The organism is Caballeronia sp. GAWG1-1, from assembly GCF_023631465.1.
Taxonomy (GTDB): Bacteria; Pseudomonadota; Gammaproteobacteria; order Burkholderiales; family Burkholderiaceae; genus Caballeronia.
Genome location: NZ_JALQDB010000023.1, coordinates 1 through 56,702, shown reverse-complemented (window position 1 = coordinate 56,702; position 56,702 = coordinate 1). Strand labels below are relative to the sequence as shown.

The following is a 56,702-nucleotide window of genomic DNA, read 5'->3' as shown; positions in this document are numbered from 1 at the left end:
TCGGCCGCGCCGCGCTCGAAGCGAACGGCTCGCAGTCGAACTTCGTCGGGCTCGTGCTCATCAAGGAGAACGGGCGTGCGGCTGGCGTGCTGCGCGCGCATCAGAAGGTCGTCACGGCGCACGGCGAAGGCGAGATCACGAGCGGCACGTTTTCGCCGTCGATGCAGGAGTCGATTGCGTTCGCTCGCGTCCCGACGCAAGTGGCGATCGGCGATACGGTGCAAGTGCTCATCCGCGACAAGCAAGTTGCCGCGCGCGTGGTAAAACTTCCGTTCGTGCGCAACGGCAAGACGCTCGTGAGCCTTTGAGGCCCGACAGCGGACGAACGTGGCGCGCGCCATCCGATCACGAATCCCACGAACGAATTACGCAAGGAGCATCCAATGAGCATCCCGGCCGATCTGAAATATACCGAATCGCATGAATGGGTCCGCACCGAATCCGACGGCACACTGACCATCGGCATTACCGATCACGCGCAGGAAGCGCTGGGCGACATCGTGTTCGTCGAGCTGCCCGCAGCGGGCAAGGCAGTCGCGGCGGGCGACGCCATCGCGGTGATCGAATCCGTGAAAGCGGCATCCGATATTTACGCGCCGGTGTCGGGCGAAGTCGTCGCCGCGAACGACGCGTTGACTTCGTCGCCGGATTCGGTGAATGGCGCACCGTACGAAAGCTGGCTCTTCAAGATCAAGCCGGCCGCCGACGCCAGTCTCGACAAGCTGCTCGACGCCGAAGGCTACGGCAAGTCGATCGGCGAATAACTCATCTCAATGACGAAAGCGGTTGCGTTTCCAACCGGCCGCTTTGCAGGAATTCACATGAAGCTCGAACATCCGGATCACCTGATGAACCGCACCTCCCTGTCCCTCGCCGCGCTCGAATGCCATGACGCATTCGCGGCACGGCACATCGGTCCCGACGATGCCGACCAGCGCGCCATGCTCGACGCGCTCGGGTTCGCATCGCGCGCGGCGTTCATCGACGCGGTGATTCCGGAATCGATCCGCCGTCAGGAAACGCTGCCGCTCGGCGCGTTCACGCAGCCGAAAAGCGAAGCGGAAGCGCTCGCGTCGCTGCGCAAGCTGGCGAACGAGAATCTCGTGTTTCGCACGTATATCGGCCAGGGTTATTACGGCACGCACACGCCGGGCGTGATCCTGCGCAACGTGCTGGAAAATCCGGCGTGGTACACGGCTTATACGCCGTATCAGCCCGAGATTTCGCAAGGGCGTCTGGAAGCGCTTCTGAACTTTCAGCAGATGGTGATGGATCTCACGGGTCTCGCCATCTCGAACGCGTCGCTGCTCGACGAAGCCACTGCCGCCGCCGAAGCCATGACGCTTCTGCAACGCGTCGGCAAGCCGAAATCGAACGTGTTCTATGTGGCCGACGACGTGCTGCCGCAGACCATCGAAGTGGTAAAGACGCGCGCTAAGCCGGCGGGCATCGACGTGCAGGTGGGACCGGCTGCGGATGCCGCGAGCGCGAACGCCTTCGGCGTGCTGCTGCAATATCCCGGCGCGAATGGCGACGTTCGCGACTACCGCGCGCTCGCCGAAGCGGTGCATGCGGCGGGCGGTTACGTGATCGCCGCAGCCGACTTGCTGGCGCTCACGCTCATCACGCCGCCGGGCGAATGGGGCGCGGACGTGGCTATCGGCAATACGCAGCGTTTCGGCGTGCCGGTCGGCTTCGGCGGTCCGCACGCGGCGTACATGGCCGTGCGCGACGAATTCAAGCGTCAGATGCCGGGCCGTCTCGTCGGCGTGACTATCGACGCGCAAGGCAATTCCGCGCTGCGTCTCGCGCTGCAAACGCGCGAACAGCATATCCGTCGCGAGAAGGCGACGTCGAATGTCTGCACGGCGCAGGCGCTGCTCGCGATCATGGCGAGCATGTACGCGGTCTATCACGGCCCGCAGGGTCTCAAGACCATTGCGCTGCGCGTGAATCGCGTCGCGTCGGTGTTCGCGGCGGGCGTGCGAAAGCTCGGCTACGCGCTCACCAACGACACGTTCTTCGATACCGTGACCATCGAAAGCGGCGCGAGCACCAACGCGCTGCATCAAGCCGCTTACGCCGCGCATGTGAATCTGCGTCATGTGAGCGCGAATCGCGTCGGTGTGTCGCTCGATGAAACCACGACGCGCGACGATCTCACGAAGCTCTTCGCGCTGTTCGCCGAAGTCGCGGGCAAGAACGAGACGTTCGATATCGACGCGCTCGATGCATCGCTTGCCGATCCATTGCCCGCAGATCTCAAGCGCACGAGCGAATACCTCACGCATCCGGTTTTCAATCGCCATCATTCCGAGCACGAAATGCTGCGCTATCTGCGCAGTCTCGCGGACAAGGACCTCGCGCTCGACCGCACGATGATCCCGCTCGGCTCCTGCACGATGAAGCTCAACGCGACCTCCGAAATGCTGCCGGTCACGTGGCCCGAGTTCGCGCAGATTCATCCATTCGCGCCGGCGGAACAGACGGTCGGCTATCGCACGATGATCGATCAGCTCGAACAGATGCTCGTCGCGTGCACCGGCTATGCGGCGGTGTCGTTGCAGCCGAACGCCGGTTCGCAGGGCGAATACGCCGGCTTGCTCATCATTCACGCGTATCACGAGTCGCGCGGCGAAGGGCATCGCAATGTGTGTCTGATTCCGGCGTCCGCGCACGGCACGAATCCGGCTTCGGCGCAGATGGCGGGCATGCAGGTCGTCGTCGTTGCATGCGATACGAACGGCAACGTCGATATCGAAGACCTGAAGGCGAAGGCCGAAAAGCATTCGGCGAATCTCGCGGCGATCATGATCACGTATCCGTCGACGCATGGCGTGTTCGAGCGCAACGTCCGCGAAATCTGCGAGATCGTGCACGCGCACGGCGGCCAGGTGTATGTCGACGGCGCGAACATGAATGCGATGGTCGGCCTCACCGCGCCCGGCCAGTTCGGCGGCGATGTCTCGCATCTGAACTTGCACAAGACGTTCTGCATTCCGCACGGCGGCGGCGGACCGGGCGTGGGTCCGGTCGCGGTTGGCGCGCATCTGGCCAAGTTTCTGCCGAATCAGGCTTCGACCGGTTACAAGCGCGATGACGCGGGCATCGGCGCGGTATCGTCGGCGCCCTACGGCTCGGCCGCGATCTTGCCGATCTCGTGGATGTATATCGCGATGATGGGCGCGGAAGGTCTCACCGCCGCGACGGCAAGCGCGATTCTCGCGGCCAACTACGTCGCGAAGCGCCTCGCGCCGCATTATCCGGTGCTGTATAGCGGGCCGGGCGGGCTCGTCGCGCACGAATGCATTCTCGATGTCCGGCCGATCAAGGAATCGAGCGGCATCTCGGTGGAAGACGTGGCCAAGCGTCTGATCGACTACGGCTTCCACGCGCCGACGATGAGCTTTCCGGTGCCCGGCACGCTGATGGTGGAACCGACCGAATCGGAGTCGAAGGAAGAGCTGGATCGCTTCATCGACGCGATGATCGCCATTCGCAACGAGATTCGCGCGGTGGAAGAAGGCAGCGCGGATCGCGAAGACAACGTGCTGAAGAACGCGCCGCACACGGCGGCGGTCGTTACGTCGGATGCGTGGGACCACAAGTACACGCGTGAAGCGGCGGCGTATCCGCTGAAGTCGCTCGTGACGCGCAAGTATTGGTCGCCGGTTGGCCGCGCGGATAACGCGTATGGCGACCGCAATCTGATGTGCTCGTGCGTGCCGATCTCGGAGTACACGGACGAGTAATCGATCAAAACCGCGGAACCGCCCGGAAACGTCAAGCATTGTCGGGCGGTTTTGCAGCGCGAGTCAGAAGGGCTAACATCTCACCCCGGACCAAAAGCCAAAACAGGGAGTTCATATGGCGACAAGGGTGCGAGAGGTGAACGAGACGAAGCGCTTCCATGCCGCGCGATTCATGCTGTGGGCGTTGGCTTGCGCCGCGCCGTCCGCGCATGCGGCGATGAATTTCTGCGCCGCGCCCGCCATGCAGACGAGCGAGCGCACCAATGCCGATCCCGGCGTGAAGGCGCTCGTGCAGATGGTGCAATCGCACGTCAACGACCAGCCGCAGCCGCTCGCGAAACTGCATACCGAAGGCACGCTGCCGCACGAAGGCATACGCGACGAGAGCATCGAAGCCGAAAAGGATCTCGGCTTGATGCGCGATGCCGCGCTCGCCTGGCGCGCGACCGGCGACGAGCGTTATCTGCGTCTCGTCGACCGCTTTCTGTTCGCGTGGACGACAACGTATCAGCCGAGTTTCAATCCGATCGACGAGACCAACTTCGAGTCGCTGATCCTCGCCTACGATCTGACCGCGAGCGCGTTGCCGGTGAAGACGCGCAACACGGCGAACGCGTTCATCACGAAGATGGTGACGGGCTACGTCGCCGACATGGACAAGCAGAAGCGCCCGCTCACGGGCACGTATCGGAACAACTGGCAGAGTCATCGCGTGAAGCTGGTGGCGATGGGCGCATTCACCATCGACGACCGCAAGCTCATCAACGCGGCGCAGCGGCTGTTCGTCGAGCATATCGGCGACAACATCGCGCCGGATGGGTCGACCGTCGATTTCGCCGAACGCGATGCCTTGCGCTACGTCACCTACGATCTTCAGCCGCTCGTGACGGCGGCGCTGGCCGCGCGACGGCATAACCGCAACTGGCTGCCGGAGCGCGCGCAGTCGGGCGCAACGCTCGCGCAAGCGCTTAACTGGCTTACCCCGTATGCGCTCGGCACCCGCACGCATGACGAATTCGTGCATTCGACCGTGTCTTTCGATGCCAAGCGTCGCGAGGCCGGATTGCCGGGATTCTCGGGTCAGTGGGACCCGAAAAACTCGGCGGAACTCTTTCATCTCGCGGCGCGTCTCGACGGCCGTTATGCGCCGGTGGCGTTGCGGCTCGCGCCGACGCCGCCTGCGTGGCTCGCGGTGTGTCTGCCGTTGCCGGCGCGATGATCCCGTCTCAAGCAGCTCAAGCAAGGAGCATTCATGGCAGTCAGCGTATTCGACCTCTTCAAGATCGGCATCGGACCTTCGAGCTCACATACCGTGGGCCCGATGCGCGCCGCGCTGATGTTCGCGCAAGGGCTCGAACGCGATGGGCTGCTGGACGCGGTGGCATCGGTGAAATGCGAGCTGTACGGATCGCTCGGTGCGACGGGTAAAGGCCACGGCACGGACCGCGGCGTCATGCTCGGCTTGATGGGCGATGCCCCCGACACGGTCGATGCGGGCACCATCGCGCCGCGCCTCGAAACCGTACGCACGTCCAGGACGCTCGCGCTGCTCGGCACGCACAAGATTCCGTTCACGCTGAAGGAGAACATTGCGTTCTATCGGCAGGCGTTGCCGGAGCATCCGAACGGCATGAAGCTGCACGCATTCGATGCGAGCGGCGAGCCGTTGCGCGAGGCGACGTATCTGTCGGTGGGCGGCGGCTTCGTGGTGACGGCGGGCGCGGCGAACACGGCGGTGCTCACGGCCATCGAACACTTGCCCTACGCCTTCAAGACGGGCGATGAGTTGATGAAGATGTGCGCCGATTCGGGCAAGTCCATCGCGCAACTGATGTGGGAAAACGAGCGCGTGTGGCGCAGCGAGGACGAGATTCGCGCGGGCTTGTTGCGAATCTGGGACGTGATGCAGGATTGCGTCGCGCGCGGCTGCGGCATCGGCAATCCGGATGCGGATGGGCATCTGCCGGGTCCGTTCCAGGTGAAGCGGCGTGCGCCGGTGTTGTATCGCGCGCTCGCCGGCAAACCCGAGCAGGCGCTGCGCGATCCGCTATCGATGATGGACTGGATCAACCTCTACGCCATCGCCGTGAATGAAGAGAACGCGGTTGGCGGCCGCGTGGTGACAGCGCCGACGAACGGCGCGGCGGGCATCATTCCGGCGGTGCTGCATTACTACGATCGGTTTTTGCCGGGATCGAATGCGCAGGGCGTGATCGATTTTCTGCTGACGGCGGCGGCCATTGGCATCCTCTACAAGATGAATGCGTCGATTTCGGGCGCGGAAGTGGGATGTCAGGGCGAAGTGGGCGTTGCGTGCTCGATGGCCGCCGGGGGACTTGCGGCGGTGATGGGCGGCACGCCCGCGCAGGTGGAGAACGCGGCGGAAATCGGCATGGAGCACAACCTTGGGCTCACGTGCGACCCGGTGGGCGGCATGGTGCAGATTCCGTGCATCGAACGTAACGCGATGGGATCGGTGAAGGCCGTCAACGCGGCGCGCATGGCGATGCGCGGCGATGGATCGCATTATGTTTCGCTGGATTCGGTCATTAAAACCATGCGCGAGACAGGGGCGGATATGAAGACGAAGTATAAGGAGACTTCGCGGGGTGGGTTGGCGGTGAATATCGTGGAGTGTTGAGGCGTTTCGCCTTCACCGCTTTCATCGCGAATCATGAAACACGTTCTCCCACCAGTCGTCCATCCGGCAGCTTCTCAACGCCATTCTCCGTGCTTAGCATGACCATGTATCGACTGTCGCGCAGACCGGAGTAGCGGCTCCGCGCTTTCGTCTCATTGGGTCAAGCAACGGAATGGCGTTTCATGAGTACAGACAGCACCGTTTTCATCACCGTTCGATATGAAGGCAACGAAGCCGAGCAACACGAGATCGAACTCCATCAGCTAGGCCAGTCGATTCAAGGCTTCGCTCGCATCTTCGCTATCTGCGCAAACGTCCTCAGAACAGGTAAGATCGCCCGGCATCTCGACTCGCTGGAAGTCAGAGTCATGGCGGTTCCCGTAGCGGAACATAATTGCTTCGAGGTCCTAGCGATGATCAAAACCTTGGCGACGAGCAAGGACTTGTGGTCCGGCGCGTTCGGCGCGCTGCTAGCTGCGGTCGTTCAGTACGTGTTGTCACGCAAAGCTCGGAACGGAGACGAAGACCTGATGGAATTCCTGAAAGATACGTTGCAACAGGCATTGCACAACAATCAGCTCGAAAGTCAGCGCTTCGCAATGACCATCGAGAAGATGATGGTAACGATCGAGAAACTCGCCGAATCTCTCCGCCCCGCCGCACGACAGGCATTAAGTCCTATTGGCCGAAGCTGCAACCGCATCGACTTGTATGCCGGCGATTGCGCCTTCGTCACGCTCGACTCTGGGCACAAGCAGGCATTCGCCGATGCCGAAGCCGTTCTCTCGGATCATCTGGCCACGTACGACGGCCTCATCTCCGAGTTCGACATGGCGACCGGCGCGTGCAAGGTGACGCTCGAAGGCGAGCCGTCACGCATTCCGGCCATCGTCACCGACCCCATCTTCAACCGCCCCAACAATCCCTATGTCGAGGCGATGGCCTGCGCAATCTCGCTGCGCTTTCTCGCCAAGGCAGACCTCGACGCGGACGGCAATCCTAGCAAACTGTATATCTCCGACACAGCGGAGCAAAGCCGAAGCGCGGCCGGCCCGCACCTCAAGCCCCAATCAAATTAACCACTTTCACATTCCGCGTATCCGGCACTTCCGCATAAGAAAGCACCTTCAACTGCGGCAGACTCCGGCGCAGGAACCGCGCAAGCATCGCGCGTAGCGAATGCTGCACGAGCAGCACCGGCGGCAAGCCCAGGTTCTGCTGACGCAGCATCGCGTTCTGCGTCGAGTTCATCAGCGTCTGCGCAAGCCCCGGCTCCAGTCCAGGGTTCGCGCCCGTCGAAAGCGCCTGCGACAACACACGCTCCAGCATCGGATCGAGGCCCATCACCTGAAGGTCGTCGGTGCCCGGAAACCACTGCTGCGAAATCGCGCGGCCGAGCGCAAGGCGCACCGCAGCCGTAAGCTCGTAGGGATCGGCAAGTCGCGGCGCGTGCTCCTGCACCGCGTCGAGAATGGTGCGCATGTCGCGAATCGGCACGCTTTCGTCGAGCAGATTCTGCAGCACCTTCTGCAACAGCGTGAGCGAAATGGTCTTCGGCACGAGATCCTCGGTGAGCGACGGCGTGTCCTTGCCAATACGATCCAGCAACGCCTGCACTTCCTGACGCCCAAGCAATTCCGCCGCGTGCGTCACGACGAGATGATTCAAATGCGTCGCGACCACCGTGCTGGCATCGACGACCGTGTAGCCATAAACCTGCGCCTGTTCGCGCATATTCGTGTCGATCCACACTGCCGGCAAGCCGAACGCCGGGTCCTGCGTCTGCGGGCCCGGCAAAGTCACCGACACCTGCCCCGGATTGATCGCGAGCCACTGTCCCGGAAACACTTCGCCAACGCCCACTTCCACGCCCTTCAGCGCAATGCGATAGCCGTTCGGCCGCAATTCCAGGTTGTCGCGAATATGAATGACAGGCGGCAAAAACCCGATTTCCTGCGCGAACTTCTTGCGAATGCCCTTGATACGCTTGAGCAATTCTCCATCCGTATTGCGATCGACGAGCGGAATCAGCCGGTAGCCCACTTCGAGGCCGAGCGGATCGATCAGCGCGACATCATCCCAGCTCGCTTCGGCATTCTCCACCGGCGCGGCCGCGACCGGCGTGATGTCCGTAACGTTGCCGGCTTTCTTCTTCGCTTCGGCGCGCTTGTTCATCGAACGCGCGGCGTAGATCAAGCCGCCACCGAGCAGCATGAACGCAAAGTGCGGCATGCCCGGAATCAACCCCATCACGCCGATGATCACGCCCGTGATCATCAACACGCGCGGGTTCTGGAACAACTGGCCGGTCAACTGCGTACCGATGTCTTCCTCGGTCGCGACGCGCGACACGATCACGCCCGCCGCCGTCGAAATGATGAGCGAAGGAATCTGCGCGACGAGGCCATCGCCGATGGTCAGGAGCGTGTAGTTCGTCGCCGCGTGGCCGAAGTCCATGTCGTGCTGAAGCATGCCGACGATCAGCCCGCCCACGATGTTGATCACCATGATCAGCAAGCCCGCGATCGCGTCGCCGCGCACGAACTTGCTCGCACCGTCCATCGAACCGTAGAACTCGGCTTCTTGCGCCACCGCCGTGCGGCGCTTCTTCGCGGTTTCTTCGTTGATGAGGCCGGCGTTCAGGTCGGCGTCGATAGCCATTTGCTTGCCGGGCATCGCGTCGAGAGTGAAGCGCGCGCCGACTTCCGCGATACGTCCCGCGCCCTTCGTGATCACCATGAAGTTGATGATCATCAGAATCACGAAGACGACGATACCCACGGCGAAATTGCCACCAACGAGAAAGTGGCCGAACGATTCGATCACCTGACCGGCAGCGTCCGGGCCGGTATGACCTTCGAGCAGCACGATCCGCGTGGACGCCACGTTCAGCGACAGGCGCAGCAGCGTCGAGAACAGCAGCACGGCGGGGAAGGCCGCGAAGTCGAGCGGCTTCTGTGTGTACATGCTGACGAGCAGCACCATCACCGAGAGCGCGATGTTGAAGGTGAACAGCAAATCCAGCAGGAACGCCGGCAACGGCAAGATCATCATGCCGAGGATCATGCAGATCAGGATCGGACCGGCGAGCGCGCGCAAATTCTGCGTGCCGAGCGCGTCGGGCCGTTTGGCGAAAAATCCAGCGCGCGCGTTCATGCTGCGGCTCCATTCGAGGTGTCATCGGCGCCGAGTACGTCGGCGGCTTCTTGTTCGGCATCGGCGTCGGAGACGCTGCCCTTGTCGAGTTCTTTCGGTACTTCGAGATCGGACGGATCGTCCGGCTTGGCGCCGCCGTCTTCGCGATACCGGCGCAGCTGATAAACCCACGCCAGCACCTGCGCGACAGCGCCGTACAGCGCGCCTGGAATCTCGCGGTTGATTTCCACGTTGTGATAGAGCGCACGCGCAAGCGGCGGCGCTTCGAGCAGCGGCACGTTATGCTCGCGGCCCAATTCGCGGATACGCGCGGCCACCAGATCCACACCCTTGGCGACGACCTTCGGCGCGCGCATTTCGCCATCGGCGTACTTCAGCGCGACGGCGAAGTGCGTCGGGTTGGTGACGATGACATCGGCGGTCGGAATTGCCTGCATCATGCGGCGGCGGGCGGCGGCGCGTTGTTGCGCACGGATGCGGCCCTTCACGTGCGGGTCGCCTTCGCTTTCCTTGTGTTCGCGCTTCACTTCTTCCTTGCTCATGCGCAGCTTCTTCGCGTGCGAATAAAGCTGATACGGCACATCGACGGCGGCGACGAGAAAAAGGCCGCCGATGGCCATGCCGCAGCACACGAACAGCAGATGCATGGCGTCGGCGAGCGCGAGGTCGAGCGGCTTGGTCAAGAGACCGAGCACTTCGGCCTTGCGGCTCCACATGGCCGAGCCCGCCATGCCGCCGACGACCACGGTTTTCAGCATCGACATGCCGAGCTGGATCGGACCGTTCGACGAGAACATCTTGCCGAGGCCGCTGATCGGATTGAGCCGGCCGAAGTTCGGGGCAAGCGGCTTCGTGGTGATGAGCCAGCCGCCGAGCGCCATGGGTGCGGCGAGCGCGGCGGCGGCGGTGAGCGCGAGCACCGGCAGCATGGCGAGCATGCCTTCCTTGCTGGCGTTGGCAGCGCCGATCATCATCTGATGGGTATCGAGCACGTTCTCGTGATTGAAGGTGAACGCGCCGCGCAGAATGCCTTGCAGATGACCGTAGATCGGACCCGACAAACCCCATACCCCGAAAAATCCCGCCGCGAGGAGCGCGAACGATGCGAGTTCCCGCGAGCGCGCAACCTGGCCTTCCTCCCGCGCCTTTTCGAGGCGCCTGGGAGTGGCTGATTCGGTTTTTTCGAGATCGCTTTCTTCTGCCACCGCGCTTCGACTCCGGTTCGACTGCGTTAATCGCCATGCACGCGGCGCGAAGCCGCTTCTTGATGAAAGCGATTATTGCGGAGGACGTCGAGCCACCATCGGCGGATAAGGCCGGGGAAAGGGGGTTTATTCGGGTGATGAGAGGCGTTGGAACGGACGCGCCGCGCGGTGGAAGCGTTGATCCGGCGATGTGCCGCGCCGACTGCATGTAAGCGTTGGCATTCGCCGAAAGTCGGACGCCAGCGGACTGAAGGAAGCTCCGACGCTCCGGGAAGTGCGAGGCTTATCGGTGAAAGGGAGCGTCAACGCTTGCCGCTGCGACCATCGGCACACTCGCCGGAATCACGTGCCGACGGTTCGAAAGCGCGGATCGTTCACCGCGCCCGCCCGGCTAGAGGCTGCGCGGAGCTTCGAACGACTGCAAATCAGCGGGCTTCGCAAGAGCCAGAGGCGTCAGCAAGCCGGCGATCGAATCAGGCGCGACCGCGTCGAAAAACCAACCCGCCGACAGATAACCAGCCTCGGCCGCCAGCCAGAGCGCCAAGCGACGTGCGCCCCGATCGAGACAAGAAGCCCGAGAAAGCGTTGGAGAACGGCTGTCGTTTACCGAGTGCCAGCGGAGCAAGCCGCGCCGGCCCGAAAGCGCACCCGGCAAATGCAACCCTCCAACAAATCCTCAAGCTCCCGGCAACCGCCCATCCGGCCCGTAAAAGCCCGCCTTCGACGGCGCAACCTGCAACGCGGCGAGCGCCTTGCGGTTGTATTCCATGCGCGTGCGGATCAACACGCCGTTGTTGTTGTTGCCTTGACGCGCACGGCGAGCGGCGGCGCACAACAACGCCCATTGCTCGGCGATGCGCGCATCGCCCTGAGCGGCGACTTCCATGCCGGCGAAACCGCCCGGCAGGTCGAGCGCGTGCAAATGCGCGTCGCGATCTTTCTCGAGCGCGGCGATGCGCTCGGTCAACTCGGTCTTGTTCTCGATGATTTCCGGCAGCGCTTCGAGCGGCTGCGCGGCGATCAGCGCCTTTTCCTCGTGGGCGAGGAGGGCTTCGAACGCCAGAACGGCGGCGACTTCTTCGGTAACGGTGGACAGCAGGGCGTCTCTCATTGCAGCTCGCTAAAAAAACGCGGGTTTCACAATGCGCCTGCCGCCGTCGAATTCCGGTTCCGTTGCGCGTCTGCTTTCGAAGCGAAAGCGGGCGCGGCGGAGAAAGAACTCAGGCGCCAGCGGGCGCGGTTCTGGTTTGCAGCATGTCGCGCGCGGAACTCAGCATGCCGTCGGCGATCTTGGCGGCGTCAATCTTGTAGCTGCCGTCGCGCAGTGCAGCCTTGATCGAATCGACTTTCGCCGTATCGACGTCGGCGCTGTTCGACGCGCGCAGACCCGACGACAGCGATGACAGACTCACTTTCGAGTTCTGCGCGGCGGTCGTGCCGGCTTGCGCCACGCTAGAAGCGCTCTTGGCGTCGTTTTGCGATGCACGTTGCGTAGCGTCTTGAATTCCAGCCAGTGCGATGTTGCTGTTCGATTCGATTTTCACGATGTCTATTCCCGTACTTGTTGAGTCCTTTATCGGCGGGGGTGTTTGGAAACTTTACCCAACCGGGGGACCCATACGGGGCATCGACTCGCTCGTCGCCCGCAAAGCCTTACGGGGCAGGCTTCAGAGCAATTGCAACAAAGTGAAACAAACTGTTATCTGGCCCACATAAGGGCTCTTGCGGCTCGTTCAGACCGATTCGTTCGGACGATGGAGCGCCGAAAAGAGCCACCTTCGGTCACGCATCTCGACGGTCTTACTGTCTTTCACGACCTGATTCGCAGATATCTGCCTCAAGCCGTCTCACATCCGTATCTCGACGGTCTGACTGTCCTTCACGATGCCGGTAATGATCTGTCCGTTGGCCGTCTTCACGCGGACTTGCTGGCCGGGCGCGGCGTTGTTCATCACGCTGCCTTCGGCGGAAATCGAGAATCCGGAGCCATCCGTGACGACGTGCACCGTCTGGCCGACCGCAACCGAGCTGGCGGCGCGCAGCATGTCGGTGCGCAGCGGCAACCCCGCCGGCACGCGCGACAGCGCGATTGCGCCCACGGCTTGCGCGGGATCGGTGACCGTGGCCTGCGGCATCGCGGTGATATCGCCTTCGTGGGCGACCACATCGCCCTGACCGAGCATCTCGCCGGGTGCGATCGCGCGCGCCGCCGTGTAGTAAGTCGCGTTGATCGCCACGCGCGCTTGCAGATAGAGCGTCCACGGGCGCTCGCCGACGCAGCGCACGCCTACTGTCATACGGCCCCAGAGCCGTGCGCCGGTCGGCATGAACGGATCGATCGACGAACACGGCGCGAGACCTCGCGGGAACGCAGGCGTCACGGTGATCTCGACCTTGCCCGGCAGTCCGGCGGTTTGTTGCTGAAGAAAAGCCACGGCAGCCGCGCGAATGCTCTCGCCGTCCTGGACGGTGGCGCCGGTGGCGTTCGCCTGTGGCAGCGTCGTCGCGGCGGGCGCTGCGGCGGCTCCCGCCGTGGCGGACGGATTGAAACTGACGCGCTTCATCGGCGATGCCGCGCTGGAAACGGGCGCCGTCGTGCCTGCCGCGATCGGACGCACGGCGCCGTTGCGGGCGGGAATGGCGTCGTCGCGGGTGACGACCACGGGAATCACATCGCGCGACGGCGTGACGGAGGCGACTCTGCGCGGGTTCGCGTTCGCGGCGGTATCGGGTTGAGCTGCGGTTTGAGCGGCGCCCGGAGCATCGGCAACCTTGGAAACGGGCGCGCTCATCGCGCCGCTTACTACATTCTGATTAGCAGAGGCCGCCGCGCGCGCCGTTCCAACGCCCGTTTGCGCCTTCGCTTCGCCCGGACCGGGAATGACGATCATGCCGCTTGCGTCGTCCATGGCGTCGTCGGCGGCTTCGGCGCGTGCTTCGAGCGCGAGCGCGGCGTGGCGCATGGCGGCATCGGCGGCTTTGCTGGCGTCGCCGTAGCCGCTCGGGCGCGACATCATCGCGGATGAAATTGGTGCCTGAGAAACGGCGGCCACTGGTGCGGGCGTGGTCGCGGGCGCGGCTTTCGCGGTCTTGAGACCCTTCGCCATTTCCGCCGCGGCTGCCGGATTCGTCTCCGCATTGCCCGGAATGACGATGGGACCATCGTCCTGCTGCGCGTAAGCGTTCGCCGTAAAGCCAAAACCAGCGGCCCCGACGAACAGGAGGGCCACGCCAGCCGCCGAGCGTCGCGCAAGCGACGACGCCTTTTGCACGCGGCGCTCCATCGCGGCGACGCGGGCAAGAGCCTTCGACGAATGACTGGCGGACCTGCTCATTACTTCTCTCCCTCGCGCGCCGCGAATGCCGCGACGGCGTTCTGATTCGATTGAGCCGTCCCGCCCTTTGCGGGGGCGCGGACAGGACGGCGACTGCAAACCGCTAACGACACGCCGCGATTTCCACGGCGGCACTCCCATTCGACTGACTCGTCTTGCCCAGGGCCGGGGCGCGGACAAGACGGCAACTGCACATCGCTGGACAAACCCCGCCGCAATGCCACGGTGGCCGAGCCCATCCACCCGAAGTCCCACGAACATCACAGCCGCTTCGACTCCCAAACCATTCCTTTCGACCACGAACCAGATTCTAGATAGACCGCGCGGCGATCAAGCGTCGAATAGAGGCCCCGTTTCCCGGTTATTCGTCGGATTAGTTGTTGCGCGCCGCTCCTAATATTCGTGTCATGCAAAAAGGTCTTGGCGATGCCGGACCCGGACCAAACATCTGTAGAGGACGGTGATGCTAGACAAACTCGACAAGGAATTCGCCTTCGGCCGCGAAGCGCTCGATGTCCGCGCGTATCGGCAGGAACTGCTTTCGTCGAATATCGCCAACGCGGACACGCCGGGCTACAAGGCGCGCGACGTCGATTTCTCGTCCGCCCTTGCCGGCGCGCTGAAGAAAGGCGGCGCCACTGGCACGGCGAGCAGCGCGGGCACGAGCAGCACCGGCACGCTGGCAATGGCGCAGCCGGTCAGCGTGAGCGCTGGCGCGGCAATGGCGGTCACGGCGCGCGGCCACATGTCGGGCACTTCGACGCTCACCGCATCCGGCGGTTCGAGCGACGACTACGGCCGCCTCGCCTATCGCGTGCCGAACCAGCCGTCGCTCGACGGCAATACGGTCGATCTCGACGCCGAGCGCGTGCAATTCGCGGACAACGCGCTGCACTTCGAAGCCGGCATGACGGTGTTGAGTTCGCAGATCAAGTCGATGCTTTCGGCGATCACGTCGAACAGTTAAGGAGCCAGAAAACCATGCCTTCTTTGATGAACATTTTTAGCGTGGCCGGTTCGGCGATGTCGGCTCAGGCGCAACGCCTGAACGTCACCGCGTCGAATCTGGCCAACGCGGACAGCACCACCGGCCCCGACGGCCAGGCGTACAAGGCGAAGCAGGTCGTATTCGCGGTCGATCCGCTCGGCGGCGCGAAGAGCGGCTCCGGCCAGCAAGTCGGCGGCGTGCAGGTCACCGGCGTGATCGACGACCCGAGCCCGATGAAAACCAGTTACGACCCGAGCAACCCGGCGGCGAACGCGGACGGCTACGTGACGCTGCCGAACGTCGATCCGGTGCAGGAAATGGTCAACATGATGTCCGCGTCGCGTTCCTATCAGGCGAACGTCGAAACGCTCAATACCGCGAAGCAATTGATGCTCAAGACCCTCACCATCGGAACCTGAAGGAACATAACGTGACAACCAGCACAACCATCGGCAGCAACGGCACCACGGTGTCGCAGACGCTCCTCGACACCATGAACGGCGCGTCGTCGGCTTCCTCGACGTCGTCCAGCTCGAGCTCCGGTTCGACTTCGGGCACGTCCGCATCGGACCTGCAGAACACCTTTCTCACGCTGCTCGTGACGCAGTTGAAGAACCAGGACCCGACCAACCCCGCCGACAGCTCGCAGATGACTTCGCAGCTCGCGCAGATCAACACGGTGTCGGGCATCGGTCAGTTGAACACGTCGCTGTCCTCGCTCGCCACGCAGCTTTCCGCCGGCCAGTCGACGCAAGCGGCGATGCTCATCGGTTCGACCGTGCTCGCCTCGGGCAGCAACGTGTCGGTATCGAGCGGCGCGTCGTCGACTTTCGGCGTGCAGCTCGCCAACGACGTGAGCGACCTTCAGGTCGTCGTCAAGAACTCGTCCGGCCAGATCGTCAACACGCTCGACCTTGGCGCGCAGAGCGCAGGCGTCGTGCCGGTCTCGGGCTGGAAGCCGGTCGACTCGAAGGGCAACACGCTCGCCGACGGCACTTACACGATCACCGCGCAAGGCACGATCAACGGCCAGCAGGCAACGGCGACCACGCTCGCGGCCTCGCAAGTCCAGAGCGTCGTGCAGATGACGGGCGGCGCGCCGGGTCTCAAGCTCGCGAACGGCTCCACGGTCGCACTGTCGAGCGTCGCCTCGATTCTTTAAACAAACAGACATTCCAGAGAGAAACACATGAGCTATCAACAAGCACTGAGCGGTCTGGGCGCTGCATCGAGCGACCTCGACGTGATCGGCAACAACATCGCGAACGCGAACACGGTCGGCTTCAAGCAAGGCCAGGCGCAATTCGCCGATATGTACGCAAGCTCGATGGCCACCGCCGTCAGCAACCAGATCGGTATCGGCACGCGCCTGTCCGAAGTGCAGCAGCAGTTCTCGCAAGGCACGATCACGACGACCAACCAGGCGCTCGACGTCGCCATCAACGGCAACGGTTTCTATCAGTTGTCGAACAACGGTTCGACCGTGTACTCACGTAACGGCGTGTTCCACCTCGACAACACCGGCAAGATCGTCAACTCGGCCGGCCTGCAACTGATGGGCTACGCGGCGGATTCGAACGGTGTGGTCAACAGCGCAAGCACGGTGCCGCTGTCGGTGCCGACGGCCAATATCGCGCCGACCGCGACGAAGACCATCACCGCGTCGTTCAACCTGAATTCGCAGGACGCAGTGAAGGACAAGGCCGCGTTCGATCCGACCAACGGCAACACGTACAACGCCTCGACCTCGGTCGATGCCTACGATTCGCTCGGCGGCACGCAGAAGGTCTCGGTGTACTTCACGAAGTCCGCGACGGGCTCGTGGGAGGCGTTCGCGGGTTACGGCGATCCGGTCACGCAAAAGTCGGATCTCGGCGCGGTCACGTTCGATACGTCGGGCAACCTGACGAGCAGCCCGAAATACACCTTCACGATTCCCAACGGCGCGGACCCGAGCGGCACGACCACGCAGTCGCTCACGCTCGACCTCACCGGCACGACGCAATACGGCGCGACGAGCGGTCTCGCGAATCTGCATCAGGACGGCAACAGCACGGGCGAACTGACCGGCTTCACGGTTGGCACGGACGGCATGCTGACGGGCAACTACTCGAACGGCCAGACCAAGTCGCTCGGCCAGATCGCGATTGCCAACTTCAACAACCAGAACGGTCTGCAGAACCTGGGCGGCAACGTCTACGCGCAGACGGCGGCTTCGGGCGCGGCGCAGGTCGCGGTTCCGGGCTCGACCAACCACGGCGTGCTGCAAGGCGGCGCGGTGGAAGACTCGAACGTCGATCTGACGAGCGAACTCGTGAGCCTGATCACCGCGCAGCGCAACTATCAGGCGAACGCGCAGACGATCAAGACGCAGCAGGCCGTCGACCAAGCGGTCATCAACCTGTAAGCGTCGCCAAGTCAGTCAAGGAAGGAAGCGATTCATGGACCGTCTGATCTACACCGCGATGACCGGCGCAAGCCAGGCGCTCGAACAACAGAGCGTCGTGGCGAACAACCTGGCGAACGCATCGACCACGGGCTTCAAGGCTCAACTCGCGGCGTTCCGTCAAGTGCCGATGTCGTTCGAGAACCAGTCCGCCGATGGCACGACGCGCACTTTCGTGCTCTCGTCCACGCCGAACGCGGACTACTCGGCAGGCCCGATCTCGCAAACGGGCAATCCGCTCGATGTCGCGATTCAGGGACCCGGCTGGCTCTCCGTGCAAACGGCCGACGGCAACGAGGCCTACACGCGCGCCGGCAATCTGCACGTGGATCAGAACGGTCAGCTCGTCACGGCGAACAACTTGCCGGTCCTCGGCACGAGCGGCCCGCTGTCCATTCCGCCGGGCGCGGAAGTGACGGTCGGCAAGGACGGCACGGTGTCCGCGCTGATTCCGGGCGATCCGCCCACGGCGATCGCGACGGTGGATCAGCTGAAGCTCGTGAATCCCGATCCGTCGACGCTGTCGCGCGGCGATGACGGCCTCTTCCATACCGCCGATGGCGACCCCGCCGAAGCGGACCCGAATGTGGTCGTGGCAGGCGGCTCGCTCGAAGGCAGCAACGTGAACCCGGTCTCCGCGATGGTCTCGATGATCTCCAACGCACGCCAGTTCCAGATGCAGACCAAGCTGATGGAATCCGCGGACCAGAACGAACAATCGGCGAACAAGCTGCTGAACTTCAGCTAAGCCGCACAGCCAAGACATTAGGAAACGAACGACATGAACCGCTCCCTCTATATCGCCGCGACCGGCATGAATGCTCAGCAGTCGCAGATGGACGTGATCTCGAACAACCTCGCCAACGTGAGCACCAACGGCTTCAAGGGCTCGCGCGCGGTGTTCGAGGATCTGCTTTATCAGACCGTGCGTCAGCCGGGCGCGAACTCCACGCAGCAAACCGAACTCGCGTCGGGCAGCCAGCTCGGCACCGGCGTGCAGCAAGTCGCGACCGAACGCCTTTACACGCAGGGCAACCTGCAACAGACCGGCAACTCGAAGGACGTCGCGATCAACGGTCAAGGCTTCTTCCAGGTGACGATGCCCGACGGCACGACCGCCTACACCCGCGACGGTTCGTTCCAGACCAACGCGCAAGGCCAGCTCGTCACGTCGAGCGGCTATCAATTGAATCCGGCGATCACGATTCCGCAAAACGCGACCGCGATCACCATCGGCTCGGACGGCACGGTCTCGGTCACGCAGCCGAGCAGCACGGCCAGCACGACGGTCGGCCAGATCACGCTCGCGTCGTTCATCAACCCGGCCGGTCTCGAAGCGAAGGGCGAAAACCTCTTCGCCGAAACGGGCAGCTCGGGCGCGCCGAACGTTTCGCAACCGGGCCTGAATGGCACGGGCTCGCTGCAACAAGGCTATGTGGAAGCGTCGAACGTGAACGTGGTGCAGGAACTGGTCAACATGATCCAGACGCAGCGCGCCTACGAGATCAACAGCAAGGCCGTGACCACGTCCGACCAGATGCTGCAGACGCTTTCCCAGATGCAGGTTTGACGCAGAAGCATTAAACGGATCATCAAGATGTCGCCACTCAACACTATCGTTCGCGCGTCACGCCTTGCATCGCTTCTCGCGCTCGGCGCGGCGCTTGCCGCTTGCGGCCTCGTGCCGAAGGAACCGATCATCCAGCAGCCGATGACCGCGCGTCCGCCGCAGCCGCCCATCGGCACGCGTTCGCCCGGCGCGATCTACAACGCGGGCTATGCGGGCCGGCCGCTGTTCGAAGATCAGCGTCCGCGCAACGTCGGCGACATCCTGACCATCGTGATCTCGGAAAACGTCAACGCGACGAAGTCGTCGGCGGCGAACACCAACCGCACCGGCACGGGCGCGTTCGCCGTGCCGACCGTGCCGGGCGTCTTCGGCGGCCTCTTCAACAACACGAACCTGTCGGCCACGGGCGCCAACAAGTTCACGGCGGGCGGCGGCGCAAGCGCGGCCAACACGTTCAGCGGCACGCTCACCGTCACCGTCACCGAAGTGATGTCGAACGGCAATCTGATGGTCAGCGGCGAAAAGCAGATGCTCATCAACCAGGGTAACGAATACGTGCGTTTCTCGGGCGTCGTCAATCCGACGACCATCTCGGGCAGCAACACGGTCTACTCCACACAGATCGCCGATGCGAAGATCGAATATTCGGCGAAGGGTTATATCGACGAAGCGCAAAACATGGGCTGGCTCCAGCGCTTCTTCCTCAACGTCGCGCCGTTCTGACCGATCATGAATTCGCTCCTTCGCTTCCTCTCGTTCTCGCTCGCGGCTGCTGTCGTCGCCATCGGCTCCGTTCCGCATGCGCACGCCGAGCGCCTGAAAGACCTCGTCTCGTTTCAAGGCGTGCGTGACAATCCGCTGATCGGTTATGGCCTCGTCGTCGGTCTCGACGGCACGGGCGACCAGACCATGCAGACGCCGTTCACCACGCAGAGCTTGACTAACATGCTCGGCAACCTGGGCATCACGGTGAATTCAGCGACCACGTCGAACATGCAATTGAAGAACGTCGCCGCCGTGATGGTGACGGCCACGTTGCCGCCGTTCGCGCGTCCCGGCGAAGCGATCGACGTGACCGTGTCCTCGCTCGGCAATGCCAAGAGCCTGCGCGGCGGCACCTTGCTGATGTCGCCGCTGAAGGGCGCGGACGGTCAGGTCTACGCGATGGCGCAGGGCAACCTCGTCGTCGGCGGCGCGGGCGCAAGTGCGAACGGTAGCAAGGTGCAGGTCAATCAACTCGCGGTGGGCCGCATCTCCGGCGGCGCGCTCGTCGAACGCGCGGTGCAGAGCACGGTGCTGCAACAAGGCGGCACCATGCAGATGGAACTGCGCGAGATGGATTTCGACACGACCCAGCGCATCGTCGCGGCCGTGAACAACCAGTTCGGCACGGGCACGGCGCTCGCGCTCGACGGCCGCACGATTCAGTTGCGCGCGCCGTCCGAAGCGAGCGAACAGGTCTCGTTCATGGCGCAATTGCAAAACATCGACGTGCGTCCGGCGCAAGCCGCGGCCAAGGTCATTCTGAATGCACGCACCGGCTCCATCGTGATGAATCAGATGGTCACGCTGCAGAATTGCGCGGTCGCTCACGGCAACCTGTCGGTCGTCATCAACACGAAGACGGCGGTGAGCCAGCCGAACGCGTTCTCGAACGGCCAGACGGTCGCCGCGAAGGAATCGTCGATTCAGTTGAAGCAGGATAGCGGCGCGCTCAAGATGCTTTCGGCGGGCGCGAATCTGGCGGACGTGGTGAAGGGCTTGAACGCACTCGGCGCGACACCGGCCGATCTAATCTCGATCCTTCAGTCGATGAAGGCGGCGGGCGCACTGCGCGCCGACCTCGAAATCATCTAAGGGACGACGGCACATGAACTCGACTTCGAGCGGTATCGCCAACACGGCATTGGCATCTACCGAGACGGGCGGACTGTCGAACCTGACCAACCGCTTCGCGCTCGATACGCAGGGCTTCGACGCGTTGCGCGCGCAGGCCAACGCATCGCCGCAACAGGGTTTGAAGGCGGCAGCCAAGCAGTTCGATGCGGTCTTCACGACGATGATGCTCAAGAGCATGCGCGATGCGACGCCCTCGGACAGCCCGTTCGAGTCGAACGATACGAAGTCGTTCACGGCGATGCTCGACCAGCAGTTGTCGCAGCAGATGTCGTCGAAGGGTATTGGCGTGGCGGACGCGATGTACAAGCAGCTCATGCGCACGGCGGGCATCAAGGACACGTCGGCCACGGGCGGCGCGGCAAACGGCATGAACGCGATGAACGCGCTGTCGGGCGGCGGCGGCAGCAGCGACTCGAACGCGGGCAACATCGCCGCAATGAACGCGATGGCCAAGGCCTACGCCGCGGCGCAGGCCAACAAGAGCGGCGCATCGCTCAACAGCGGCAACGGCTACACGGGCGCCGACGCGCTCGATCCGGGCGTGCGCGGCAACGGTTCGGACAAGGTCAACGCGTTCGTCGAACGGCTGGCCACGCCCGCGCAAGCCGCGAGCGCGGCAACGGGCATTCCGGCGCGCTTCATCATCGGCCAGGCGGCGCTGGAATCGGGCTGGGGCAAGCGCGAGATCAAGTACGCGAACGGCGCGACGAGCCACAACATTTTCGGCATCAAGGCGACGTCGAGCTGGACCGGCAAGACAGTGGATTCGGTAACGACGGAATACGTCAACGGTCAGCCGAAGAAGGTCGTGGAGCGCTTTCGCGCCTACGATTCCTACGAAGCCGCGCTCACCGACTATGCGAGCGTCATCAAGAACAATCCGCGTTACGCGCCGGTCGTGGAGGCATCGCGCGATGTCGCGGGCTTCGCGCACGGCATGCAGAAGGCAGGCTACGCGACCGACCCCCAATACGCGAAAAAGTTGATCTCGATCATGCGTCAGATCGCCTGACGAAGCGTTTTCGAATTCGACCGAAAGGCAGGCGTTTCGTCAACGGCGGAACGATCCTGCCTTTTTGCGCTCGGCGCTCAATACGTTGATTTAGAGCCATGCGCGCTCTTTGGCCTGCTTCGTGCATGTGCAAACGTTTTAGTCCTCGTAGGGACGGCGCGCCACATATTTTTCGGGGCTGCCTGTCTAAACTTTGCTGGCAGTTTGCCGCTATCCCTAAGAAGAAACTGCCGGTTCGAAGGTGAGCCGGTTCGACACGTGGCGTAGCGGAAATGGACGGTACGCGACCAATGAATACGGCCAGCACAATGAATATTAATCACATGCAGGACTTCGCCGACGACGACATTGCGCCGATCGTGGACTTTGGACGACGCAATCCGCTGGAGATCGGTGTGTCGTTGCGCAACCTTGCCCATCGCGGCGACTTTTTGACCGCGCAATACGGCGACGGGCAGATTGTTACGCGCCTTCTGGACGTCGATGTTACGGGACATCGCTTTACGTTCGACTGGGGCGGCATGGCGGAACAGAATCGTCACGTGCTGGCTGCGCCCAAGCTGATTTTCAGTTCGGCGCCGGACGGCGTGCGACTCGAATTCACCACGGGCGCCGCGCGTGAGACCGTGTTCGACGGACGTCCCGCTTTCGAGGCCGAGTTTCCGCCGGTGCTTTACTACATGCAGCGTCGCGAATATTTCCGCGTCGAAGCGCCAGTGCTCGACCCCTACATTTGCAGCGGTTCGCTGCCGGATGGCGAGCGCTTTCGCTTCGAAGTGCATGATCTTTCGCTCGGCGGCGTCGCGTTGCGAACCACCGACGAACGCGTGGCCGACCTGGAGATGGGCATCGTGATTCAGGATGCCGAACTGCACTTCACGACCACCGGCAAGGTGACCGTGGATATCAAGCTGGTGTCGCACAGGGAATCGACGACGGCCAAGGGAGATCGCCGCTTCACGCTCGGCTTCAAATTCATTTCGATGCCGGGATCGGCGGAAAACACGCTGCAGCGGCTCATTACGCAACTGGAAATGAAGCGGCGCGCGCTGGCGAAGTAAGGCGGCCGTTCATATTGGTTTCATCCCTCGCGGCGGCGCTGCTCTGAGCGCCGCCCGTCCTGCTGCAAGGTTTCCCGGCTTTTTCCATTCCCTCGCGTCGCGATACAGCCAAAAGCGCCCGCCGAAATCCAATCCGAATAAGCCCCAAAACCCCCTTCAAATCGCCAAATTGCGCTTGCACGACGCGCTTGATAATGCCCAAGTCGAGCAAACCGTCCACGGTATCCGCGTTGAAGAACCGGTCCGCGAACGTTTGCCGAAACGCTCAACTTTCCCGGCGCTTCGCCGATAAACAAGGCAGCTATCCGGCGGCGTTGCATGACGCCATCGCCGCCAAGACAAGGATCAACGCATGTCCAACAACATCTTCAATATCGGCCTGTCGGGACTGAATGCGGCTCAATGGGGCCTGACAGTCACCGGGCAGAACATCAGCAATGCGGCGACGCCCGGCTATACGCTCGAAAAGGCTTCGTTTCAGGAGTCGTCGGGACAGTACACGGGTTCCGGCTATCTCGGCAGCGGCGTGCAGACGACTACCGTCACGCGTCAATACAGCCAGTATCTGACCACGCAGGTCAACAACACGACCGCGTCGAGCAGCGCCGCCAACACCTATTACTCGTTGATCTCGCAGCTGAACAACCTGGTTGGCGATCCCACCACCGGTATCGCAACCGGCATCAGCAACTATTTTTCGGGCATGCAGTCGGTGGCGAATTCGGCGAGCAGCACGTCGTCGCGCCAGTCGCTCATGAGCAACGCGCAGACGCTCGCGAATCAGCTCAATTCGGCAGGCGAGCAATACGACCAGTTGCGTTCGAGCGTCAACACGCAACTGACGAGCGCGGTCTCGTCGATCAACAGCTACACGCAACAGATCGCTGATCTCAACAAGCAGATCAACGTCGCCAGCGCGCAAGGTCAGCAGCCCAATCAGTTGATGGATCAGCGCGATCAGGCCGTTGCGAGTCTCAGCTCGATGGTCGGCGTGCAAGTCGTGCAAACGGATGGCAACTACAACATCTTCGTCGGCAACGGACAGCCGCTCGTCGTCGGCGGCACGGCTTCGGCATTGCAGACGGTGACATCGCCGACTGACCCGAGCGAATTGACGGTCGCGTTCAAGAGCAAGGACGGCACGACGCCGACCGCCGCGCAGACGCAATACCTTGATACCAGCGCGTTGTCGGGCGGCGTGGTCGGCGGCCTGATGGACTTCCGCTCGCAAACGCTCGATCCGGCGCAAGCGCAACTCGGCGCGATTGCGACGAGCTTTGCCGCGCAACTGAACGGACAGAACTCGCTCGGCCTCGATCTGAACGGCCAGGCTGGCGGCGCGCTCTTCTCGGCGGGTTCGCCCACCGTCTACGCCGACGCGCGCAACAAGGGCACCGGCACGGTCACGGCCGAGTTCTCCGATGCCACGCAGCCCACGTCCAGCGATCTCACGGTCACCTATAACGGCACCGGCTTCGACGTGACCGATACCCAGAGCGGCAAGGCGCTCGGCAGCTTCACGCCGCCCAACGCGTTCGACGGTCTGAAGATCACGCCGTCGGGCACGATGCAAGCGGGCGACTCGTTCTCCATTCAGCCGACGCGCGCCTCGCTCGACAACTTCCAGCTCGCGACGACCAACGGCTCCGCGATCGCGGCCGCTTCGCCCGCGGTGACATCGGCGGCGACCGCGAACACCGGTACGGCCACGATTTCCTCGGCGACGGTTGCGGCGGGTTACAGCACGCCTTCGGCTATCGCGCTCACTTACAACTCGACGGCGGGCGGCTTCACGTCGAATGTCGCGGTGACCGTGGGCACCACGAATTACCCGGCCAACACGACCATTCCCTACGATTCGTCGAAGGGACTCACTGTCACGTCGAACGGCATCAGCGCGACGATCAGCGGCAAGCCGGCCAATACGGACGTGTTCAACATCAATCCGAACACGGGCGGCACGAGCGACGGCAGCAACGCGCTCACCATGTCGAACCTGGTGTCGACCAAGTCGATGAACGGCACCGACACGCTCACGAATTCCTATGCGAACTACGTGAACCAGATCGGCAACCAGACGAACCAGCTGAAGAGCACGAGCTCGTCGCAAACGGCGCTGCTCAGTCAGGCGACATCGGCGCAACAGTCCGTGCAGGGCGTGAACCTGAACGAGGAAGCGGCGAACCTCATGCAGTATCAGCAGCTTTATCAGGCGAACAGCAAAGTGATTCAGACGGCTTCGACGCTGTTTCAGACGCTGCTTGGCATCTTTAACTGAGGCATTTAGCGATGCGTATATCCAGTTCGCAGTATTTCAACATGAACGTCGCTTCGATGAGCGACCAGCAGAGCTCGCTTGCCTCGATGTATCAGCAGATCTCGTCGGGCAAGCGCATTCTGACCGCTTCCGACGACCCGCTCGGTGCCGCGCAGGCCGTGCAGCTCACGATGAAGACCGCCACGCTCACGCAATACAGCGCGAATCAGACCACGGCGCTTTCGTCGTTGCAGCAGGAAGATTCGACCTTGAGCGACGTGAGCGGCGTGCTGCAAAGCATTCAGACGCAAGTCGTGCGCGCGGGCGATGGCTCCCTCACGAACGCGGATCGCAAATCGATTGCGGATACGCTGCAGGGTTATCGCGACCAGTTGATGAGCGTCGCGAACACGACCGACAGCGAAGGCAATTACATTTTCTCGGGTCTAAAGGGCGGCACCGCGCCGTTTTCGAACAATGCTTCCGGCGTAGGCACGACGTATTCGGGCGATGCCGGCCAGCGCACGGTGCAGATCAGCTCGGGCCGCTCGATTCCCGTGGGCGACACCGGCTCGTCGATTTTCATGGGCGTGTCGCCCACGGATAGCGACGCGGTACCGTCGGCATCGGCGACCAATACGGGCACGGCCACGATCAGCAAGGTGAGCACCACCGATCCGGGCAACGCGAACAATGCGAGCACGTATTCGATCGCGTTTTCGGTATCGTCGACGGATGGTTCGACGAGCTACCTCGTGACCGCGACGCCGCCTGACTCGTCGTTGTCGACGACACCGACCGCATACACGGCCGGCACGGCGATTTCGTTCGGCGGTCAGAAGGTGACGGTCAGCGGCGCGCCCGCGAACGGCGACAGCTTCACGGTGCAGCCGGCGGCATCGGGCAACAACGATGTGTTCGCGACGCTCGACAATTTGATCAGCGCGCTCAAGCAGCCGACGGGCACGCCAGCCTCGGAAGCGACGTTGACCAACGCGTTGTCGACGGCTTCGACCAAGCTCGACAACACCTACACGAACGTGTTGTCTGCGCAGACGGTGGTGGGTGGCCGCGAGCAGGAAGTGAAGGCCACGCAGACGTCGATGGCGACTTCGCAGACGCAGACCGCCAGCGATCTTGCGAATCTGACGAGCATCGATCTGGTTTCGGCGATCAGTTCTTATGAGCTCACGCAGAACTCGTTGACGGCGGCACAGCAGGCGTTTTCGCAGATTCAGAAGTTGTCGTTGTTCAACTACCTCAGCTAATAAGGGGTCTTTGTCTCTCTTTTTTTAGGGAACTTCGAGAAGGGCATCGTGCGGTTTGGCGATGCTCTTTTTTTCGTTTTTTCAGTGGAAGAAGCCGGGAACGATTGCCTATGATTGACGCACCGGACTTAAGTGCAACGTCGAGGATTCGTGCGCCATGAGATACCGACTGCTTGGTGAGACGGGTGACGGAAATGAGGATTAATCGCGCGCTCGTTGTGCTCGGTGCAATGACATGTCCGATCATGCTTGTCGCGTGTGGAAGCGGCTCGGATTCGCCGCCTGCCCGCAAGAACACGGCCCAACTCGACGCCGGGCGGGCACAGTGGGCCGCGACGCTGCCGGAGCCGGACGCTGACTACGGTGAATATCCGTCGAATTGTCAGGACATCATCAAGGCGGCCATGGCGAAGACGCTCAAAGACCCCGAGTCGGCGCGCTATGGCGATTTCTCCACGCCAACGAAGGATCAGGCTATCGAGAACATGACGGAGCACCGTGCCGTTTATGGTTATCTCGTGTGCACGGACATCAACGCGAAGAACAGCTATGGCGGTTACACGGGAGCCAAGCGCCGCTGGTTCCTTATTCGCAACGGCGCTGTCGTTCGGTATGGTGAACGGCCCATGTATGTCGGGCACGTTGCGCCGTGCATGCGCGCACCGTGAGCCACGATGCGGGCAATGAGGCGTCAAGGGCCCATCGAGCCCGCGATTCTTCCCACCTGTCCCAGCCCCGCCTCGAAGATCCGCTGAAAAAACGGCATCAAATTAGGCACCATCAACTGAAGCAGCAACAAGCCGACGAGCATGGTGACCGGAAAACCCACCTGGAAGATGCCGATCTGCGGCGCCGCGCGATTCAGAATGCCGAGCGCGAGATTGGCGATAAGAAGCGCCGCCACGACCGGCAACGACAGCAACAACCCGGTGGAAAAAATCGAAGCGCCATAACCCACCATCACCCGCCAACCTTGCGCATGCGAAGCGGACGCCACGACATTGACATCGACGGGCACACTCTGGAAGGTCGTGATCAGTGCGGCGATCAGTTGCAGATGCCCGTCGAAGACGAGAAACGCCAGCATCGCCAGCGTGTTGAGATAGCGCGATACCACCACGGCATTGCCACCCGCGCGCGGATCGTAAAGCATCGCGAAACCGAGGCCCATTTGCTGTCCGATGAACTCGCCAGCCGCATCGACGGCGGCAAAGGCTATTTGCATCGTCATGCCAATGGCCGCGCCAATCAGGAACTGATTGACGATGATCCACACGCCCGTCGCTGAAAACACCGTAGCGTCGGGCATGGCGGGCAAGGTGGGCGCGACGATCAGCGTGATGAAGGCCGCCAGCGCGATCTTCACGCGCGTGGGCAACGCCATATGGTTCAGCACCGGCGCGGTGGCCATCAAGGCAAGGATGCGCACGAACGGCCACAGAAACGCCGTGAGCCAGCCGTTCAGTTGCGCATAAGTAACCGAGAACATCGAACGAATCAGCCCGTGATGGCAGGCGTGATGGTGAACACGTGCCGCATGTAATCGAGGATGGTCGTGAGCATCCACGGTCCCGCGATCACGAGCGTCACCGCCACGGCGATCAGCTTCGGAATGAAGGAGAGCGTCGATTCGTTGATCTGCGTGGCCGCCTGAAAGAGACTTACCACCAGACCCACGACGAGCGCGACCAGCAAGAGCGGGGCAGCCAGCAGCAACGCGACATACATCGCCTGATGCGCGATGGTCATGACCGATTCGGGTGTCATTCCAGCAACCTCAATAGAAACGATAACGTTACGAAACGAAGCTCTGCGCAAGCGAGCCGATCAGCAACTGCCAGCCATCGACGAGCACGAACAGCATGAGCTTGAAGGGCAGCGCTATCGTCGTGGGCGAGACCATCATCATGCCCATCGACATCAAGACGCTCGCCACCACCACGTCGATGATGAGGAACGGAATAAAGATGGTGAAGCCGATCTGAAACCCCGTCTTCAGTTCGCTCGTCACGAACGAAGGCACCAGCAGCGACAGCGGCACGTCTTCCGGACCGTTCATCGGCGCGGCCTTCGAGATGCGGGCGAAGAGCGCGAGATCCGCTTCGCGCGTCTGCTTCAGCATGAACTGCTTGAAGGGCGCGACGCCGCGCTGCATGGCCTGATCCATCGCGATGGTGCCGTCGGAGAAGGGCTTGTATGCGTCGGTGTAGGCTTTGTCGAGCACCGGCGACATCACGAAAAACGAGAGAAACAACGCGAGGCCCACGAGCACTTGATTAGGCGGCGTGCTCGTCGTGCCGAGCGCCTGGCGCAAGAGCGACAGCACGATGATGATGCGCGTGAAGCTCGTCATCATCAGGACCATGGCCGGGAGGAACGAGAGCATCGTCAGCAGCAACATCGTCTGCACGCTGAGCGAGTACGTCGTGCCGCCGTTCGGGCCGGGGCTGGTATTGAAGGCGGGAAGACCCGCCGTGCTTTGCGCGAGCGCCGCGACCGGCAACAAGGCGATCACGACCGGCAGCGCCAGTTTCACGCCGCGCACGATGTTACGACTGACCTGCATTACTTGCTCCCGCCCACGAACTTCTGAAGACGCTTGTTCGCTTCACCGGCGAGGGCATCGCGAAACCGCTGACCAAAACTGCCTTGCAACGTTTGCGCGGCCGACGGCGCTGGTTCGCCGCTTACGTCCGCATCCGCCGATCCGGCGGGCATGGTATGCAGCAAGCGCACGTTGCCGGGCCCCGCGCCGAGCACGAGCCAGGTATCGCCTATTTCGACGACCGCCACGCGCTCCTTGTTGCCGAGCGACGCGCCGCCCACTACTTTCACGAGGCCGCCTTTCCTGCCGCCTTGCAAGCCGAACTTGCGAGCGAGCCACGCGCAACCGAACACGAAGCCGATCACGATGACGAGACCGAACAGCGTCTGCAACACCGCGCCGAAACCGAGCGACGGCACGGCGCTTCCCGCGCCGACGCTCGAAGCGATCTGCGCGGCGTGGTTCACGGCGTTCATATCGGCTGCCCGGGACAGCGCAGGCACGAAGGCAAACAGGACGGCGGCAAAGCGTTTCATCGATTCAACTTCCGGATACGTTCGGACGGCGTGATGATGTCGGTCAGGCGAATACCGAACTTGTCGTTCACGACGACCACTTCGCCTTGCGCGATAAGACAACCGTTCACGAGCACGTCCATTGGCTCGCCCGCCATGCCGTCGAGTTCCACGACTGAACCCTGCGCGAGTTGCAGCAGGTTGCGAATCGCGATCTTCGTGCGGCCGAGTTCCACCGTCATCTGCACGGGGATGTCGAGAATCATGTCGATGTCGTTGCGCGTCGAAGGCGCTGCGGCTTTCGACAAGGGCTGGAACACGCCCGCGCTGGCCACGGCAGGCGTTTCGTTGCCGTTCTGCTCGGCGAGCGCGCTCGCCCAGTCGTCCATCGACAACTCTTCCGCCTTCATGTCGCCCACGCCGGTCGAGCCGGGCAGTGTGCCTTCCTGCAAGAGATCACTCATATCCACCTTCCTTCATGTTGTCCGACGCGCTGACCATTTTCTGCACGCGCAGCGCGTATTGACCATTGAAAATTCCGTAGCCGCATTCCATCACCGGCACGCCGTCCACCTTGGCGACGACATGCTCGGGCACGTCGATCGGCAGCACGTCGCCCTTGCGCATGTTGAGCAGCCTTTCGAACGACGAACGGATCTCGGCGAGTTCCACCGTCAGTTCCACTTCCGCCGATTGCACTTGCTGCGAGAGCACGCGCACCCAGCGGCGATCCACTTCGAGCGCTTCGCCCTGAATCGGCGAGGAAAGCTGATCGCGAATCGGCTCGATCATCGAGTAGGGCATGCAGATATGCAGCGTGCCGCCCGTCGAACCGAATTCGATGGTGAACTGCGTCACGATGACGATTTCATTCGGCGTCGCCACGTTCGCGAACTGCGTGTGCATTTCCGAGCGCATGAATTCGAACTGCAGCGGACGCACGCTCTTCCACGAAGCGGAGTAGTGCTCGAATACCAGCGTGAGCAGCTTGTGGATGATGCGTTGCTCGGTCTGCGTGAACTCGCGGCCTTCGACGCGCGTATGGAAACGCCCGTCGCCGCCGAAGAGGTTGTCGACCACGAAGAACACGAGGTTCGGATCGAACACGAACAGCGACGTGCCGCGCAGAGGCTTCACATGGACCAGGTTGAGGTTGGTCGGGATCGGCAGATTGCGCGTGAATTCGCTGTACTTCTGCACCTTCACCGGGCCGACGGAGATTTCCGCCGAACGCCGCATGAAGTTGAAGATGCCCACGCGCAACAGGCGCGCGAAGCGGTCGTTGATGATTTCGAGGCCGGGCATCCGGCCGCGGACAATGCGTTCCTGCGTCGCGATGTTGTAAGGACGAACGCCGGCGGGCTTGCTGTCGTCTGAGACCTGATCGACTTCGCCGGTGACGCCCTTGAGGAGGGCATCGACCTCCTCCTGCGACATGAACTCTTCGTGGCCCATGACTCTTTTCCGTTTCCTTGAATCTGGTGCGCGGGCTTACTGCACGACGAATTCGGTGAACAACACTTCTTCGACGTGGGCGGGATGATCCGGCGCGCTGGCGGCCTTCTCGACGGCTTCGCGCAGTTCGTCGGCGAGCTTGCGCTTGCCTTCGACGGTCGCCATCTCTTCGGGGTGCTTGCCGGAGATGAGCATCAGCACGCGGCTGCGGATCTCAGGCATGCGTTCGGTGATCTGCACCTGAGCCTTTTCGTCCGCGAGCTTGAGCGACAGACCGACGCGCAGGTAGTGCATGATGCCGTCGTCGGCTTGCAGGTTGACGGTCAGCGAATCGAGCGGGAAGAACACTGGCGGCGGCACCGGTGCGGGCTTGGCGGGGCCGTGAGGCTGCTTGCCGAGCATGAAGTAAGCGCCGCCGGCGCCAGCACCCAGTAGAACGACCGCGCCAATGGCGATGATCAGAGTCTTCTTGAGCTTGCCGCTCTTCGCGGGAACGATGTCTTTCGGATTTGCAGTGGTGGTAGCCATGAATTCTTGCCCTCTTTCGATAGGTTGAATTGTTGGCTATAACGCCGTTGAGCGATGGGGCGAAAAGAGGGGGGATTTGGGGCTAACTCGTGGGTTAGGGCAGCTTGCTGGCGGATGCAAAGCCTTGTTATTCCGGTCTCGACGGCCCGTGAGCGAACGCTGAAAATGGGCGCGACGAACGCATTGCCGCGAGAAAGTTGCCCATGCACAGCATTTGACACTATTTTTCAGCAAGGGCCCTTCGGTCATGTGAAACTGCGGTACGGGCGATACGCCAAGCGTTTCAGGCCGCTTTCTGGAAGGTTAGATGCGGCTATAACGCCTTCGCCTATACGACGTTTTTTGCATTTAACGCGCATATCTACAAATCGACGTTAGACACGAACGTGTTGTCATCGTCGACGTACAAGAAAGGCAATAGCGAAATGACCGTCTATTACGCCGCCGTGGATGGCGACCCGCTCACCAGCGAAGAGGGGAGCTACGTAATCGCGCAAGGGCGAACTCGGCGCATTGCGGACGAAAGCGGTCGACTGCGCGGCGCGGCAGTGATCGGCGACTTCGCCTTCTGCACAGCTTGCGAGAGCACAGGCGAAATTACCTACGGTGTCCATCTAACACCGGGCCGTAGACCTAAAGATCGGGGACGCGATTGGGCGCTTGGCGGCGACCGGGTTCTTTGCCAGTGCTCGACGTCTCCGATCATCTATCCGGCTCACGGAAGACGATGCCGGATATTCGATCACGCGCCCATCACGCGCTTCTCGTCGAGCAATGCTTCGGCAAAGCCGCCGGTACCTCCTGATGCAGACCACTGGATCAGCTTCACTCTGCGCGAGCCGGAAAGCTACGAAGGCATGTCATGCGTCGCACGCTTCGCGGACGGGTCCAGCGAGCGAGGCAGTATCGGCGGCGGCAACAACATCCGGTTCGCTAGATCGAACAACAGCGCATGCACACGTGTCGAGATCGCGGTAAGCGTTTCTCCCAGTGAGGAAGCGACCGTATCTCAAGCACTTTTATCGATTATTCGAGCTTAATGCCAGACACAAAAGCGCCAGTAAGCGGCAGTACCATCAGAGGTTCTTTCGCGGCGAACAAAGATCACCAGATTGATTCCCGGATTCTGGCCGATGCGCGCGCCGCTCTCGAAGGCGCTGGAGCGTATTTCTCCCAAAGCGTTATCAGCGACGCGAGCGTGCGAGCGCGTTATGCCGCTGGCATCGAGCGAATGAGCGAGACCGTTCAAACCGAAGTCAACGCTGGACGCATGACCGCTGCAGAGGGTGCGGCCTTCTGCCAGGACATGCGCAATCGCATCATGGAAGAGGCGAGGACGGCCACTTCGCCCACGAGTTTGGCAAAAGCACAGGCATATAAGGCAGAAGGGCTTGGCCTTGAAAAGCTTCTCGACAAGTACTCGGTTAAAAACTTTTCCAAGCCGTTTCATGCATTGACCGAGTCTGAAAAAGACCGCGCTTACTTCTCGATAATCGAATCGGCGGGAAGGAGTAACGCCAAGGTCAACGCAAAAACGGCCCGAATGAAATTGATGGGCAAGGTCGGCCTCTTGATAACAGGAGTGCTCGCCGGATATGAGATTTTGAACGCCAGAGACAAGATAAGCGAAGCTGAACGCCAAATTGCGTCCATTGAAGGCGGGTTGATCGGCGGTGCGCTTGCGGGTCTTGCCGTAGGATCAATCTGCGGACCGGGAGCCCCAATATGTGCTCTCGGTGTCGTCTTGATCGGTTCAACTCTCGGTTCTGTCGTAACTCAAACGGCTCAGGACGCTTATCTCGACGAATTGGAGGAATTCCGCACGTGGGGCATCAGATAGACCAGCAGGCAAGGGAGCGCATTTGGACGACGATGGCGGAATTCTTCGTCGATAACAAAATCGACTACGACTACCAAGCATCGAAAATATGTGTCTATCCATTGAAAGAACTCAAAAAGATTTTCTTTCGGGAGGTCGCTCCAGTGTGCGGTCCGAACGCCTTAACTGCAGCGCCGCCGATCTGGCTTTCATTCGATGATCAAACGGTGATCGATGAAGTCAGGAAACTCCTGTTGAAACGCGACGCGTCTGCTTTCTTCCGTTTGCGACACGAACTCAGCGTTCTGTATCTTCGGGTGACACTCAACGGAATTTGGCAGGAAGTCGAGAGAGCGATCACGCGTCAGCGAGGACGCGCAACCTGTGCTTGATCAATGTGATTGCAATCGGCTCGTCTCAAGAAGCCGAATCGATTGCACCACGGCCATCAAGCAAACGTATCCACCAACCCGACCGTGCGCCGCACCGGCATCGTCACCGTGCTTGCCACGCCCGAATCGCTACCGCCGACGCCGCCAACACCGCCCACGCCGCGTCCGTTGCCCGACGACGAGCGGCCATCGCCGCGGTCCTGTTGCGACGACTGGCGCGCGAATCCATCCGAAACGCTGGTGGAGCCTAGGCTGATACCGTTGGCTTCCATCGCCTCTCGCAGCTTCGGCATCGCGGCTTCGACCGCTTCGCGCACCTGCGCATGCTGCGACACGAAGAGCGCGTGCGCATGATTTTCGGAAACCTGCAGAGTGACCTGCAACGGGCCGAGATCCTTCGGATTGAGCGTCAACTCCGCGCTCTGTTGCTGCGAATTCGAGAGGAACACGACTTTCTGGCTGAACGCATCGTCCCAGCCGCCAGCGCCCACGTGCGGCGCAATTGCCGCGCTGGTCGCCGCCGTCATCTCGCCTTGCGCACTCGATACCGCCGACCCCGCCGATGCCGATTGCATCGCCACCGCGCGCGCCGCTGCATCGGCTTGCTGCGAGATGGCTTTGTACGCCGCGCTGCCCGCATCGGCTTGCGGGGTCAGCGCGGCCTGAACCGCTGCCGCATCGCTTGCCAGTGCCGCGGTCGTGGCCGGCGCCGCGTTGTCCCTGGCATCGCCGGCGAGCGCGTTAAGCAGGCCGCCCGAGCGATTACCCTTCGATCCTTCGCCGACCATGCCGCCCGACGGCTCGTCACTCTTTCCAGCGCCCGTGGCCGCGCCCGCGCCCGCATGCGCCGATGCCGCCGCGTTCATCGGCACGGCATTCGCCGGCACGTTGTTCATCGCGGCGAGCGCGGCCTGCAGCGCATCTTGCGCGGACTTGGCGTCGCCGCTCTTGTGCGTGTCGCCGGTCGCGGTCTTGTCGTCATCCGTCGATGCAGCGGCCGTCGCGGCCGCATCGGTTACGTCGGACACGGTGGTATTCGCAGCTTCGGCGGCGTCCGCGCGCTCGGCCGCATCGGCGGCATCCGTCGCTTTCGCGGGCTTTGCCGGGGCGGCAGGCTTGGACGCATCCGCCGTTTCGGTCTTGCCCGAAGGCTTCGATGCCTCCTTCGTCGAATCCGTCTTGCCGCTCTTGTCGGCCGACGACGACGCCTGCGTGTCTTTCGCGCTATCGCTCTTCTTCACGTCGCTCGCGTCGTCCGACTTGCTGGCGCTCGCGGTGTCGTCGGACTTCGGCACGTCATGCACGCTCGACTTGGCCGCGGTGGACGAAGACAAGGACGACGCCGCCAGCGCCTTGGCTGCCTGTGCGTCGGCATTGGCCTTGTCGGTCATGCTCTGCAGCGTCAGGCCGAACGACGCGCCTGCGTCCGCTGCACGCTTTTTGGCAGCCGAAGATGACGAAACGCCCGACTGCGCGCCGATGGAAGAAACGGAGGACATGCGTTACCTCGAAAAAGTCCGGTAGTTAAATTCAGGCGCGTTCGGCGCGCATGCGCAGCACCTTGGCCGCGTGCTCGTCCGATTCGCGCTGTTCCACGCGCGCCGCCTTCTTGGCGAGCAACGCCTCGCCGCGCGCCGCGAGCACCTCGTAGCTGCCGACCTTCTGCTTCTTGAGACGCCATTCCGGCTTCGCCGCCTCGATGCGCTGGTCGGCCATCACGAGCAACGTGCGCTGTTGCGCGATCGCCGAGTCCAGCGTGTCGACGAACGCCTGGAAGTTACGCAGCGTCTGCGCCGTCGTGCCTTGCTGCGCCGACGCCGTGAAACGCGCGTGATATTCGTCGCGATACGTCACGAGCGAATTGAGTTGCCCCTCGATTTCGTTGCGCTCCTGCTGAAGCTTGCCCAGCTTCTTGGTCGCGGCGTCGAGTTCTTCCTGAGCGAGTTCGATCAGGGTGTTGATCGGCAGATTCTTTGACATGGACGAGTTGGTCTCTGTGGTCGCGCGGTTTTTTTAATAACTTATGACAAATATAGGTGCGGCTGCAAATACTAGTTGAAAAGTTGATGCAATAAATCAAGACTCGGTTCGAAATTCGCCTGCTCGCGAAAGCCTTGCTGTAAAAACGACTCCATTCGCGGATAAAGCGCGATGGCCCGGTCGAGCAGGGCATCGCGGCCGCTGGAATACGCGCCCACGTTGATCAGATCGCGATTGCGCTGATAACGCGAAAGCATCTGCTTGAAAAGGCGCACGTGTTCGAGATGCTTGTCGTCGATGAGCGCGGTCATCGCGCGGCTGATCGACTGTTCGATATCGATAGCCGGATAATGTCCCGCCTCGGCAAGCGAGCGGTTCAGCACGATATGGCCGTCGAGAATGGCGCGGGCCGAATCGGCGATCGGATCTTGCTGGTCGTCGCCTTCGGTGAGCACGGTGTAGAACGCGGTGATCGAACCGCCGCCTTCCGGGCCATTGCCGGTACGCTCGACGAGCGCGGGCAGCTTGGCGAACACCGACGGCGGATAACCCTTGGTCGCGGGCGGCTCGCCAATCGCAAGTGCGATCTCGCGCTGCGCCATCGCGTAACGCGTCAGCGAATCCATGAGCAGCAACACATGCTTGCCCTGATCGCGGAAATATTCGGCGAGCGAAGTCGCGTAAGTCGCGCCCTGCATGCGCAGCACCGGCGAAACGTCGGCCGGCGCGGCCACGACGACCGAACGCGCGAGACCGTCTTCGCCGAGAATCTGTTCGATGAATTCCTTCACTTCGCGGCCGCGTTCGCCGATCAGTCCGATCACGATCACTTCCGCGCTCGTGTAGCGCGCCATCGTGCCGAGCAGCACCGATTTACCGACGCCCGAGCCCGCGAACAGGCCCATGCGCTGACCGCGTCCAACCGTCAGCAGCGAATTGATTGCGCGCACGCCGACGTCCAGCACTTTGTGAATCGGCTCGCGATTCAGCGGGTTGATGACCGGCGATGACAACGGCGCATCGACTTTTGCGCCGAGCGGGCCGAGTCCGTCGAGCGGACGGCCGGATGCATCGACCACGCGGCCGAGCATCTCCCAGCCGACCGGCAGACGTTTTGCGCCTGCCATCGGATCGTTGATCGGCGCGCTTTCCAGCGGATACACGCGCGCGCCGGGCAAGAGGCCGGCCATTTCCGTGGTCGGCATCAAGAAGAGTTTGTCGCCCGCGAAGCCGACGACTTCGGCTTCGGCGGTCGGAATGGCGCTGCCCGGCGGCAGTTCGATCATGCATTCGGAACCGACGCCCATCTTCAGTCCGACCGCTTCGAGCACGAGGCCGGCGGCGCGCGTGAGACGTCCGCACGGACGCAGCGGCTTGGCGATCGCGGTACGCGCCTTGAGGGCGTCGAGCTTGTCGCGCCAGGCGTCGATATGCGGATTGCCCGCCATGTTCGCGAGTTCCGCGATGGTCCGCGCAGCGAGTTCCTCCGGCGATTCTTCCTCGACGACAGCCTCCGGCCCGAACGACGCGCGCGCGATTTCCTGCTCCAGTTCGCTCAGTCCGTCCTGCGTGATGCGATGCGTCATTGCGCTATTTACCACGGCTTGTTCCTCCCCAATGCCGCCGCGACACGCTCCCAGCGCGACGCATTGGTCGAATCGATTTCGCCGCTCGCCGCGTGCGCGCGGCAGCCGCCGCGTTCCACGAGCGGGTCGGGCCGCACCATCCAGCCAGCCGCGCCGAGTTCTTCCTGCAAGTACGCATCGACGATAGGCAAATCGGCGGGATTTACGATCAGCGTCGGCGATCCCGTGAGTTCCGGCTCGGCCGCGATCACTTCGCGCGCCACGGTGACGAGCGCCGTCGGGTCGTGCGCCAGATGCTGCCGCACCACTTGCTGCGCGATATCGACCGCGAGCGTGGCGAGCGTTTCCGCGATGGCGGCATCGGCGGCTTGCAGCGCGATCCTGAACGCATCGGCGATTTCCGCGAGACGCGCCGCTTCGGCGAGCGCTTCCTTGCGGCCGTCCTCGAAACCCTTGGCGTGACCTTGTTCGAAACCGGCCTGATACCCGATCGCCTGTCCAGCCACATGACCCGTGGCGAGACCTTGCGCATGCGCGTCTTCCTCGACGCGGCGCAAATGCGCTTCGAGCGCTGCCTGATCCGCCGCGCTGTGGTCCACGGTGACGGGATCGAACGAAGCCATCTCCCAGCGTTGATACGCGGAGAGCGGCGCCTTCGGGTTCTGGGCCGGATTAGACATATGCATCCTCTGCCTTGCCGCCTAATTGAATCTGGCCGTTTTCCGCCAGATTACGCACCACCTGAAGCACCTTGCGTTGCTGCTGCTCGACTTCCGACACACGCACCGGACCGCGCGAATCGAGGTCTTCCGCAAGCAATTCGGCCGCGCGTTGCGACATGTTCGACAGGAACTTCTGACGCAACGCGGGCTGCGCGCCCTTGAGCGAGACGATCAGCGTTTCGGATTCCACTTCCTTCAGCAGCAACTGGATCGCACGGTCTTCCAGGTCGAGCAGGTTCTCGAACACGAACATCTGGTCGATGATCTTCTGCGCGAGTTCCACGTCGTATTCCTTGACGTTGTTGATCACGCCCTCTTCATGGTTGCTCGACATGAAGTTGAGAATCTCGGCCGCCGTGCGGATACCGCCCATCGGCGCGCGCTTCAGGTTGTCGCTGCCGGAGAGAAGCGTGGTCAGCACATCGTCGAGTTCGCGCAGCGCGGCGGGCTGAATACCGTCGAGCGTGGCGATACGCAGCAGCACGTCGTTACGCAGACGGTCGTTGAGCAGCGAGACGATTTCCGAAGCCTGATCGCGGTCCAGGTGCACGAGGATCGTCGCGATGATCTGCGGATGCTCGTTCTTGATGAGTTCCGCGACCGCGCCCGAGTCCATCCACTTCAGACCTTCGATACCGCTCGTATCGCTGCCTTGCAGAATCCGGTCGATGAGCGCGCCAGCCTTGGTTTCGCCGAGCGCCTTCGTGAGCACCGAGCGGATGTACTCGCTCGAATCGAGCGACAACGCGGTGTGCTGCTCCGCTTCGCTGACGAATTCGGTCAGCACGTTGTCGAGCTGCTCGCGCGTCACGTTCTTGAGCGCCGCCATGGTCGCGCCGATCTTCTGCACCTCGCGCGGAGCGAGATACTTGAAAACTTCGGCGGCTTCTTCCTCGCCAATCGACATCAGGAGGAGCGCGGCTTTATTGAGACCTTCAGCGTTCATCGGACACCCAGTTCTTCACGACCGTCGCCACGATTCTCGCGTCCTGACGCGCCACCATGCGCGCGTAGTCGAGATTGCGATCGAACTTGGCCTTGTTGCTTTCATGACCGAGGAGACTTACCTCGGCATCCTTGTCATCATCGTCATTCTTGGCGCCGCCTTCGAGCGTCGGGCCGTCGAGCAGCGAGAGTTCGTCTGGCGCGTTGAGCGAGGGCGCCGCCGGTTCCGGCACGGGGAAGGCGCGGCGCATTGCCGGCTTCACCATGCTGAAGTACAGGAACAGTGCGACGATGCCGATGCCCACGTACTTCGCCAACTGAATACCGCGCATGATCATGTCAGGCGTGCGCCACCACGGCACATCGGGCGTCACGTTCTGGTCGGAGTTGAACGCGCTGTTCACCACGTTGACCGAGTCGCCGCGCTTCTCGTCGTAGCCCATCGCGTCCTTCACGAGTTGCTGGACTTGCGCGAGCTTGTCGGCGGCGAGCGGCGTCATCGTGACGTTGCCCTTCGCATCGACCTGACGCTGATAGTTCACGACCACCGCCACCGAAAGACGCTTGATGCCGCCTGTCGCCTGTTCGTAATGGCGCACGGTGCGGTCCACTTCGTAATTGGTCGTCGTGTCCTTGCGCAGGTTCTGCGGCGTGGACTTCGCGGCGGCAGCGCCGGTTGCGTCCGATGCTCCGCCCGTGACCGGCGCGGATGCCGGCTGCGGCGGCTGGTTCGACAGCGCGCCCGGCACGCCCGACGGGCCGCTGCCCGAGGTTTCGCTGGATTCGCTCGATTGCTGGCTGCGGATCGACGTGTTCTGCGGGTTGGCGTTCGGGCCGTAGCTTTCGGCGGTCTGTTCGAGCTTCGAGAAGTCGATGTCCGCGCTCACTTGCGAATGCGCGTTGCCGCCGCCGAAGAGCGGGGAAAGAATCGCGTCGATGCGCTTTTGCGTGTTGTGCTCGATCTGCTGCACGTACTTCAGTTGCGATGCGTCGAGACCGTTCGCGGCGCTCTGGTTCGTGAGCAGGTTGCCGTCCTGATCGACGATATTCACGTTCTTGACCGGCATGTCCGCCACGCCCGACGACACCATGTGCGCGATCGCCGAAACCTGTCCTTCGTCGAGCACGCGGCCGGGAAAGAGGTTGACCATGACGGACGCGGTCGGCAGTTCCTTGTCGCGCACGAACACGCTCGGCTTCGGAATGGCCAGATGCACGCGTGCCGACTTCACCGAGGAAATTGCGCCGATGGTGCGTTCCAGTTCGCCTTCGAGCGCGCGCTGGTAGTTGATCTGCTCCGCGAACTGGCTAATGCCGAACTTCTGGTTGTCCATCAGTTCGAAGCCGACCGAGCCGCTTTTCGGCAAACCCTGGCTCGCGAGGCGCAGACGCGTTTCGTGCACCGACTCGGCCGGAACGAGGATCGCGCCGCCTCCGTCGGAGAGCTTGTAGGGAATGTTGCCCTGCTGGAGCGCGGCGACGATCGCACCGCCGTCGCGGTCGGAGAGATTCGAGAACAGCACGCGGTAGTCGGGCTGGCGCGTCCACATGACGAGCCCCGCCACGACCATCGCCAAGATCGCCACGGCGATGATGAGCGGCACGCGCGGGTTCGAGCGGAATTGCGAGAGCATCGGCATGCGCTGAGCGAAGCCGCCGAAGTCAGCGCCGCCAGCGCCGCCGGTGAGGCTGGGGCTCGCGGCGCTCGCCGAGGCGCCAGGCTGCGCGCCTGCCAGGCCCATTCTGGCGTCTGGCGTGATCAGTGAGTTGTTGGGCGTATCCATTTAGCGTCGAAGCTCCGAATCTTTTGCGTTCCCCTCTGGCCGGTCGTACTGCCCGTGATGCGGCGCCGGAGGACTTTTGACGAGATGGATTATCCGCAGAAGATTGCAAGTCGATTCGGCGAATAGAGCCGGGTTTCCCCCGTTCTTCCAGCGCTTTGGAAAATGCCGCGCTGCTAATCTTTCTCGTACTCGGTAAAAGCGTTCGGACGACCGTTCGCACGCCGCCCCGAACCCGTCGACGAGCGTCTTTCGCACTTGGGCGCTGAACCGGCTCTTTACTTGTCAATCGGAGACACCATGAACTTCCCGATCAATCCGCTCACCTCCGCGCTGAGCACAATGCAGTCGATGGCGACGCAGGCCGCCGGCAGCCCCACGGTCGCCACGGGTGCCGTATCCGGACAGGACGCGGGAATCGGCCAGTCGGGCGCGGTGAGCGCGGGCACGTTCGCGGACGCGCTGCAGTCGTCGATCAGCAAGATCAGCGACAACCAGACGAAGGCGCTGTCCGAAGCGCACGCGTTCGAAATCGGCGCGCCGAACGTTTCGCTCAACGACGTGATGGTCGATATGCAAAAGGCCAACGTCGGCATGCAGTTCGGCTTGCAAGTACGCAACAAGCTCGTGTCGGCCTACAACGACATCATGCAAATTTCGGTGTAACGCGCTGTGGCTGGCGCGTGCGTTTCGAATCCGTCCCCATCATGCCGATACGGCCCCAGAGCCTTGCGCCCTAAAGCTTTGCCGCGATTCTCCGATAACCTCGATAACAGCACGGCGAACGATGGTTCGATCGCCAGCACCGATTCTTACCGGTCGGACGAAGCGGCTTTGCGCCGTCGTCCGAGCACCGCGCGCCACGTGCCGCGGGCGTTATTCGGTATCGCATAAGGAGAACCACGGATGTATTCCCCAGGACAGGCGGGAGCCAACGCATATGCACGCGTCGGCGTTCAGACAGGGGTGATGGGAGCGAGCCCGCACCGGCTGATCGTGATGCTCTATCAGGGCGCGCGGCAGTCGATTGCACAGGCGCGGATGCACTTGCAGCAGAAGAACGTGGGCGCGCGCGGAACGGCGATCAGCAAGGCGATCAACATCATCGAGACCGGGTTGCAGCAGGCGCTCAACAAGGAAGCGGGCGGCGAAGTCGCGCTGCGTCTGGACGCGCTGTACTCGTACATGGCACGCCGGCTCCTGGAAGCGAATCTGAACCAGGACGAGTCGATGCTCGTGGAAGTGGACAATCTGCTGGCTACGCTCGAAGAGGCGTGGGTCGGCATTGGACCGGAAGTGGCGAGAACGACCGCGGCAGCCGTCTGAGCGGCAGCCACGGCGACTGCCTGACAAGAATGAATACCACAGACGAATATTTCGCGCACTACGAGGCGATTGCTGCGCTGTCCGGCCAGATGCTGGCTGCGGCGCGCAGTGGCGAGTGGAGCGAATTGAAGACGATGCAGGGCAGGTATCGCGAGTTGATCGAACGGTTGAAGGACGTGGATACCGGCTCGGAACTCGACGACACCGCCCGTGCGCGCAAGCTGGACCTCGTGAAGAAGATCCTCGCCGACGACGCCGCGATTCGCGACCTCAGTTCGCCGAGCCTCGCGCGTCTTTCCGCGCTCTTCACGACCAACAGCCCGGCGCGCGTACTTAAAAAGATGATCGGACTGCGCTAGACAACGCGGCTTGCGACGGAAAACTCCTCCGGCGTCTGGCCCGGCCCTCGCGCGCGGTCTTTCCAGGATGCCGGCATGTCAGGACTCGATTCCGCGATCGCCACGATTATCGCCAGCCGGACCGAGCTCCTTCTGTCCGCGCTGCGCGCCAACGCCGGTTCGACCGGCCAGACGACCACGCAGACGGGCGTTTCCTTGTCCGTCGCGACGCCCGCCGGAACCGCGGCGGGCGCATCCGCGCCGACGCTCGCTCCGGTGGCGTCCGCGCAAACCGAACTGTCGAGCGTGGCCCGCACGCTCGATGTCATTTCCCGCCTGGGCGGCGCCGCGCCCGCGATTCTCGGTGATACCCCGCTCTGGCCGACACCGCCGCGTCCCGCGAGCGCGTTCGCCGCGCTGACCACGGGGCTTTTCGATACCGCTTTCTCCTCCAATGCCGCCGCCGTCGCGGCCGCGCGCGCGGCGAGCCAGAATCTGCCGCCGTTACCGGCGTCCGCGCTGGCATCGGAGCTTGCGAAAACGGTGGCGCAAAGCGGCCTCTTCTACGAGTCGCATCTCGTGCAATGGATGGCCGGGCAGCGCAGCACGGCGTCGCTCGCGAGCGAACCGCAGGCGCGCATCGATCCGCGCGCGCTGACCTTGCCGCTCGATTTGCCGGGCGCCGAAAGCATCGCGCGCGATACCGCCTTCGACGACACGCGCCCACCGGCGTTTGCCTCGACACAAACCGATCTGTCCGATCTGCACGCCGAAACGCATAACGTCGCGATGCCGCAAACGCCGCAGCAAGCGGCGGCGCTCGCGGCATCGGTACGGGATGCGCCCGCGCTGGCGCTGTCGAATTCGCAAAGCGCGCCGTCCGCGCCCGCTTCGCCGCCCGCCGCGCCGCAGCCGAGCCAGCATGAATCGGCGCTGCAGGCATCGCTCGATGCGGGTATTCATCCGGCGACGCTCACGGTCGTGCGTCAGCAACTCGACATACTCGCCAACGAGCAATTCCGCTGGCAGGGCGAAGCGTGGCCGGGGACGCGTTTCGAGTGGGAAGTGGCGCGAGAGCCGCGTCCCGCCGTGGATACCAGCGAGGAACGCGCGTGGCGCACGCGCGTCACGTTGTCGTTGCCCGCGCTCGGCTTGGTGGACGCCGAACTCGTGCTGACCGGCGACAAGCTGGTCGCGCGTCTGAGGGCGAGCGATACGGGCGCATCGCGTTTTTCCGCCGATGCCGCCGCGTTCCAGCGTCAGCTCGAAGCGGCGGGCATCGCGCTGGCGTCGTTCAGCGTGCGTTCGATGGATGGCTCGGGCGCCGCCACGGGCGACATCGACCTGGACGCGCCGAAACCAGTGCGTTCGCCGCTCGAGCATTTATTCCGCGCGCCGCCGGGTGGAGAAGTGACATGAGCAATCCACTGTATTCGCGCAAGCAGGCCACCGCGCTCACTTACGATGCGGGCAGCCGCGAAACGACGCCGCGCGTCGTGGCGAAGGGCTACGGCGTGGTCGCGGAAATGATCGTGCAGCGCGCGAAGGAAGCGGGCGTGTATGTCCATGACTCGCCGGAAATGGTGTCGCTCTTGATGCAGGTCGATCTCGATTCGCATATTCCCCCCGCGCTTTATCAGGCGGTGGCGGAGCTGCTGGCCTGGGTTTATCGGCTGGAGAACGAGGAGCCGGTGAGGGAAGCGGGACGCCGCTAAAACTCGAAAGCCCGCCTCACGATCGCCGCATGATCGAAGCGCGCGGGCAACGTGCCATACACGCGGCCGGTTTCGCCGCGCGCATCGCCCAAACGGCTTTCGATGAACGCCTGTGCCACCTCGTCCGGCGCATGTCTCGCCAGCAATACGCCTTGTGCACATAAGGTCAATTGCTGCGCGATGCGCCGCGCCGATGCCTCGCGCGACGCCGGATCGCTCGTCAAACTAGTCAAGAGCGTCTGCAAAGCCGCACCGAGCGCCGGATGCGCGCTTGCGGTATCGCGCCAGTCGTCGATTAGTGCGTGCGCCGCGTCCTGCTCGCGCTCGAACGCACGCAGCACGTCGAGACACATGACGTTACCCGAACCCTCCCAGATCGAATTGACCGGCGCCTCGCGATAAAACCTCGCCATCGGCCCGGTTTCGACGTAGCCGTTGCCGCCCCACACTTCCATCGCCTCGCCGGTGAATTCGAGCGCGCGCTTGCAGACCCAGAACTTCGCCGCAGGCGTGACGATGCGCCGCCACGCGCGTTCGCGCAACGCCGCTCCCGCCGATGCGCTCTGCTCGAACGCCCCGGCCAGCCGCATGAACAACACCGTCGCGGCTTCCGATTCCAGCGCGAGGTCGGCGAGCACGTTGCGCATCAAGGGCTGATCGGCGAGATGCGCGCCAAACGCGCTGCGATGCCGCGCATGATGGATCGCTTCGACCAGCGCCGCGCGCATCAACGCCGCGCTGCCGACCACGCAATCGAGCCGCGTGTAGTTCGCCATTTCGATGATGGTCGGCACGCCGCGTCCTTCATCGCCGATCATCACGCCGTAGGCATCGAGAAACTCGACTTCGCTGCTCGCGTTCGAGCGATTGCCGAGCTTGTCCTTCAGACGCTGCACGTGCACGGCGTTCTTGCGGCCGTCGGGCACAAAGCGCGGCACGTAAAAGCAGGAGAGTCCGCCTTCGTCCGCCGTGCGCGCGAGCACGAGATGCGCGTCGCACTGCGGCGCCGAGAAAAACCACTTGTGTCCGATTAACCGATAGTCCCCGCCGCGCCCGGGTGTGCCGAGCGCATGCGCGCGCGTGCGATTGCCGCGCACGTCGGAGCCGCCCTGCTTTTCGGTCATGCCCATGCCGATCAACATCGATCGCTTGCCGGCTTCGAGGGCGATGTCGCGCGAATCGTGCTCGCGCGACAGGAGCGGTGCGGCGAGCCGTGCATAAAGCGCGGGTTCATTGCGCAAAACGGGGATGCTCGCGAAGGTCATCGTGACCGGACACAGCGATCCGGATTCGAGTTGTCCGTGCAGAAAGTAACCGGCGGCGCGCGCGGCCATCGACCCGGCGCGCGCCGAAGGTTCGAACGGCAGCGCGTGCAGACCTTCTTGCCGCAGACGTCGCAGCAGTTCATGCCAGGCCGGATGAAACTCGATTGCGTCGATACGCTCGCCACGCGCGCTGTGCGTGCTCAGCTCCGGCGTATGCCGGTTGGCGAGATCGGCGAGCGCGAGCACTTCCGGTTGTGTAAGCGCGCGGCCGTCGCGGTGGAGCGCCTCGGCATGCCAGTGCGCGCCTTCGCGCTCGAGCGCGGCAACGAGCGCGCGGTCCGCGGCGAAGGCGTCGTAGTCGACAAGCGGCGGCGACTGATTCGTGACTTCGTGTGTCTCGAACAAGGGTGCGTGGTTCATCGTGTGTCTCCCGTGCGAGCTTGCGTCGGCTAATCGCAACACGCGTGGTCAAAAATGATCCTCTATCTCTATTTAACGATGATAGGCCGCACGCCCGACTAGCGTGTAGCGCTGCCGCTCGCTTCAATCTGGCCGGGCGCTCGCGTTTGGTCTTAAACCATTCCTATATTTTTCTGATGCGAACTCTTAAAGACCAACCGGATGAGAGAAATCCGATTGTTTGGCTACCACGGCTGACGGACAGGAGGCCGAACCTATAATCGCCGAGACCCTTATGGCCTGAGGTTTACAGGCCTCTTCTGGAAGTCTTCTCAATGAGCATCAACCTCAATCAACTCGTTCAAGGCGCCTTGACCGAGAGCGTATTGCAACACCTGGCTGCACGCGTTGGCTGCACGCAGGAGTCCGCGAGGCGCGTCGTCGGACTATGCGCGCCAGCACTCATCGGCTCGATGATGAACAAGGCGGCGTCGCTGGATGGCGCACGCAGTCTGTTTGCATCCGTCATGTCGCCGGGCGTGAACACGCATATCGCCGAGGAACTGCCGCACTTCGTTCTCAACGACGAAGGCATGCAAACGCTCCTCGCCACCCATTCGACGGTGGATGGCGTCATTGCCTCGCACGACAATCTCAATGCGCTCGCCGAGCGTATTTCCGAATACACGGGCGTGGCGGCGAGCGCATCGCGCACGTTGTCGGGCGTCGTGGGCGCGACCATTCTCGGTATCCTCAAGCGCTATTTCACTCAGCACAACGGCCATATCGGCCAGTTGCCCACGCTGCTCGGGCATCAATTGCCGGTCGTGCGGGCCAACATGACGGATTCGTTCGCGAATGCGCTGGGGCTCGGCTCGGTCGGCGCGTTCCTCGCGGGCGTGGCCTCGCGGCTGAAGGCGGTGTCCTCGCATCTCGGTCATCCGGCTACCCAAGAAGCAGCGTCGTTCCCCATTCATGGCGAACAAGAACCGGCCGTGGAAACCGCGCAAACAAACGACAAGGGACCGCGCCGCAAATGGCTGTGGGTCGCCAACGCCGCTGCTCTCGCGTTGCTGGCCGCGCTCGTTGCGCGCGGCTGTTCGACCGAAAACAAGTCGAAAGACGTGACGGCCGAAACGCGCACGGACGCCTCGGCGGCATCCGACGCCGCATCTGCATTCAGCGCCAGCGCCAGTGACGATCAGGCATCGCAAGCCACGGCTTTGGCGCCCGATCAGGCATCGTTGCCGACCATTTTGCCGGGCAAGGACGCAAGCCTGTCCATGACGGTCGACGCCTCCGGCATTCCCACGCTGAAAGCCACGGTGAACAGCGAGCAGGAACGTCAACGCCTGATCGACATGCTGTCGGCCAAGCTCGGCGCGGACAAGTTCCACGCGAACGTGACCGTCGATCCCGACACGAAGCCCGCCGCGTGGCTCGACAAGCTCGAAGGCCTGCTGCCGTTGATGACGCTGCCGGGCGCCGATCTGCAGATTACCGGCGACACGATCACCCTGAGCGGCGGCGCAAGCGAGCCGAAGCTCGGCTGGGTCGACAAGCTGAAGGCGCTGTTCGGCGCCGGCTGGACGGTCGGCACGCAATCGGCTCCGGTTGCGGCTCCGGCATCGGAAGCGCAAGCCAATCAAGACGCGGATGCCTGCTCGGCTCCGGCTATCGTCAAGACGCTGAACCTGAAGCCGGTCAACTTCGGCACCGGTTCGAACACGCCGCCGCCGGTTGCCATGGCGGCGCTCGCTGCATCGGCGAAGGCGCTGAAGGCCTGCGACACGCAAGCAAAGCCAATTCAGCTTCAGATCGCAGGCTATTCGGACAACACGGGCGGCGCGGCGCTGAATCTTCAGTTGTCGAAGAAGCGTGCGGAAGCGGTGCGTTCGTACCTCGTTCAGCACGGCATTCCTTCTGATTCGCTGACAGCTCAAGGCTTTGGCGACGCCAATCCGGTCGCCGACAACTCGACCCCCGCTGGCCGCATGGCTAATCGACGTATCGAGTTCAAGCAAGCCGACTGAGCGTCACGCTCCATCTCGGCGCGATGCGTCGAAAAAGCGCCGGACCGCTTTGAAGCGGTTCGGCGCTTTTTTTACTGCGCGCCAGGCGCATCAGGCAAGGGAACTCCCGTTCAACGCATTACAGCGCCTCGCCACGCTTCAGCCGCGGAAAGCCATCGGCCATGAAATCCTGATCGACATTCGCGGGCAGTATTTCGCGCGCGACTTCGATCCACGCTCGCGCCGCATGCGACAGATATCCGTTGCGCCGCCAGCCGACGGCCATATCCCAGCGAATCTCGGGCGCGACGACCGGCCGGCAGGTGAACGCCTCGGCATCCAGGCGGCCGCAATAAGGCGCGGGCAACAGCGCGATGCCGATGCCAGCCTGTACCAACGCCGCCATGAAATCCCAATGCCCGCTGCGACCGACGATCGTCGGCGCGAACCCCGCCGCGCGGCACGCGTTCAGCACGACGTCGTTGAGCGCGAGACTTTCGCCGTAGAACACAAAGGGTTCGGCTGCCAGATCGGCGAGCGCTACCTCGTTCAGACCGTCCCAGCGCGAACCTTTTTGCGCCACGAGCCACAAGAGTTGCCGGCTGACGGGCAGCACATCGAACGTTTCGGCATCGACTGGCTGCAGCACGCCGCCAAGTTCGAGTTCGCCTTCGATCAACGCAGCCTCGATCGCCTTTGAGCCTTGCTCGAACAGCTTCAGCTCGATTTTCGGATACCGCTCCCTGAAAGCAGCAATGACGGGCGTGAAGAGCGCGCCGCCCATCGGCGGAATGCCGATCGTCAGCGTGCCGCGCCCGAACGTGCCTAGATCGTTCAGTTCCGCTTCGAGCCGCGCATGGGCCGCGAGCACATCGACGCCACGTTGATAGACGATTTGCCCGGCATCGGTCAGGACCATCTGACGGCCTTCCCGCAATAAAAGCGGCGAGCCGACCTCGTCTTCTAGTGACTTGACCATTTTGCTGATGGTCGGCTGAGTGACGAACATATGCTCGGCGGCAGCAGTAAAGCTCTTTTGCTTGACCACCTCAATGAAATACCTCAACGCGCGCAATTCCATGTGAGATTCCAGATTGGAATGATTTGGATAATGCTAAGTCATTTTTTTTATGTAAATGGTGCACTTATACTCCGTCTACAGGTTAACCCTAGTCATTCGCCCCGAGCCCGCCATGTCCACCGTTCTTTCCGCCCCATCCGCCTTCGCTAACGCCCGCATGGCGCTTGCCCGCGTGACGCGCATCGCGATTCAATCGGCGGCGCTCGCGGCGATCTGGTTCATCGCGGACCTGGCCGCGCGCAAGTTGGCGCTGCCGGTGCCAGGTGGCGTCGTTGGACTAGTCGCGTTGTTGGCGCTCCTGTTCTGCGGCGGCGTGGCGCCGCGCTGGGTCAAGGCGGGCGCCGACTGGCTGCTGTCGGACATGCTGCTGTTCTTCATCCCGGCGGCCGTGGCGGCGGTCCAATACGGCGGGCTTTTCATGGAAGAAGGCTGGCGTTTGGCGCTGGTTGTCGTCGCGGGAACGCTGATGGTGATGGTGGCGGTGGCGTTCGCCGTGGATCGGGCGGCGCGCCTGGAGCGTCACCTTGCGCTGCGCCGGGCGCTCCACGCGCGGCAAGCTGCGCGCGCCTGAGCCATGAGCCACTTCTACGCTTCGCTGCTCCAAGACGACGCTGCGCGCCTGATCGCCGCCGGATGCTTCGTGATGACCGTCGTCCTGTACTTCGTGTCGAAGCGTCTTTATGCGCGCTTCAAAAGTCCGTGGCTGACGCCGCTTCTGGCTGTCCCGGCGGTGCTTGCGGCGATCGTCGTGACGGCGCGCATTCCATACCCCGTCTATTTCGCCGATACGCGCTGGCTCATGTGGCTGCTCGGGCCAGCCACCGTGGCGTTCGCGGTGCCGATCTACGAGTACCGGTCGCTCCTGAAGCGGCACTGGATTTCGTTGAGCGTCGGAGTGACGGTTGGCATTCTGGTGGCGGTCGGCGGGTCGATTGCGCTTGCGAAGTTGCTGCATCTGTCGCCGGAACTGCAGCGCAGTCTCGCGACGCGTTCGATATCGACGCCATTTGCGCTCGCGGTATCCGACAAGATTCACGCGCCGCGCGATCTGACCGCGCTTTTCGTCATCGCGACGGGCGTGTGCGGCATGCTCTTCGGCGAGATCGTGCTGGCGCTGGTGCCGCTGCGCACGCGGCTTGCGCGCGGAGCGTTGTTCGGCGCGGCGGCGCATGGCGTCGGCACCGCGAAGGCGCGCGAACTCGGGAACGAAGAGGGCGTCGTCGCCAGCTTGACGATGATGATCGCGGGCGTGGTGATGGTGCTGCTCGCGCCGGTTTTGAGCATGTTGCCGATATAGGCCAGCGTCGCAGCGCGTGCCGTTGTTCAGTCACCCCCATCAATCAGACTGCGCTTAATCCCGCATTCGCATTCCGCCGACTTTTGCTACAATCTTCGCTCGCCCCCGAGGAGCGTTGCGACGGGTTTCACCCGCCAGGCTCGGAGGCTTCAATCGGACGGTTCGAAGGCACATAAACAAGCCCGCTGAGCCACCGCATCGAACGGCGCTCACGTCAAAATTTCTAGTCTTTTTTAGAAAGGAGGGCGTGATGAACGCCGCAGTTCTCGATTCCAAGAATTCCCAGGATTACGTTGTTGCCGACATGTCGCTCGCCGCATGGGGCCGCAAGGAACTCGACATCGCCGAAACGGAGATGCCCGGTCTCATCCAGACGCGCGAGGAATACAAGGCGCAACAGCCGCTGAAAGGTGCGCGCGTCGCAGGCTCGCTGCACATGACCATCCAGACCGGCGTGCTGATCGAAACGCTGACCGCGCTCGGCGCCGACGTGCGCTGGGCATCGTGCAACATCTTCTCCACGCAGGATCACGCTGCCGCCGCCATCGCCGCGGGTGGCACGCCGGTGTTCGCTTTCAAGGGCGAATCGCTCGACGAATACTGGGAGTTCTCGCACCGCATCTTCGAATGGCCGAACGGCGAATTCGCCAACATGATTCTGGACGACGGCGGCGACGCCACGCTCTTGCTCATCCTCGGTTCGAAGGCCGAAAAAGACCGCTCGGTCATCGGCAAGCCGACGAATGAAGAAGAAGTCGCGCTGTACAAGTCGATCGCTTCGCACCTCGATGCCGACCCGACGTGGTACTCCACGCGCCTCGCGCACATCCAGGGCGTGACGGAAGAGACGACCACAGGCGTGCATCGTCTGTATCAGATGGAGAAGGAAGGGCGTCTGCCGTTCCCGGCCATCAACGTGAACGATTCGGTCACGAAGTCGAAGTTCGACAATCTGTACGGCTGCCGCGAATCGCTCGTGGATGGCATCAAGCGCGCCACCGACGTGATGATCGCCGGCAAGATCGCGGTCGTGGCGGGCTACGGCGACGTGGGCAAGGGCTGCGCGCAGTCGCTGCGCGGTCTGGGCGCCACTGTCTGGGTCACGGAGATCGACCCGATCTGCGCGCTGCAAGCGGCAATGGAAGGCTACCGCGTCGTGACGATGGAATATGCCGCCGACAAGGCCGATATCTTCGTGACGGCAACGGGCAACTACCACGTCATCAACCACGACCACATGAAGGCGATGCGCAACAACGCCATCGTCTGCAACATCGGTCACTTCGACTCCGAAATCGACGTCGCTTCCACGCGCCAATACACGTGGGACAACATCAAGCCGCAGGTCGATCACATCATCTTCCCGGACGGCAAGCGCATCATTCTGCTGGCTGAAGGACGTCTCGTGAATCTCGGCTGCGCAACCGGCCATCCGTCGTTCGTGATGTCGAACTCGTTCACGAACCAGACGCTCGCGCAGATCGAACTGTTCACGCAAGGCGACAAGTACGAGAACAAGGTGTATGTGCTGCCGAAGCATCTCGACGAGAAGGTCGCGCGTCTGCATCTGGGACGTATCGGCGCGGAACTGACGGTGCTTTCGACGGAGCAGGCCGGTTATATCGGCGTCGACAAGAACGGTCCGTTCAAGCCGAACCACTACCGCTATTAATCCGCTACTGACAAGGCACGCGGCGGCGTGGCCGCGCACGGATCGGGAGGTTCGTGCGCGGTACAAAGACACATTGCATCAACCGGAGAACACTCGATGACCGTGCTGCTGACATGGCTGATCAACGCGCTCGCGCTTCTGATCATCACCTATCTCGTGCCGTCGATCCACATCCGCAGTTTCGGCACGGCGCTCATCGTGGCCGTGGTGCTCGGGCTCATCAACGCAGTGCTGCGCCCGGTGCTCATCATTCTCACGTTGCCCGTGACCATCCTGACGCTCGGCCTCTTCATCCTCGTGGTGAATGCGCTGTGTTTCTGGCTGTGCTCGTCGCTCTTGAAAGGCTTCGAGGTGACGGGTTTCTGGTCCGCGTTCTTCGGCTCGATTCTATATAGCATCGTGTCGTGGCTTCTGTCGGCGCTCATCTTCGGACAGCGCAACTTCGGCTGACGCCGCGCACACCACGCCTCGCCGCGCGTACACACACCACCATGAAACCGATCGAACTTTCATTCGAGTTTTTCCCGCCGAAGACGCAGGAAGGTGTGGACAAACTGCGCGCCTCGCGCGCGCAACTGAAAACGCTCGCGCCGAAGTTCGTCTCCGTGACGTTCGGCGCGGGCGGCTCCACGCAGCAAGGCACGCTCGACACCGTGCTCGAAATGGCCGCGGAAGGCTTCGAAGCGGCGCCGCATCTGTCTTGCATCGGCTCGTCGAAAGACAGCCTGCGCGCGATTCTTTCGCAGTATCGGGAGCACGGCATTCGCCATATCGTCGCGTTGCGCGGCGACTTGCCTTCGGGCATGGGTGAAGTCGGCGAGTTGCGCTATGCGTCCGAACTCGTGGCGTTCATTCGCCAGGAGCACGGCGACTGGTTCAACATTGAAGTGGCGGCGTATCCGGAGTTTCATCCGCAATCGCGTTCGCCGCGCGCCGATCTCGAAAACTTCGCGCGCAAGGTGAAGGCGGGCGCGAACTCCGCGATCACGCAGTACTTCTTCAACGCGGACGCCTACTTCGAATTCGTCGATGAAGCGAAAAAGCTCGGCGTCGATGTGCCTATCGTGCCGGGCATCATGCCGATCACCAACTTCACGCAGTTGATGCGCTTTTCCGAGATGTGCGGCGCGGAAGTGCCGAAGTGGATCGCGCGCCGGCTCGAAAGTTACGGCGACGACCGCGAGTCGATCCGCGAATTCGGCGTCGATGTGGTGACGGGTCTGTGCCAGCGTCTGATCGACGGCGGCGCGCCCGGCTTGCATTTCTACACGCTCAACGGCGCGTGGGCGTCGAAGACGGTTTGCGAGCGGCTCGGCGTCAAGAGCGTCTGAGTTTGTTTTACCCGCGCGGCGTTCGTCCGCGCGGTCCTTACTTTCCTCCTCGTTTAGCACTTTTTTCGGGCGTTTTAGTACCCGACGGCGCACTTTGCGCAGGCTGCCGGCACCTTGCGCGGATATTTCGCCATCCGAGCTATCACGCTTAGGCATAGGCGATAACCTAACCGCATCGAACCAACCGGCAGCCGTAAATCCAGTGGGGAAAACGACCACACACGTAATATTTGTTCATGCTAGGGTAGCGCCCGAATTTGCTTGCGCCGTTTCATCCGGCAGATTCGCGTGGCTGGCAGCACCGCCGATGCGATCAAGTAATATCGCGCTACGTCAGTTGAAAGCTGGCATCGACCTGGAGGAAACATGAAGAAGAATGGCCTGTTGCGAGTCGCCCGCGTGTCGGCGCTCATGGGCGCCGTCGCCACGGCAACGCTATTCGCGGCGAACGTCGCGAATGCCGCCATCCCCAACAAGACGCTGGTGTACTGCTCGGAAGGCAGTCCCGCCGGTTTCGATCCCGCGCAATACACCACCGGCACCGACTTCACCGCGAACACGTTCACGGTTTATAACCGCCTCGTCGAATTCGAGCGCGGCGGCACGAAGGTCGAGCCGGGTCTCGCCGAAAAGTGGGACGTGTCGGCGGACGGTTTGACCTACACCTTCCATTTGCGTCACGGCGTGAAGTTCCAGACGACGTCGTACTTCAAGCCGACGCGCGAATTTAACGCGGATGACGTCCTCGTCACGTTCAACCGCATGCTCGACCCGAACCAGCCGTTCCGCAAGGCATATCCGGTTGCGTTCCCGTACTTCACAGACATGGGCCTCGACAAGCTCATCGCGAAGGTGGAGAAGGTCGATCCCTACACCGTGAAGTTCACGCTCAAGGAAGTGAACGCGCCATTCATCCAGAACATGGCGATGGAATACGCGTCCATTCTCTCGGCCGAATACACGGACAAGCTGGTGAAGGACGGCAAGGCCGCCGACATCAATCAGTATCCGGTTGGCACGGGACCGTTCATCTTCCGTAGCTATACAAAGGATGCGACCATTCGCTTCGACGGCAATCCGGATTACTGGAAGCCGAACGCGGTGCAGGTGTCGAAGCTGATCTTCTCGATCACGCCCGATGCCGCCGTGCGCGTGCAAAAGCTGAAAAGCAACGAATGCCAGGTGATGAGCTATCCGCGTCCGGGCGACATCGAGTCGCTCAAGTCCGCATCGAATCTGGATACGCCGTCGCAGGCCGGTTTCAACGAAGGTTACGTGGCCTATAACGTGACCAAGAAGGGGCTGGACAACACCGACGTGCGCCGCGCGCTCGACATGGCGATCAACAAGAAGGCGATCATCGATTCCGTGTATCAGGGCGCGGGCCAGGCGGCCACCGCTCCGATGGCGCCGACTCAATGGTCCTACGACAAGAACCTCAAGACGAGTCCGTACGATACGGCCAAGGCCAAGGATCTGCTCGCGAAGGCCGGCTTTCCGAACGGCATGGATATCGACCTTTGGGCCATGCCCGTGCAACGCGCGTACAACCCGAACGCACGTCTGATGGCCGAGATGATCCAGGCCGACTGGGCGAAGATCGGCGTGAAGGCAAAGATCGTGTCGTACGAATGGGGCGAGTATCTCAAGCGCGCGCACGCGGGCGAGCATCAGGCGCTCTTGATCGGCTGGACCGGCGACAACGGCGACCCCGACAACTGGCTCGGCACGCTGCTCGGTTGCGACGCGGTGAAGGGCAGCAACTTCTCGAAGTGGTGCTATAAGCCGTTCGACGATCTGGTCGTGAAGGGCCGTTCGACGAGCGACGTGGCGGCGCGCACGAAGGCTTACATGGACGCGCAGCAGATCTTCGCGCAACAGCTGCCGTTCTCGCCGATCGCGCATTCGACGGTGTATCAGCCGGCCAGCAAGAAGGTGACGGGCCTGAAGATCGAACCGCTCGGCTATGTGCGTTTCGACGGCGTGGGCATGCAGTAAAGCGAGAGCATCCGCAAAACGCAGCTTGCAAGCGGAACGCTTTTTGCACTAAACCATAATTAGTCGAACAGGACCGGCGGCGCGGGTCGAAAACGATCCGCGCCGCCGGTCACTCTTCCAAATCCCCAAGTACGAACCAAAGGGCGATCATGTTCCGATTCGTTTTGCGACGCATAGGAATGGTGATACCGACGTTCATCGGCATTACGATTCTCGCGTTCGCGCTCATCCACCTGATCCCGGGCGACCCCATCGAAGTAATGATGGGCGAACGCGGCGTGGACCCGGCGATGCACGCCGAAGCCATGAAGCGCTTAGGTCTCGACGAGCCTTTACCGCTTCAATATCTCCACTATGTCGGCCATGCGCTCAAGGGCGATCTCGGCATGTCGATCATCACCAATACGAGTGTGATGAGCGAATTCATGGCGCGCTTTCCGGCGACCGTCGAACTCTCCATCTGCGCGATGATCTTCGCGCTCATCGTCGGTCTGCCGGCGGGCGTGGCGGCGGCGCTCAAGCGCGGCACGGTGGTCGATCATGGCGTGATGGGCACCGCGCTCACGGGCTATTCGATGCCGATCTTCTGGTGGGGCTTGATCCTCATCATGTTCTTCTCGGCGAGGCTCGGCTGGACGCCGGTGTCGGGGCGGATCGCGGTGGAATACGACATTCCGCACGTCACGGGCTTCATGCTGATCGACTCGATCTTCTCCACCGATGAAGGCGCGTTCAAGTCCGCGGTGAGCCATCTGATATTGCCGACCATCGTGCTCGGCACGATTCCGCTCGCGGTGATTGCGCGCATGACGCGTTCGTCGATGCTCGAAGTGCTGCGCGAGGACTACATTCGCACGGCACGAGCGAAGGGGCTTTCGCCGTTGCGCGTGGTGATCGTGCATGCGTTGCGCAACGCGCTGATTCCCGTGGTGACCGTGATCGGCTTGCAGGTTGGCACGTTGCTCGCGGGCGCGGTGTTGACGGAGACGTTGTTCTCGTGGCCGGGCGTCGGCAAGTGGCTGATCGATGCCATTTCGCGTCGCGATTATCCCGTCGTGCAGGGCGGCATTCTGATGATCGCGTCGCTCGTGATCTTCGTGAATCTGATCGTCGATCTGCTGTACGGCGTGTTGAATCCGCGCATTCGCCATACAAGGTGAACATGTACCACCCCCACGCTCACATTCGTTCGCTGCCCCCCGAGGGGGCGCATGCCTCTCTTGAGGCGGCTCGGCGAGAGGCATAGAAATGTACCACCCCCACGCTCACATTCGTTCGCTGCCCCCCCAAGGGGGCGCATGCCTCTCTTGAGGCGGCTCGGCGAGAGGCATAGACATGTACCACCCCCACGCTCACATTCGTTCGCTGCCCCCCGAGGGGGCGCATGCCTCTCTTGAGGCGGCTCGGCGA

56 protein-coding genes and 1 riboswitch (1 of these 57 running past the window's edge) are annotated in these 56,702 nt (G+C 62.5%); of the genes, 35 read left to right on the top strand and 21 right to left on the bottom strand.

All coding sequences use genetic code 11. The annotated features are described in order from the left end of the window. From gcvT to NCT03_RS13645, 6 genes are all read left to right on the top strand, one after another. Positions 1-308: the 3' end of a glycine cleavage system aminomethyltransferase GcvT gene (gene gcvT, locus NCT03_RS13670; protein WP_250492813.1), read on the top strand. 814 nt of this gene lie to the left of the window's left edge; 308 of the gene's 1,122 nt are visible here — the last part of the coding sequence; its start codon lies beyond the left edge, outside the window; the stop codon is at positions 306-308. 75 nt (positions 309-383) lie between these two features. Beyond that, positions 384-764, top strand: coding sequence for a glycine cleavage system protein GcvH (gcvH, locus tag NCT03_RS13665; RefSeq protein ID WP_250466057.1), 381 nt, complete (start codon positions 384-386; stop codon positions 762-764). A 57-nt stretch (positions 765-821) separates the two neighbouring features. Then, positions 822-3,752, top strand: a complete 2,931-nt coding sequence (gene gcvP, locus NCT03_RS13660; protein WP_250492811.1) for an aminomethyl-transferring glycine dehydrogenase — start codon at positions 822-824, stop codon at positions 3,750-3,752. Between the two features lie 172 nt (positions 3,753-3,924). Next, a complete protein-coding gene (locus NCT03_RS13655) occupies positions 3,925-4,971 on the top strand; it encodes an alginate lyase family protein (protein ID WP_250492886.1) in 1,047 nt (348 codons plus the stop codon). 33 nt (positions 4,972-5,004) lie between these two features. Then, positions 5,005-6,393 carry an L-serine ammonia-lyase gene (locus NCT03_RS13650; protein ID WP_250466053.1) on the top strand — a complete coding sequence of 463 codons (1,389 nt, stop codon included), beginning with the start codon at positions 5,005-5,007 and terminating at the stop codon, positions 6,391-6,393. Positions 6,394-6,575: 182 nt separating this feature from the next. After that, positions 6,576-7,472, top strand: a complete 897-nt coding sequence (locus NCT03_RS13645; protein WP_250492809.1) for a DUF7946 domain-containing protein — start codon at positions 6,576-6,578, stop codon at positions 7,470-7,472. Here the strand turns inward: NCT03_RS13645 and flhA are convergent. The 6 genes from flhA to flgA form a co-directional block, all read right to left on the bottom strand. Then, on the bottom strand, positions 7,453-9,549 hold the full coding sequence (gene flhA / locus NCT03_RS13640; protein ID WP_244826565.1) for a flagellar biosynthesis protein FlhA: 2,097 nt from the start codon (positions 9,547-9,549) through the stop codon (positions 7,453-7,455). The two genes, NCT03_RS13645 and flhA, sit on opposite strands and share 20 nt — an antisense overlap. Further along, positions 9,546-10,754 carry a flagellar biosynthesis protein FlhB gene (gene flhB / locus NCT03_RS13635; protein ID WP_244826564.1) on the bottom strand — a complete coding sequence of 403 codons (1,209 nt, stop codon included), beginning with the start codon at positions 10,752-10,754 and terminating at the stop codon, positions 9,546-9,548. The genes flhA and flhB overlap by 4 nt, the downstream gene beginning before the upstream one ends. Before the next feature lie 391 nt (positions 10,755-11,145). Then, positions 11,146-11,298 (bottom strand): hypothetical protein, encoded by a 153-nt coding sequence (locus tag NCT03_RS13630; RefSeq protein WP_250492807.1) that lies wholly within the window; start codon positions 11,296-11,298, stop codon positions 11,146-11,148. Between the two features lie 132 nt (positions 11,299-11,430). Next, complete coding sequence (locus NCT03_RS13625; RefSeq protein ID WP_244826563.1) at positions 11,431-11,865, bottom strand: flagella synthesis protein FlgN; 435 nt, start codon at positions 11,863-11,865, stop codon at positions 11,431-11,433. Positions 11,866-11,974: 109 nt separating this feature from the next. Further along, positions 11,975-12,298, bottom strand: coding sequence for a flagellar biosynthesis anti-sigma factor FlgM (gene flgM / locus NCT03_RS13620; RefSeq protein WP_250492805.1), 324 nt, complete (start codon positions 12,296-12,298; stop codon positions 11,975-11,977). A gap of 303 nt (positions 12,299-12,601) precedes the next feature. Then, a complete protein-coding gene (flgA, locus tag NCT03_RS13615; protein ID WP_250492804.1) occupies positions 12,602-14,089 on the bottom strand; it encodes a flagellar basal body P-ring formation chaperone FlgA in 1,488 nt (495 codons plus the stop codon). Positions 14,090-14,552: 463 nt separating this feature from the next. Here flgA and flgB point away from each other — a divergent pair, with 463 nt between their 5' ends. From flgB to NCT03_RS13550, 13 genes are all read left to right on the top strand, one after another. Continuing rightward, complete coding sequence (gene flgB / locus NCT03_RS13610) at positions 14,553-15,056, top strand: flagellar basal body rod protein FlgB (RefSeq protein WP_244826560.1); 504 nt, start codon at positions 14,553-14,555, stop codon at positions 15,054-15,056. A gap of 14 nt (positions 15,057-15,070) precedes the next feature. Further along, complete coding sequence (gene flgC / locus NCT03_RS13605; RefSeq protein ID WP_244826559.1) at positions 15,071-15,496, top strand: flagellar basal body rod protein FlgC; 426 nt, start codon at positions 15,071-15,073, stop codon at positions 15,494-15,496. Between the two features lie 11 nt (positions 15,497-15,507). Next, positions 15,508-16,239, top strand: a complete 732-nt coding sequence (locus tag NCT03_RS13600; protein WP_244826558.1) for a flagellar hook assembly protein FlgD — start codon at positions 15,508-15,510, stop codon at positions 16,237-16,239. 27 nt (positions 16,240-16,266) lie between these two features. Then, positions 16,267-17,484 (top strand): flagellar hook protein FlgE, encoded by a 1,218-nt coding sequence (flgE, locus tag NCT03_RS13595; protein WP_244826557.1) that lies wholly within the window; start codon positions 16,267-16,269, stop codon positions 17,482-17,484. A 34-nt stretch (positions 17,485-17,518) separates the two neighbouring features. Beyond that, positions 17,519-18,271 carry a flagellar basal-body rod protein FlgF gene (flgF, locus tag NCT03_RS13590; protein ID WP_244826556.1) on the top strand — a complete coding sequence of 251 codons (753 nt, stop codon included), beginning with the start codon at positions 17,519-17,521 and terminating at the stop codon, positions 18,269-18,271. 33 nt (positions 18,272-18,304) lie between these two features. Further along, positions 18,305-19,093: a flagellar basal-body rod protein FlgG gene (gene flgG / locus NCT03_RS13585; RefSeq protein WP_244826555.1), complete on the top strand. Its 789-nt coding sequence runs from the start codon at positions 18,305-18,307 to the stop codon at positions 19,091-19,093. Positions 19,094-19,120: 27 nt separating this feature from the next. After that, positions 19,121-19,816: a flagellar basal body L-ring protein FlgH gene (locus tag NCT03_RS13580; RefSeq protein WP_244826554.1), complete on the top strand. Its 696-nt coding sequence runs from the start codon at positions 19,121-19,123 to the stop codon at positions 19,814-19,816. 6 nt (positions 19,817-19,822) lie between these two features. Beyond that, on the top strand, positions 19,823-20,950 hold the full coding sequence (locus tag NCT03_RS13575; RefSeq protein ID WP_244826553.1) for a flagellar basal body P-ring protein FlgI: 1,128 nt from the start codon (positions 19,823-19,825) through the stop codon (positions 20,948-20,950). Between the two features lie 13 nt (positions 20,951-20,963). Further along, positions 20,964-22,004, top strand: a complete 1,041-nt coding sequence (flgJ, locus tag NCT03_RS13570; RefSeq protein ID WP_250492802.1) for a flagellar assembly peptidoglycan hydrolase FlgJ — start codon at positions 20,964-20,966, stop codon at positions 22,002-22,004. 308 nt (positions 22,005-22,312) lie between these two features. Further along, positions 22,313-23,065, top strand: coding sequence for a flagellar brake protein (locus NCT03_RS13565; RefSeq protein ID WP_244826551.1), 753 nt, complete (start codon positions 22,313-22,315; stop codon positions 23,063-23,065). A 352-nt stretch (positions 23,066-23,417) separates the two neighbouring features. Next, positions 23,418-25,343: a flagellar hook-associated protein FlgK gene (gene flgK / locus NCT03_RS13560; protein ID WP_244826550.1), complete on the top strand. Its 1,926-nt coding sequence runs from the start codon at positions 23,418-23,420 to the stop codon at positions 25,341-25,343. 11 nt (positions 25,344-25,354) lie between these two features. After that, positions 25,355-26,590 carry a flagellar hook-associated protein FlgL gene (gene flgL / locus NCT03_RS13555; RefSeq protein ID WP_244826549.1) on the top strand — a complete coding sequence of 412 codons (1,236 nt, stop codon included), beginning with the start codon at positions 25,355-25,357 and terminating at the stop codon, positions 26,588-26,590. A gap of 194 nt (positions 26,591-26,784) precedes the next feature. Next, complete coding sequence (locus tag NCT03_RS13550; protein ID WP_250492800.1) at positions 26,785-27,258, top strand: hypothetical protein; 474 nt, start codon at positions 26,785-26,787, stop codon at positions 27,256-27,258. Positions 27,259-27,281: 23 nt separating this feature from the next. On the opposite strand, the gene fliR is transcribed toward NCT03_RS13550, so the two are convergent. Genes fliR through fliL form a run of 7 tightly spaced genes read right to left on the bottom strand, consistent with a single transcriptional unit; the run spans position 27,282 to position 31,633 of the window. Further along, complete coding sequence (gene fliR / locus NCT03_RS13545; protein ID WP_250492799.1) at positions 27,282-28,079, bottom strand: flagellar biosynthetic protein FliR; 798 nt, start codon at positions 28,077-28,079, stop codon at positions 27,282-27,284. Between the two features lie 8 nt (positions 28,080-28,087). Then, on the bottom strand, positions 28,088-28,357 hold the full coding sequence (fliQ, locus tag NCT03_RS13540; RefSeq protein WP_244826546.1) for a flagellar biosynthesis protein FliQ: 270 nt from the start codon (positions 28,355-28,357) through the stop codon (positions 28,088-28,090). A 28-nt stretch (positions 28,358-28,385) separates the two neighbouring features. Then, positions 28,386-29,156, bottom strand: a complete 771-nt coding sequence (gene fliP / locus NCT03_RS13535; RefSeq protein ID WP_244826545.1) for a flagellar type III secretion system pore protein FliP — start codon at positions 29,154-29,156, stop codon at positions 28,386-28,388. Continuing rightward, the gene (fliO, locus tag NCT03_RS13530; RefSeq protein WP_250492798.1) at positions 29,156-29,671 is read right to left on the bottom strand and encodes a flagellar biosynthetic protein FliO; all 516 of its coding nucleotides are present in this window, start codon (positions 29,669-29,671) and stop codon (positions 29,156-29,158) included. The genes fliP and fliO overlap by 1 nt, the downstream gene beginning before the upstream one ends. Beyond that, positions 29,668-30,060, bottom strand: a complete 393-nt coding sequence (fliN, locus tag NCT03_RS13525) for a flagellar motor switch protein FliN (RefSeq protein ID WP_244828135.1) — start codon at positions 30,058-30,060, stop codon at positions 29,668-29,670. Before fliN ends, fliO begins: the two co-directional genes overlap by 4 nt. A gap of 46 nt (positions 30,061-30,106) precedes the next feature. Further along, on the bottom strand, positions 30,107-31,105 hold the full coding sequence (gene fliM, locus NCT03_RS13520) for a flagellar motor switch protein FliM (protein WP_244826543.1): 999 nt from the start codon (positions 31,103-31,105) through the stop codon (positions 30,107-30,109). A gap of 36 nt (positions 31,106-31,141) precedes the next feature. Continuing rightward, positions 31,142-31,633, bottom strand: coding sequence for a flagellar basal body-associated protein FliL (gene fliL, locus NCT03_RS13515; RefSeq protein WP_244826542.1), 492 nt, complete (start codon positions 31,631-31,633; stop codon positions 31,142-31,144). 425 nt (positions 31,634-32,058) lie between these two features. On the opposite strand from fliL, the gene NCT03_RS13510 reads away from it, so the two are divergent. From NCT03_RS13510 to NCT03_RS13500, 3 genes are read left to right on the top strand one after another with little or no spacing between them, the layout of a single operon-like run. Then, a complete protein-coding gene (locus NCT03_RS13510; protein ID WP_250492796.1) occupies positions 32,059-32,673 on the top strand; it encodes a PAAR domain-containing protein in 615 nt (204 codons plus the stop codon). Continuing rightward, the gene (locus NCT03_RS13505; RefSeq protein ID WP_244826540.1) at positions 32,673-33,473 is read left to right on the top strand and encodes a hypothetical protein; all 801 of its coding nucleotides are present in this window, start codon (positions 32,673-32,675) and stop codon (positions 33,471-33,473) included. Before NCT03_RS13510 ends, NCT03_RS13505 begins: the two co-directional genes overlap by 1 nt. After that, positions 33,458-33,844, top strand: a complete 387-nt coding sequence (locus tag NCT03_RS13500) for a DUF7079 family protein (RefSeq protein WP_250492794.1) — start codon at positions 33,458-33,460, stop codon at positions 33,842-33,844. The genes NCT03_RS13505 and NCT03_RS13500 overlap by 16 nt, the downstream gene beginning before the upstream one ends. Positions 33,845-33,900: 56 nt before the next feature. Here the strand turns inward: NCT03_RS13500 and NCT03_RS13495 are convergent, their stop codons facing one another. The 6 genes from NCT03_RS13495 to fliF form a co-directional block, all read right to left on the bottom strand. After that, the gene (locus NCT03_RS13495) at positions 33,901-35,343 is read right to left on the bottom strand and encodes a flagellar hook-length control protein FliK (protein WP_250492792.1); all 1,443 of its coding nucleotides are present in this window, start codon (positions 35,341-35,343) and stop codon (positions 33,901-33,903) included. A gap of 31 nt (positions 35,344-35,374) precedes the next feature. Next, a complete protein-coding gene (gene fliJ, locus NCT03_RS13490) occupies positions 35,375-35,824 on the bottom strand; it encodes a flagellar export protein FliJ (protein WP_244826537.1) in 450 nt (149 codons plus the stop codon). A 71-nt stretch (positions 35,825-35,895) separates the two neighbouring features. Further along, positions 35,896-37,410 carry a flagellar protein export ATPase FliI gene (gene fliI / locus NCT03_RS13485; RefSeq protein WP_250466294.1) on the bottom strand — a complete coding sequence of 505 codons (1,515 nt, stop codon included), beginning with the start codon at positions 37,408-37,410 and terminating at the stop codon, positions 35,896-35,898. Positions 37,411-37,418: 8 nt separating this feature from the next. Beyond that, on the bottom strand, positions 37,419-38,090 hold the full coding sequence (gene fliH, locus NCT03_RS13480) for a flagellar assembly protein FliH (protein WP_250466034.1): 672 nt from the start codon (positions 38,088-38,090) through the stop codon (positions 37,419-37,421). Beyond that, positions 38,083-39,078 (bottom strand): flagellar motor switch protein FliG, encoded by a 996-nt coding sequence (fliG, locus tag NCT03_RS13475; protein WP_244826535.1) that lies wholly within the window; start codon positions 39,076-39,078, stop codon positions 38,083-38,085. Before fliG ends, fliH begins: the two co-directional genes overlap by 8 nt. After that, positions 39,068-40,861, bottom strand: a complete 1,794-nt coding sequence (fliF, locus tag NCT03_RS13470; protein WP_244826534.1) for a flagellar basal-body MS-ring/collar protein FliF — start codon at positions 40,859-40,861, stop codon at positions 39,068-39,070. Before fliF ends, fliG begins: the two co-directional genes overlap by 11 nt. A gap of 297 nt (positions 40,862-41,158) precedes the next feature. Here fliF and fliE point away from each other — a divergent pair, with 297 nt between their 5' ends. The 5 genes from fliE to NCT03_RS13445 all read left to right on the top strand — a co-directional run bounded on the left by fliE (position 41,159) and on the right by NCT03_RS13445 (position 44,237). Beyond that, on the top strand, positions 41,159-41,524 hold the full coding sequence (gene fliE / locus NCT03_RS13465) for a flagellar hook-basal body complex protein FliE (RefSeq protein ID WP_244826533.1): 366 nt from the start codon (positions 41,159-41,161) through the stop codon (positions 41,522-41,524). A 240-nt stretch (positions 41,525-41,764) separates the two neighbouring features. Beyond that, positions 41,765-42,184: a flagellar export chaperone FliS gene (gene fliS / locus NCT03_RS13460; RefSeq protein ID WP_244826532.1), complete on the top strand. Its 420-nt coding sequence runs from the start codon at positions 41,765-41,767 to the stop codon at positions 42,182-42,184. Positions 42,185-42,213: 29 nt separating this feature from the next. Next, entirely contained in the window at positions 42,214-42,543 is a 330-nt protein-coding gene (locus NCT03_RS13455; RefSeq protein ID WP_244826531.1) for a flagellar protein FliT, read from the top strand. Between the two features lie 75 nt (positions 42,544-42,618). Next, the gene (gene fliK, locus NCT03_RS13450) at positions 42,619-43,941 is read left to right on the top strand and encodes a flagellar hook-length control protein FliK (protein WP_250492790.1); all 1,323 of its coding nucleotides are present in this window, start codon (positions 42,619-42,621) and stop codon (positions 43,939-43,941) included. After that, positions 43,938-44,237 carry an EscU/YscU/HrcU family type III secretion system export apparatus switch protein gene (locus NCT03_RS13445; RefSeq protein ID WP_244826529.1) on the top strand — a complete coding sequence of 100 codons (300 nt, stop codon included), beginning with the start codon at positions 43,938-43,940 and terminating at the stop codon, positions 44,235-44,237. Before fliK ends, NCT03_RS13445 begins: the two co-directional genes overlap by 4 nt. On the opposite strand, the gene NCT03_RS13440 is transcribed toward NCT03_RS13445, so the two are convergent. Then, positions 44,234-45,922 carry an isovaleryl-CoA dehydrogenase gene (locus NCT03_RS13440; RefSeq protein WP_250492789.1) on the bottom strand — a complete coding sequence of 563 codons (1,689 nt, stop codon included), beginning with the start codon at positions 45,920-45,922 and terminating at the stop codon, positions 44,234-44,236. The two genes, NCT03_RS13445 and NCT03_RS13440, sit on opposite strands and share 4 nt — an antisense overlap. 314 nt (positions 45,923-46,236) lie before the next feature. On the opposite strand from NCT03_RS13440, the gene NCT03_RS13435 reads away from it, so the two are divergent. Then, positions 46,237-47,934 (top strand): OmpA family protein, encoded by a 1,698-nt coding sequence (locus tag NCT03_RS13435; protein ID WP_250492788.1) that lies wholly within the window; start codon positions 46,237-46,239, stop codon positions 47,932-47,934. A gap of 118 nt (positions 47,935-48,052) precedes the next feature. Here NCT03_RS13435 and NCT03_RS13430 read toward each other — a convergent pair whose 3' ends face one another. Further along, a complete protein-coding gene (locus NCT03_RS13430) occupies positions 48,053-48,994 on the bottom strand; it encodes a LysR family transcriptional regulator (protein WP_250466025.1) in 942 nt (313 codons plus the stop codon). Positions 48,995-49,106: 112 nt separating this feature from the next. Between NCT03_RS13430 and NCT03_RS13425 the strand changes: the two genes are divergently transcribed. The 7 genes from NCT03_RS13425 to NCT03_RS13395 all read left to right on the top strand — a co-directional run bounded on the left by NCT03_RS13425 (position 49,107) and on the right by NCT03_RS13395 (position 56,452). Next, on the top strand, positions 49,107-49,565 hold the full coding sequence (locus NCT03_RS13425) for a CidA/LrgA family protein (RefSeq protein ID WP_250492786.1): 459 nt from the start codon (positions 49,107-49,109) through the stop codon (positions 49,563-49,565). Between the two features lie 3 nt (positions 49,566-49,568). Further along, positions 49,569-50,291, top strand: a complete 723-nt coding sequence (locus NCT03_RS13420) for an LrgB family protein (protein ID WP_250466023.1) — start codon at positions 49,569-49,571, stop codon at positions 50,289-50,291. A gap of 101 nt (positions 50,292-50,392) precedes the next feature. Continuing rightward, positions 50,393-50,509, top strand: a riboswitch (S-adenosyl-L-homocysteine riboswitch). 32 nt (positions 50,510-50,541) lie between these two features. Further along, positions 50,542-51,963, top strand: coding sequence for an adenosylhomocysteinase (gene ahcY, locus NCT03_RS13415; RefSeq protein ID WP_250466021.1), 1,422 nt, complete (start codon positions 50,542-50,544; stop codon positions 51,961-51,963). Positions 51,964-52,059: 96 nt separating this feature from the next. After that, positions 52,060-52,413: a phage holin family protein gene (locus NCT03_RS13410; protein ID WP_244826521.1), complete on the top strand. Its 354-nt coding sequence runs from the start codon at positions 52,060-52,062 to the stop codon at positions 52,411-52,413. Between the two features lie 41 nt (positions 52,414-52,454). After that, the gene (metF, locus tag NCT03_RS13405; protein ID WP_244826520.1) at positions 52,455-53,294 is read left to right on the top strand and encodes a methylenetetrahydrofolate reductase [NAD(P)H]; all 840 of its coding nucleotides are present in this window, start codon (positions 52,455-52,457) and stop codon (positions 53,292-53,294) included. A gap of 366 nt (positions 53,295-53,660) precedes the next feature. Beyond that, positions 53,661-55,292, top strand: a complete 1,632-nt coding sequence (locus NCT03_RS13400; protein WP_244826519.1) for an ABC transporter substrate-binding protein — start codon at positions 53,661-53,663, stop codon at positions 55,290-55,292. Between the two features lie 149 nt (positions 55,293-55,441). Next, positions 55,442-56,452: an ABC transporter permease subunit gene (locus NCT03_RS13395; protein ID WP_244826518.1), complete on the top strand. Its 1,011-nt coding sequence runs from the start codon at positions 55,442-55,444 to the stop codon at positions 56,450-56,452. Positions 56,453-56,702 lie beyond the last annotated feature (250 nt).

Bases quoted from the DNA above. Each gene is read 5' to 3' on its own strand.
- NCT03_RS13445 (WP_244826529.1), top strand. From the start codon at position 43,938: ATGAGCAATCCACTGTATTCGCGCAAGCAGGCCACCGCGCTCACTTAC.
- NCT03_RS13455 (WP_244826531.1), top strand. From the start codon at position 42,214: ATGAATACCACAGACGAATATTTCGCGCACTACGAGGCGATTGCTGCG.
- flgC (WP_244826559.1), top strand. From the start codon at position 15,071: ATGCCTTCTTTGATGAACATTTTTAGCGTGGCCGGTTCGGCGATGTCG.
- NCT03_RS13510 (WP_250492796.1), top strand. From the start codon at position 32,059: ATGACCGTCTATTACGCCGCCGTGGATGGCGACCCGCTCACCAGCGAA.
- fliF (WP_244826534.1), bottom strand. From the start codon at position 40,861: ATGGATACGCCCAACAACTCACTGATCACGCCAGACGCCAGAATGGGC.
- fliN (WP_244828135.1), bottom strand. From the start codon at position 30,060: ATGAAGGCGGAAGAGTTGTCGATGGACGACTGGGCGAGCGCGCTCGCC.
- NCT03_RS13440 (WP_250492789.1), bottom strand. From the start codon at position 45,922: ATGAACCACGCACCCTTGTTCGAGACACACGAAGTCACGAATCAGTCG.
- fliL (WP_244826542.1), bottom strand. From the start codon at position 31,633: ATGGCTACCACCACTGCAAATCCGAAAGACATCGTTCCCGCGAAGAGC.
- flhA (WP_244826565.1), bottom strand. From the start codon at position 9,549: ATGAACGCGCGCGCTGGATTTTTCGCCAAACGGCCCGACGCGCTCGGC.
- NCT03_RS13575 (WP_244826553.1), top strand. From the start codon at position 19,823: ATGAATTCGCTCCTTCGCTTCCTCTCGTTCTCGCTCGCGGCTGCTGTC.
- flgB (WP_244826560.1), top strand. From the start codon at position 14,553: ATGCTAGACAAACTCGACAAGGAATTCGCCTTCGGCCGCGAAGCGCTC.
- fliO (WP_250492798.1), bottom strand. From the start codon at position 29,671: ATGAAACGCTTTGCCGCCGTCCTGTTTGCCTTCGTGCCTGCGCTGTCC.
- fliI (WP_250466294.1), bottom strand. From the start codon at position 37,410: ATGACGCATCGCATCACGCAGGACGGACTGAGCGAACTGGAGCAGGAA.
- NCT03_RS13580 (WP_244826554.1), top strand. From the start codon at position 19,121: ATGTCGCCACTCAACACTATCGTTCGCGCGTCACGCCTTGCATCGCTT.
- flgE (WP_244826557.1), top strand. From the start codon at position 16,267: ATGAGCTATCAACAAGCACTGAGCGGTCTGGGCGCTGCATCGAGCGAC.
- NCT03_RS13430 (WP_250466025.1), bottom strand. From the start codon at position 48,994: ATGGAATTGCGCGCGTTGAGGTATTTCATTGAGGTGGTCAAGCAAAAG.
- flgF (WP_244826556.1), top strand. From the start codon at position 17,519: ATGGACCGTCTGATCTACACCGCGATGACCGGCGCAAGCCAGGCGCTC.
- fliQ (WP_244826546.1), bottom strand. From the start codon at position 28,357: ATGACACCCGAATCGGTCATGACCATCGCGCATCAGGCGATGTATGTC.
- fliP (WP_244826545.1), bottom strand. From the start codon at position 29,156: ATGCAGGTCAGTCGTAACATCGTGCGCGGCGTGAAACTGGCGCTGCCG.
- gcvH (WP_250466057.1), top strand. From the start codon at position 384: ATGAGCATCCCGGCCGATCTGAAATATACCGAATCGCATGAATGGGTC.
- NCT03_RS13655 (WP_250492886.1), top strand. From the start codon at position 3,925: ATGCTGTGGGCGTTGGCTTGCGCCGCGCCGTCCGCGCATGCGGCGATG.
- flgA (WP_250492804.1), bottom strand. From the start codon at position 14,089: ATGAGCAGGTCCGCCAGTCATTCGTCGAAGGCTCTTGCCCGCGTCGCC.
- NCT03_RS13645 (WP_250492809.1), top strand. From the start codon at position 6,576: ATGAGTACAGACAGCACCGTTTTCATCACCGTTCGATATGAAGGCAAC.
- NCT03_RS13650 (WP_250466053.1), top strand. From the start codon at position 5,005: ATGGCAGTCAGCGTATTCGACCTCTTCAAGATCGGCATCGGACCTTCG.
- fliK (WP_250492790.1), top strand. From the start codon at position 42,619: ATGTCAGGACTCGATTCCGCGATCGCCACGATTATCGCCAGCCGGACC.
- fliE (WP_244826533.1), top strand. From the start codon at position 41,159: ATGAACTTCCCGATCAATCCGCTCACCTCCGCGCTGAGCACAATGCAG.
- flgL (WP_244826549.1), top strand. From the start codon at position 25,355: ATGCGTATATCCAGTTCGCAGTATTTCAACATGAACGTCGCTTCGATG.
- NCT03_RS13565 (WP_244826551.1), top strand. From the start codon at position 22,313: ATGAATATTAATCACATGCAGGACTTCGCCGACGACGACATTGCGCCG.
- flgK (WP_244826550.1), top strand. From the start codon at position 23,418: ATGTCCAACAACATCTTCAATATCGGCCTGTCGGGACTGAATGCGGCT.
- NCT03_RS13550 (WP_250492800.1), top strand. From the start codon at position 26,785: ATGAGGATTAATCGCGCGCTCGTTGTGCTCGGTGCAATGACATGTCCG.
- flgG (WP_244826555.1), top strand. From the start codon at position 18,305: ATGAACCGCTCCCTCTATATCGCCGCGACCGGCATGAATGCTCAGCAG.
- fliS (WP_244826532.1), top strand. From the start codon at position 41,765: ATGTATTCCCCAGGACAGGCGGGAGCCAACGCATATGCACGCGTCGGC.
- gcvP (WP_250492811.1), top strand. From the start codon at position 822: ATGAAGCTCGAACATCCGGATCACCTGATGAACCGCACCTCCCTGTCC.
- metF (WP_244826520.1), top strand. From the start codon at position 52,455: ATGAAACCGATCGAACTTTCATTCGAGTTTTTCCCGCCGAAGACGCAG.
- NCT03_RS13395 (WP_244826518.1), top strand. From the start codon at position 55,442: ATGTTCCGATTCGTTTTGCGACGCATAGGAATGGTGATACCGACGTTC.
- NCT03_RS13400 (WP_244826519.1), top strand. From the start codon at position 53,661: ATGAAGAAGAATGGCCTGTTGCGAGTCGCCCGCGTGTCGGCGCTCATG.
- fliJ (WP_244826537.1), bottom strand. From the start codon at position 35,824: ATGTCAAAGAATCTGCCGATCAACACCCTGATCGAACTCGCTCAGGAA.
- NCT03_RS13410 (WP_244826521.1), top strand. From the start codon at position 52,060: ATGACCGTGCTGCTGACATGGCTGATCAACGCGCTCGCGCTTCTGATC.
- ahcY (WP_250466021.1), top strand. From the start codon at position 50,542: ATGAACGCCGCAGTTCTCGATTCCAAGAATTCCCAGGATTACGTTGTT.
- NCT03_RS13505 (WP_244826540.1), top strand. From the start codon at position 32,673: ATGCCAGACACAAAAGCGCCAGTAAGCGGCAGTACCATCAGAGGTTCT.
- fliR (WP_250492799.1), bottom strand. From the start codon at position 28,079: ATGTTCTCGGTTACTTATGCGCAACTGAACGGCTGGCTCACGGCGTTT.
- NCT03_RS13420 (WP_250466023.1), top strand. From the start codon at position 49,569: ATGAGCCACTTCTACGCTTCGCTGCTCCAAGACGACGCTGCGCGCCTG.
- NCT03_RS13435 (WP_250492788.1), top strand. From the start codon at position 46,237: ATGAGCATCAACCTCAATCAACTCGTTCAAGGCGCCTTGACCGAGAGC.
- flgJ (WP_250492802.1), top strand. From the start codon at position 20,964: ATGAACTCGACTTCGAGCGGTATCGCCAACACGGCATTGGCATCTACC.
- NCT03_RS13425 (WP_250492786.1), top strand. From the start codon at position 49,107: ATGTCCACCGTTCTTTCCGCCCCATCCGCCTTCGCTAACGCCCGCATG.
- NCT03_RS13625 (WP_244826563.1), bottom strand. From the start codon at position 11,865: ATGAGAGACGCCCTGCTGTCCACCGTTACCGAAGAAGTCGCCGCCGTT.
- fliM (WP_244826543.1), bottom strand. From the start codon at position 31,105: ATGGGCCACGAAGAGTTCATGTCGCAGGAGGAGGTCGATGCCCTCCTC.
- NCT03_RS13495 (WP_250492792.1), bottom strand. From the start codon at position 35,343: ATGTCCTCCGTTTCTTCCATCGGCGCGCAGTCGGGCGTTTCGTCATCT.
- fliH (WP_250466034.1), bottom strand. From the start codon at position 38,090: ATGTCTAATCCGGCCCAGAACCCGAAGGCGCCGCTCTCCGCGTATCAA.
- fliG (WP_244826535.1), bottom strand. From the start codon at position 39,078: ATGAACGCTGAAGGTCTCAATAAAGCCGCGCTCCTCCTGATGTCGATT.